Genomic DNA, 43,854 nt, shown 5'->3' on the forward strand with positions numbered 1-43,854 from the left:
GGTACAAGGGTGCGCCGAAGAACAAGCGCGTGATCGTACGCCATGTCGCCGAGCCGGCCTCGCAGCGTTTGCTGCTCGAGAAGGGCGACATCGACATGGCCCGCAACCTCTCCAAGGACCAGCTCGCCGCTGTGAAGGAGAAGTCCGACATCCAGATCGTCCAGGGCGACAAGGGCTATATTCTCTATCTCGGCCTGAACCAGAAGAACGCCAACCTGAACAAGCCTGAGGTCCGCGAAGCGCTGAAGTGGCTGGTCGACTACCAGTCGATCGAGCGCAACATCGTCGAGGGTACCTACAAGCACCACGAATCCTTCCTGCCGAAGGGCTTCCTGGGAGCCATTGACGAGAAGCCTTACAAGTTCGATCCCGCCAAGGCCAAGGAGCTGCTCGCCAAGGCCGGTCTGCCGAATGGCTTCACCGTCACCATGGACGTTCGCTCGGTCGCTCCGATCACCGATATCGCGCAGGCGATCCAGTCGAGCTGGGGCCAGGCCGGCATCAAGCTCGAGCTGATCCCGGGCGACGGCAAGCAGACGCTGACCAAGTATCGCGCCCGCACCCACGACATCTATATCGGCCAGTGGGGTCCGGATTATCTCGATCCGCATACCAATGCCGAGACCTTCGCCATCAACGAGAACAATGGCGAAGATGCGAAGTCGAAGACGCTGGCCTGGCGCAATGCCTGGGATATCCCGGACATGACGAAGGTCGCCCAGGCCGCCGTGCTCGAGACCGATGCGGCCAAGCGCAAGGCGACCTATGAAGTCCTGCAGCGCGAGCACCAGAAGGTTTCGCCCTTCGTGATCATGTACCAGCAGGTCGAGGTCACGGCCGAGCGCAAGAACGTCAAGGGTTGGGTGATCGGACCGAGCTCCGACACCAACTTCTACTGGCCGATCTCCAAGAACTGAGACACGTCTTCTGACGGAACCCGCCGCGGCTAAATGGCTGCGGCGGGCTTATTTCTATTCTTTTCTGTTGAGCGCCACGGGCGAGGGGATTGCATTCCCGCGCGCCGTGGCTTCCGGAAGCGCCCTTCTTCGGGCTTTTGTACAGTGGTTGGTTGCATGGCGTCATCGCGCGAGACATGGGCGGGCAAATCGGGTCGCTGGGGCAAGATTGCCGGGCGAGAGTTCAGCACGGTCGCCATCACGATGTTCGGGCTTCTGCTCGTCACCTTCCTGATCGCGCGCGTGATGCCGATCGACCCGGTGCTCGCCGTGGTCGGTGATCGCGCTCCCGCCGATGTCTACGACAAGGCGCGGCTGGACCTCGGCCTCGACAAGCCGCTCTGGCAGCAATTCGGTATTTATATCGGCAAGGTCTTCACCGGCGATCTCGGGCGCTCCGTACTGACCTCGAACACCGTGGTCGACGACATCAAGACCGTCTTCCCGGCGACGCTCGAGCTGGCGACGCTGGGCACGCTGATCGGCATCATGCTCGGCGTGCCGCTTGGCATCGTCGCTGCCGTCCACCAGGGCCGCTGGCCCGACCAGATCGCCCGCGTCATCGGCTTGATCGGCTATTCGATCCCGGTCTTCTGGCTTGGCCTCATGGGTCTTCTGCTGTTCTACGCCAAGCTCGGATGGGTCAGCGGACCCGGGCGTATTTCGGTGGCGTATCAGGATTTCGTGACGCCGATCACCGGCGTGATCATGCTCGATGCCGCCATGCAAGGTGAGTGGGATGCGTTCTGGGACGCTTTCTCCCATCTGATCCTGCCGGCCTCCGTCCTGGGCCTGCTGAGCGTCGCCTATATCAGCCGCATGACGCGCAGCTTCATGATCAACGAGCTGCAGCAGCAATATGTCATCGCCGCCCGGGTCAAGGGCGTGTCGGAGTGGCAGGTCATCTGGGGCCATGCCCTGCGCAACGCCGTCGTGCCGCTCGTGACGGTGATCGCACTCTCCTACATGCACCTGCTCGAAGGTTCGGTGCTGACCGAGACCATCTTCGCCTGGCCCGGCCTCGGTCGTTACATCACCAATTCCCTTCTCAATGCCGACATGAACGCCGTGCTCGGCGGCACGCTGGTGGTTGGCGCGGTCTTCATCGGTGTCAATCTGTTCTCCGACATCATTGGCCGCCTGGCCGATCCGCGGGCGCGCTGAGGACATGGCCATGACCGAACAGACTTCGTCCGGCTGGGCCGCCTGGCTCATCACCGATTCCCCCGCGTCGCGCCGTCAGGCACGGCTTGGCCAGTATTACCGGCAATGGCTCGCGTTCCGGCGCAACCCCGCAGCCGTCATCGGGCTGACCATCGTCCTGCTGCTGCTACTTGCTGCAGCCTTCGCGCCGCTGCTCGCGCCCTATGATCCGCTGGCGCAGGCCCTCGACAAGCGCCTGCTGCCGCCGTCGGCAACGAACTGGTTCGGCACGGATTCACTCGGCCGGGATATCTTCAGCCGGGTCGTCTACGGCTCGCGCGTCACGCTTGTCATCGTGCTGCTCGTCGTCATCACCGTGGGGCCGATCGGCCTCCTGATCGGCGCTGCTGCAGGTTATCTCGGCGGCTGGGTCGATCGCGTCCTGATGCGCATCACCGACGTCTTCCTGGCTTTCCCGCGCCTGGTGCTCGCGCTCGCTTTCGTTGCGGCACTCGGCCCCGGACTTGAAAATGCGGTCATCGCGATCGCGTTCACGGCCTGGCCGCCTTATGCGCGCGTCGCCCGCGCCGAGACACTGATCATCCGCAACCAGGACTACATCTCCGCGGTCCGGCTGCAGGGGGCGTCGCAATGGCGGATCGTACTCAGGCATGTCGTGCCGATGTGCCTGCCATCCCTGATCGTGCGGTCCACGCTCGACATGGCCGGCATCATCCTGACCGCTGCCGGGCTCGGCTTCCTCGGCCTTGGCGCGCAGCCGCCGATCCCGGAATGGGGCGCGATGATCTCAGCCGGCCGCGAGCAGATCTTCGACCAGTGGTGGGTCGCGACCTTCCCCGGCCTAGCCATCTGCGTTGTCGCGCTCGGCTTCAACCTGCTGGGCGATGGCCTGCGCGACGTCATGGATGCGAGGTGAGATGATGCGCGCACCAGATAGCCCGATCGAACAGCCGCTGCTCGAACTCGACAATCTGCGGGTCAATTTCCACACCGCGACCGGCATTGTCCGCGCCGTGCGCGGGCTTTCCTTCACGCTCGGCCGCGAACGGCTCGGCATTGTCGGCGAGTCCGGCTCCGGCAAGTCGATGACCGGCCGCGCCATTCTCGACCTCATCCCCCATCCCGGCGAGGTTCAGGCCGACAAGCTCGTCTATCGCGGGCAGAACCTGCTGACGATGGACAAGGGCGCGCGCCGCAAGCTGCGCGGCCGCCATATCTCGATGGTGATGCAGGACCCGAAATTCTCGCTCAATCCGGTGAAGACCGTGGGCGAGCAGATCGCCGAAGCCTATCGCGTCCATCACAAGGCGAGTTCGCGTGAGGCCAGGGAACGCAGCCTCACCATGCTGGAAGCGGTCCAGATCCGCGAGCCGGCACGCGTCTACGATCTCTACCCGCACGAAGTCTCGGGCGGCATGGGGCAGCGCGTGATGATCGCGATGATGCTGATCGCCGAACCCGACATCCTGATCGCCGACGAGCCCACGTCGGCCCTCGACGTCACCGTGCAGTTGCAGGTGCTGAAGATCCTCGACGACCTCGTCACCAGCCGCGGCATGGGGCTGATCTTCATCAGCCACGACCTGCATCTCGTGCAGTCCTTCTGCGACCGCGTCATCGTCATGTACGGCGGCAAGGCGATGGAGACGCTGCCGGCCGCCGAACTTGCCGACGAGAGCGCACGCGCCCATCGCCATCCCTATACGCTCGGCCTGCTCGACTGCCTGCCGGATCTCGATCATCGCAAGGACAAGCTCGCCACCCTGAAACGTGACCCGGCATGGCTGGCATGAACATGAACCCCGCCATCATTGTCGAGAAGCTGAACGTCTCCTTCGGCGATTCCCATGTCGTGAAGGACCTCTCCTTCTCGGTTGCATCCGGCGAGAGCTACGGCATCGTCGGTGAATCCGGCTCGGGCAAGTCGACCGTGCTGCGTGTCCTCGCCGGCCTGAACCGCGAATGGAGTGGTGACGTCACGATCCTGGGCAGCAAGCAGCCCAAGGTTCGCGACAAGGCCTTCTATCGCGCCGTGCAGATGGTCTTCCAGGACCCTTATGGCAGCCTCCACCCGAAGAAGACGGTCGACGATACGCTGGCCGAGCCACTGGCCATTCACGGCATCGACGATGCCGAGGCGCGCATCGAACGCGCCATGAAGGATGTCGGGCTGCCGAATTCGTTCCGTTTCCGCTTCCCGCACCAGCTCTCCGGTGGCCAGCGCCAGCGCGTGGCGATTGCGCGCGCACTGGTGCTCGAACCGAAGATCCTGCTGCTCGACGAGCCGACTTCAGCGCTCGACGTCTCGATCCAGGCAGAGGTGCTGAACCTGCTCCAGGCGCTGCGCAAGGAGCGCAATCTGACCTATATCCTGGTCAGCCACGATCTCGCGGTCGTTGCTCATATGTGCGAGCGGCTGCTGGTCATGCAGTTCGGCCGTGGCGTCGAGGAGATGACGGCCGAGACGCTGGCGGCGCGCTCGCCGCAGACGACCTATGCCCAGCAATTGCTGATCGCGAGCGAAGGCTTCCGCCGCCAGACCGCCTGAGCGGCAGGGCGGTTGCGCGTCCTGCCTGCTTGGGTGGAGCGCCAAAACCGTCTAACTCTCGTCGCAGCGATCGGCTAGCTTGGCCCGTATTCGCTGCTGCGGAGTGTGTATGCCCATGGATGCCGTCGCCGATCATGTCGTAAAGCTCGAAGCTGCGCCGGAGCGCACTCCGGTCCCGCCCTTCGATCTCGTGATCTTCGGTGCCAGCGGCGATCTGGCCCTGCGCAAACTCTTTCCGGCGCTGGCCCAGCGCAATCAGGAAGGCGTTCTGCCGGAGGAAAGCCGCATCCTGGCGATGGTGCGCAAGAGCGAGGATGTCGCCGGACTGCCCGGCGAGATCAGCCGGAAGCTCACCGAGGAGGGGCTTTCCGCCGCCAGGATCGAGACATTCCTGCGCAGGCTCTCCGTGGTCCAGGTCGATGCGCTGAAGCCGGAGACCTATGCCGGCCTGCGGCAGGAGCTCGGCGATTCGGAGCGTGTGCGCTCCTTCTATCTCTCGACGCCGCCCGATCTTTTCATCCCGATCTGCGAGAACCTCGCCAGTGCCGGCATCCTGACGCCGACCTCGCGCGTCATTCTCGAAAAGCCCCTGGGGCGGGATCTCGCCTCCGCCCGCGAGATCAACGACGCCGTGGCAAGGATCCTTCCGGAAAGCCGCACCTACCGGATCGATCATTATCTCGGCAAGGAGACGGTCCAGAACCTTCTGGTACTGCGCTTCGCCAACACCCTGTTCGAACGCTCCTGGTCGAGTCGCGACATCGACAATGTCCAGATCACGGTTGCCGAGACGGTCGGCCTCGAGTCGCGCGCCGGCTATTACGACAAGGCCGGACACCTGCGTGACATGGTGCAGAACCACGTGCTGCAGCTGCTCTGCCTGTTTGCGATCGAGCCGCCGAACCTGCTGGAAGCCGATGCCGTCCGCGACGAGAAGGTCAGGGTTCTGAAGGCTCTCAAGCCGATCGTCGGCCCCGATGTGCTGCGGGCGACCGTGCGCGGGCAATATGGCCAGGGCGTCAGCGGTGGCGCTCGCGTCCATGGTTATGCCGAGGAACTCGGCCATGCCAGCAACACCGAAACCTTCGTCGCGATCCGCTGCGAACTCGAAACCTGGCGCTGGGCCGGCGTCCCGATCTATCTGCGCACCGGAAAGCGCATGGCGCAGCGCTATTCCGAGATCGCCGTCACCTTCAAGCCGGTGCCGCACTCGATCTTCGGAAGCGCTGCCGATTGTGGGCGGCTCGATGCCAATCGCCTGATCATCCGCCTGCAGCCCAATGATGGCGTGCAGATGCAGCTGATGATGAAGGTGCCAGGCTCCGGCAAGCTCAAGATCGTCCCGCGCCAGCTCGATCTGCGCTACGACACCGCCTTCGGCGTGCGCTCACCTGACGCCTATGAGCGGCTGCTCACCGATGTGATCCGCGGCGACCAGACCCTGTTCATGCGCCGTGACGAGGTCGAGCAGGCCTGGGCCTGGATCGATCCGATCATTGCCGGCTGGCAGGAGTACTATCCGCAGCCGCATCGCTATGCCGCCGGCTCCTGGGGGCCGTCTCAGGCGATCGGTCTGATCGAGCGCGAAGGGCGATCCTGGGCCGACCCGGAACTGATGGAATGAGCGCGGTGGGGCCGCTCTCCTGGCATCGTTTCGAGACGTTGGCCGGCGCATCGGAAGCGCTGGCCGAAGCTGTCGCAGTGCGCCTGCGTGCCGCCATAGCCGCCCGCGGGGGCGCGTTGCTCGCGGTCCCCGGCGGTACTACGCCGGCACGTTTTCTTGCGGCACTCGGCGCGCACGACCTCGCCTGGGACAGGGTTACCCTGATGCCGACCGACGAGCGCTTCGTCGCGCCGGACGATGCCGCCTCGAACGAGCGCATGATCCGGGACGCCTTCTCCCCTTTGCGTGACGAACGGGCCAGCTTCGTGTCCTTCCACAATGCCGGCGACGATCTCGCCGCGGCAGCGCGTAGCCTCGATGCCGTGCTCTCGCGCCTGCCTGCGATTGACATCCTGGTCAGTGGCATGGGCGCCGATGGGCACATCGCCTCGCTCTTTCCAGGCGACGCTGCAGCTACGCGCAGCGACGACGCAATCCACGCAGTCGCAGCCCGTCCGCCCGGCCTGCCACCTCGCATCTCACTCTCGGCCGCGCGAATCGCGAAGGCAGGTTGGGCAACCCTGCTCATTGCCGGCAAGGAGAAGGAAACGACGCTGGCGACGGCTCAGGCCCTTCCGGCGGCCTATCCGGTCGGCATCCTGCTGCGACGGCCGCAGGGGCTCGACGTTTACTGGGCCAGGGCTTAAGCGAAGGTGCTCAGCGAGGAGATCGAGCCAATGTCAGGCGAACCCGAAATTGCACGCCTCAAGGCCTGTGGCGTTGTCCCGGTCGTCGTGATCGACGAGGCCGAGGTCGCGGTCCCGCTGGCCCGGGCGCTGCTTGCGGGTGGCATCGACGTGATCGAGGTCACGCTGCGCCGCCCTGCTGCACTGGCCGCGCTCGAGAGGATCGCCCACGAGGTGCCGGAAATCCTTTCGGTTGCCGGTACGGTCGTGACGCCCTTGCAGGTCGCAGAGGTCAAGCGGGTGGGCGCGCAGGCTGTGGTCAGCCCAGGCTTCAGCGAGGCGGTGGACGAGGCGATGCGCGCGGCGGGGCTGCCCTGGTTGCCTGGCGTGGCGACGGCGTCCGACTGCATGCGCGCGGTCTCGGCCGGACGGATCACCTGCAAGTTCTTCCCGGCAGAGCAGGCGGGCGGCACGCCGGCGCTGAAGGCGTTGTCCGGACCCTTCCCGCAGCTGAAGTTCTGCCCGACCGGCGGTGTCAGCCTCGCCAATCTCGCCGATTACCTTGCCCTGCCGCAGGTGATCTGCGTCGGAGGATCCTGGCTCGTGCCGGCGGATGCGGTTGCGAAACGCGACTGGGCGCGTGTGACTGAGCTTGCCAGGGAAGCGCGGGAAGCCGTGAAGGCGATCCGCGGCTAAGCGTCATCCCTGATGTTGAAGACGGCTGCCTCCAGCCCGGACTTTCCGGCATGAAGCGCCGCAGAGCAGACCGGGCTGTCGAGGTGGGCGAAGATTGATCCACCCACGACATGCTGGCAGGCGTCCTCGGCCGTCCTTGCGGTGAAGTGCGGATCCACCCTGTCGGCTGCCGCCAGGGGCGATCCATAGGTCGTGATGTAGGTCGCCTGCCCCGGAGCTATATGCACCGGCGTCACAGACAGCGCTTCCGCCGTGATGCTTCCGAGATAAGCCGTGTCATTGGCGAGATCGAGCACCGAACAGATGCGTGGCGTATCATGCGCATCGAACTCCCGGTCGAGGCCGGAAAGCACCCCGATCAGCGCATCTCTTACCGTGTGACCCGCCCGCAACCGCTCGAAAATGGGTCGGGTTTGGGTGCCATTGCTCGCGACGACGTAGCGCTCGGTCCAGAGTAGACTTTCATAGGCGATGTAGGGGCTCTCCGATGCCGCGTCGGCGCTGTTCGCACGCGGCACGATCCGGATCGCGTTGCCAGAGCGCTCTGCATCTCTGTTCGGAAACGATCTGCTCGAAACGCGGTATGCCGAAACCAAGTCTCCGAGAGGCGTTCTGCCGACTGCAATGATGCGGCCGACATAGCGTGAAACGCCCTCCGTCATGCCGGCAGCCTGTCCACCGCCAGCTCTGCGATCGCGAGCGAGGACGTCAGCCCGGGGCTCTCGATCCCGAGCAGGTTGACCAGTCCGGGTACGCCATGGATGGCCGGTCCGTCGATGCGGAAATCAGGCATCGGCTCCGTCGGTCCGTGCAGCTTCGGCCGGATACCGGCATAATCCGCGACCAGCGCCCCGTCCTGCAGACCGGGCCAGTAGGTTCGGATCGCCGCGTAGAATCGCTCGGCCCGGGCCGGGTCGACGACCAGATCCTGGTCGTCATCCACCCATTCGACATCCGGGCCGAACTTGACCCGCCCGGCCATGTCGATCGTGGCATGGATGCCGAGCCCGGCTGCTTCAGGGATCGGGTAGACCAGATGCGAGAAGGGCTGCTTCCCCAGCAGTGCGAAGTAGTTGCCCTTGGCGAAAGACTGCTTTGGCACATAGGCGGCAGGAAAGCCGTCGAGCCTGCCGAGAAGGCGGGGCGCGCCGTGGCCGGCCGAATTGACGATGCTGCGGACCGAATAGGTTGCGGGATCGTCGCCGCCGAAATCGACGCTGAACGCCTCGCCCTCGCGGCGCCAGCCGGTGATGGGCGTATTCAGGGCCAGCGAGCCGCCTGCAGCTTCGCACTCTCCAAGCAGAGAGAGCATGAAGGCGTGGCTGTCGACCACGCCGGTCTCTGGCGAGAACAGCGCGATCTCGCAGGCGACCTCGGGCTCGTGCGCCCGCGCTTCGGCGGTGTCGAGATAGCGCAGCGAGTCCACGCCCGAGGCTTTCGCGCGCGCCGCGATCGTTTCCAGTGCCGGGCGCTGGCCCGAAGCTGTCGCGACGATCAGCTTGCCGCAGGCTTTGTGCGGCAGGCCGCGCTCGCCGAGATAGCGATAAAGCTGCTTACGGCCCTCGACGCAGACCTGCGCCTTGAGCGAGCCGGGCGGGTAGTAGATCCCGGCATGGATGACCTCGCTGTTGCGCGCGGAGGTCTGAGTGCCAATGCCGTCGGCGGCCTCGGCGATCACGACCTCGCGTCCGGCGAGCGCAAGCGCGCGCGCCGTTGCGAGGCCGACGACGCCGGCCCCGATGACGAGGCAATCGATATCGGCCATCGTGATCCTGCGATCAGGCTGCGCGCGGCGGCATGGCGATCTCGACGAGGCTCGCCCAATAGGTCACCCCGACCGGGATCGCCGCATCGTTGAACTCATAGGCCGGGTGGTGCAGGCCAGCCGAGTCACCATTGCCCATGAAGATATAGGCGCCGGGGCGCTCCTCGAGCATGAAGGAGAAATCCTCCGACCCCATGACCGGCGGGATCTCGGTGTCGATCGCGTCCTTGCCGAAAACGTTCCGCGTGGCGCTGGTCACGAAATCCGTCTGCCCGGCGTGATTGAAGGTCACCGGGTAGCCGCGGTCGTAGTCGACGTCGCATTTGAGATCGAACGCCTTCGCCAGCCCGTCGGCGATCTCGAGGATGCGCTTCTGGGCGAGGTCGCGCATGGCAGGCGTTAGCGTCCGGACCGAGCCCTTGATCTCGACGGTCTGCGGAATGACGTTGAACGCTTCGCCGGCATTGATCGCTGTCGCCGAGACCACGACAGAATCGAGCGGGTCGGCATTGCGCGAGGCGACAGTCTGCAGCGCGGTCACGAGCTGGCAGGCGGCAACCACCGGATCCTTGGTGTCGTGCGGCGCGGCGGCATGGCCACCCTTGCCCTCGATCTTGATCAGGAAGCGATCGGCAGCGGCCATCAGCGGGCCCTTGCGGATGCAGAATTGACCGATCGCCATGCCAGGCTTGTTGTGCAGCCCATAGACCTCCTGCACGCCGAAGCGCTCCATCAGGCCCTCATCGCACATCACCTTGGCCCCGCCGCCGCCTTCTTCTGCCGGCTGGAAGATCACGACCGCGGTGCCGTCGAAATCGCGGGTCTCGGCGAGATATTTCGCGGCGCCGAGCAGCATGGTGGTGTGGCCGTCATGACCGCAGGCATGCATCTTGCCGGGCACGGTCGAGCGGTGCTCGAGATTGGTTTCCTCGTGGATCGGCAAAGCATCCATGTCGGCACGCAGGCCGATTACCTTGCCGGAACCCTGGCGCTTGCCCTTGATCACGCCGACGACGCCGGTCTGGCCAATGCCTGTCACCACCTCGTCGACGCCCCAGGCCCTGAGCTTTTCGGCAACGATGCCCGCCGTGCGATGCACGTCGAAGAGCAGTTCGGGATGGCGGTGAAAATCGCGACGGATCGCGGTGAGCTCGGGCGTCAGCGCCGCGATGAGTTCGGACTTCGGCATCATGTCCTCGGGCAGAGAGGGAAGGTTGGCAGAAATCGGGTTGCCAAGTCATGCAAGCTAGCGCGGTCCGACCGGGTCTGTCCAAGCCGATTGCGGCATGAGGGGGCAGAAGCGGAGGAATGGCGTCGCGACCGCGTATGGTTGCAATCCTCGCATCATTCTGGATCGATGGCTGGTGTCGGCGGCAGATCGTTCTCGCGGTCGAGATGACTGCATGTGTCCGTGTCGCGGGCTTCCAGGAGAGCAGGATCTGTCATGGTGGAGTGGCTTTCAGCCTTCACGTTCTGCTCGCTGCTCAGCGCAGCCGCGGTGTTCGGCCTCCTGCTGCGGAGCCGGTTGCCCGAGGAGCACCTGACCGAAAGGAACATGGAAGCGCTGCGGCTGATCACGAGCCTCCTCGTTACCTTTGCGGCGCTTGTCCTCAGCCTGCAGCTGTCGAGCGTGAAGAGCGCGTTCGACATGGCGTACCGGGACAGGAACGCGGATGCCGGGCAACTGGCCCAGCTCGATCAGTGCCTGCGCAATTTCGGCCCGGGGGCTGAGAAGGCCCGCGAGAATCTCCGGAGCTATACCGCCGCGGTGATCGCGAGCACCTGGCCCGACGAGGAAAGGCCGACCGGCATTGCCTATCCTGATCCCAGCACCATGGGACGCCACGGGGAAAGCCCGACGCTCAGCGTGCTGGTCAATCAGATCGGCCTCGAGATCAATGGCCTCGCCCCTGTCGACGGGTTGCATGCGAACCTGGCTACGGAATGCCGTGCGAATTTCATGAGCCTGCAACAACGTCGTTGGGCGGTGATTGAAGATGCGAGGGACCCGGCGTCGCGGCTGTTCACGAACGTCCTGACGTTCTGGCTGATGCTGGTCTTCGTCAGCTTCGGCCTGCAGGTCCCCCGCAAGCTGCTGGCCGCCATCGTCCTGGCGATCGGTGTGGTTTCGATATCGAGCGTGATGTTCGTGATCGTTGACCTGAACTCGCCCTATGGCGGCCTGTTCGGCATCCCAAGCACATCGATGCGCAATGTGTTCGAGGCCATGAGCCGGTAGGCAGCTCACCTTCATTTCGTGCGAGTGTTGTCGTCGATGCCTTCGCTTGGGGGCGAGGCGACGAATGACGTAGGGCCAGATTGCTGTCCTTTTGCCGGGGATGCCGGCGCCTCTTGCTGCCGGCTGCATCAGTGGCCGCGCTGCAAGGAGGTATCTTCGATGACCCATGCTCGCGGCCGATGTTACGGGTTTTACTCATCGTTCCCTGACACTACCCGCGCCGCTCGGCGCCGAAATCGTGACAACCCTCTGATTCTATTGCGGTCATGCGGTGCGGGCACGACTGGCGTGTTTCTTGATCAGCATCGAGCGCTGCGCGGCCTTGCTTCCCGCAGCAGGGAAGAAACGCTTATCGGGAGACAACAAGATGAAAAGACTCGCGGGCCTGACTCTCGGACTTACGCTTCTTGCGATTGGCTATGCCGGCGCGGAGGTCCAGAGCAGCAAATACTATGTGTCGCCGGAGCAACTCGACACGACCCGGTTCATGGCGCCGCCGCCATCAGCGGATACGACCCGGCGGGAGCTCGAGATCATGCTAAGCCTGCAGGAGAAGCGAACAGCCGAACAAGCCGAGCGGTCGGTCGCGGACCTTGAGCAGAGCGTCTTTCGCTTCGCCGACGTGATGGGACCCGAATTCACGGCCGAAAAACTGCCGAAAGCGGCGGCATTCTTCACGAAGGTCTACAAGACGGAGAGCGCCTTCAACAAGCAGGGCAAGGAAAAATGGGATCGCCAGCGGCCACCGGTGGTGGACGCTCGTCTCAAGCCGGTCGCCAAATATGCGAACAGCGGCTCTTATCCGAGCGGTCACGCTGCATTCTCGTACCTCACCGCGATCGTGTTGGCCGATATCGTGCCGGAGAAGGGCGAGGCGATCTTCGGGCGTGCCGTCGAATTCGGCGAGAACCGGGTGATCGGCGGAGTGCACTACCCAAGCGACATCCAGGCGGGCCGGGAGATGGCCGCGATGATCGCGGTTCTCGCCTACCGGAACCCCGATTTCCAAAGGGATCTCGAAGGAGCGAAGTCCGAAATCCGCGGCGCCTTGCGACTGGCGCACTGATCCAGCCGTCATGGCAGGTCGGTCCCGTCTCGGGATCGACGCGGTGACGAATTCCCAAGGGGTGGCCGCCTGGACAGGGGGGCTGCCCCTTGCGTTGCCATCGGCCTTTTGAGGTGCCGCGGTCAGAACGCCTGCCCGTCGATCTCATCCGGCTTGCCTCCCGTTTGCCATTCCGAAACGACCGCCGCTGCACCTTGGTGTAGCGGTCAGCGCTACGGACTTGCTGGAACGGTCCGGCATCGGAATGCACCGGAGATCTCGCGTGGAAACTTCCCTCTATCTGCCGGTCAAACACTTCCTCGAAGGCCTGGGCTATTCCGTGAAGGGTGAGGTCGGGCGCTGCGACCTTGTTGGTCTCAAGGGCGATGATCCGGCTGTCGTCGTGGTGGGAGAATTGAAACTGACCTTCAATCTCGAACTCATCCTGCAGGGCGTGGACCGGATGAAGCTCGGTGACGAGATCTGGCTTGCAGCCCGGTTGTCGGCGCGGGGGAAGGGACGCGAGAGCGATTCCCGCTACCGTAATCTGTGCCGGCATCTCGGTTTCGGCCTTCTCGGGGTCGCTTTGTCCGGTCGCGTCGATATCCTCGTTTCCCCGGCCGCGGCGACGCCGCGCAAGGATGCCAAGCGGCGTTCGAAGCTCGTGGAGGAGCACAAGCGGCGTCGGGGAGACCCTGTCGCAGGCGGCGGTTCGCGCGCACCGATCATGACGGCCTACCGGCAGCAGGCGCTCGCTTGCGCAGCAGCCATGACGGCAGGCCCGCAGCGGCCGCGCGATCTCAAACAGTCATGCCCGGACGCACAGAAGATCCTGCACCGCAACGTCTATGGCTGGTTCGAGCGAGCCGATCGCGGCGTCTACGCCTTGACCGACGCCGGCCGCACGGCTCTGGCGAGATGGGTGGCAGCGCCGGCCCCGGTCCCACCCGCACCTGGGCCGCACGGAGTCGTGCCTCCGGTGGCGGACACCAACGAGAGCCTCTCCGCCGCGGCCTGCTGATTGGCGCATCGCGCTTCCGCCCGCAGCCGGAGGGTGGATCGGTCTAGCGGGCGCTCGCAGCGAGATAGATCCCGGCGATCCGTTCGATTCCGGCTTGGTCGGCGCTGTCGAAGCGGGAGGGGTGGGGGCTGTCGAGATCGATCACGCCGATCACCTCACCGTCGCGGATCAGCGGCACGACCAGCTCCGAGCGCGAGGCTGCATCGCAGGCGATATGGCCAGGAAACGCATGGACGTCTTCCACCAGCATGGATTGCCGGCGGGCGACCGCCGCTCCGCAGACGCCGCGCCCGACGGAAATGCGGACACAGGCCGGCTTGCCCTGAAAGGGCCCGAGCACGAGCTCGCCGTCCCGCATGATGTAGAATCCGGCCCAGTTCAGATCCGGCATCATCTGGAACAGCAGTGCCGAGGTATTGGCCGCGTTGGCGATCGGGTCGCTTTCTCCCGCCAGCAGGCCCTCAAGCTGCGAGGTCAGCTCGCGATAGAAGCCGGCCTTGTCGCTGCTCGCGATTGCTTGTGCCTGAAACATGGCTGCTCACCTCCGGCGCTCGCCCTTCGTCATGGTGCTCCCTAGCATCGCGCAGGGGCGACAGCGAGAGCGCAATGGTGCGTATCGATCCACTTGGCTACAAGGAACGCAGCGCCGGGGTTTCTCTCCCTGCATGATTCCTCGCCTTGATGAAGTGATGTCCACCATGTCCGAGATTCAACCCATTCGCGAAGCGGTCATCCCGGAGCTGCCGAACTACTATCGGGGCAAGGTCCGCGAGAATTACGATCTGCCGGACGGGCGCCGCATTCTGATCGCCACGGACCGCCTCAGCGCCTTCGATCGCGCTATCGCCTGCATTCCGTTCAAGGGGCAGGTGCTGACCCAGACAGCCCGGTTCTGGTTCGAGAAGACCGCGGATATCTGCCCGAACCATGTGCTGGAATATCCGGACCCCAACGTCGTCGTCGGCCAGAAGCTCGATATCCTTCCCGTCGAGATCGTGGTGCGCGGCTATCTCGCCGGCACGACCAGCACGTCGGTGCTGACCATGTACAAGCAGGGCAGGCGGGATCTCTACGGCATCCGTTTCCAGGATGGCCTGCGCGACAACGAGGCGCTTCCTCATGCCGTCATCACGCCGACCAGCAAGGCCTTCGACGGCGGCCATGACGAGCCGCTTTCCCCGGACGAGATCGTCGGCAGCAAGCTCCTGACCCAGGAACAGTGGGATACGGTGTCCGGCTACGCGCTGGCCCTGTTCGCCCGGGGGCAGGACATCGCGCACGGACGCGGGCTGATCCTTGCCGATACCAAATACGAGTTCGGTACCGATCGGCAGGGCCGGATCATGCTGGCCGATGAGATCCATACCCCCGATAGCAGCCGCTACTGGTTCGCCGAGAGCTACCCGGCGCGCTTTGCGGAGGGAGAGCGGCCGGAGAGCTTTGACAAGGATTTCGTGCGCAACTGGGTCGCCGCACGCTGCGATCCCTACAAGGAGCCGATCCCCGAGATCCCGGACGAGCTCGTCGCGCAGACCTCGCAGGTCTATATCCGCGCCTTCGAGACCATTACGGGCCAGGCGTTTGAGGCCCCTGCCGGCCAGGAGCCGCCGGTGGACAGGATCCGCCGGAACCTGGCGCGCTATTTCTGAGGTCAGTTTGGGGCGCGCATGTCTCCAAGCATCGTCGGGATGAGCTCCGATACGGTCGGATGGATCGGAACAGCGCGCAGCAGCCTGTCATAGGGCGCGCCCGCATTCATCATGTCGAGGATCCCATGGATCGCCTCGTCGCCGCTCGTCCCGAGGATCGCAGCGCCGAGGATGCGGCGCGTCTCGGCATCGGCAATGACGCTCATGAAACCAAGCGTCTCGCCCTTCTCGATGGCGCGGCCGACGCGCGTCATCGGCCGGTGGCCAACCAGCAACGGCCGGCCGCTGGCGTGCGCCTGGGCAAGCGTCATGCCGACCCGCCCGAGCGGCGGATCGATGAAGAGCCCATAGGCCGGGATGCGGTCACTGACCTTGCGCGTCTCTCCATCGAGTAGATTGGCGGCGACGATCTCGAAATCATTATAGGCCGTGTGCGTGAAGGCGCCGCGGCCATTGCAGTCGCCGATTGCCCAGATGCCGGGGACATTGGTCGCCAGGCTGTCGTCGACCTCGATATAGCCTCGCGCATCCGTTGCGACCCCGGCCTTGTCGAGACCGAGATCGTCGGTGTTCGGGCGGCGCCCGACGGCAAGCAGGACATGTGACCCGATGATCTCGGGTGCGCCGGAAGTGCAATCCACGCCGACCGCGATGCCCTCCGGGTGGGGAACGAATCGAATGCACTCCGCGCCTGTCCGGATCTCGATCCCTTCGGCGACAAGGATATCGCGGATCGCCTCCGAAACCTCTTCGTCCTCGCGGGACACGAGATGTGGACCCTTCTCGACAACAGTGACGGCTGCACCGAAGCGGCGGTGCATCTGAGCGAATTCGAGGCCGATATAGCTGCCGCCGATGACGACGAGATGCTTCGGCACCGTGTCGAGACCAAGGATCGAGGTGTTGGTCAGGTAGGAGATGTCGCCGATCCCGGGCATGTCCGGCACGACGGCGCGCCCGCCGACATTCAGGAAAATGCGGGGTGCGCTGATTACATCGTCGCCCACCCGCATCCGGTCGGCGCTCTCGAAGCGCGCATGCCCGGTGAGGACGGTGCAGCCCTTCATCCCGCGCAGCCAGGTCTCGATATTGCGGCGCGAATTGGCGGAGACGAGGGCGGCTCGCTCCTTGACCTTCGGCATGTCGATGCGCGGCGGCGTATCCAGGATGACGCCGTACTCGGCGCCACGGCGCGCGAGATGCGCAGCATAGGCACTGGCGACCAGCGTCTTGGTCGGCATGCAGCCGGTGTTGACGCAGGTGCCGCCAAAGAGATGGCGTTCGACGATCGCAACCGACAGGCCGGCACCGGTCATCCGGCCTGCCAGTGAAGGTCCGGCCTGGCCGGCCCCGATGATGATGGCGTCGAAAGTCCGGTTCATCGCGCGGCCACCACGATCAGCCAGGCGGCGAGTAGCGCCACCACGTCCTCGATCAGCGCGGCAGGCCTGTCGCGACCGAAAGCTCCTGCGAGGCCCGCCCGGGCTGCGGCCCCGCCAAGCGTACCGGCGACGGCGCCAACCGCGCCCGCGATCGCGCCAAGCGCGAGCGATCCGGCCGCGGCGCCGATGGCCGCGCCGGACAGGGCGCCTGTCACGATGCGGCCGCCGAACTGCGTCGGGACCTTGCGGCTCGCCGTCGACGGCAACTTGTCGGTGATCAGTTCGCCGATGGCCAGCGCGGTCAGGATCCAGGGCGTCCAGGCATAGCCCAGGAAGGCCAGGGGGCTGGCACCGAGGTTGATCCAGCCGAGATGGGCGGCCCAACTGACGGCGGCCGGTGCCATCATGGTGCGCAGCCCGGCCACGACCCCGATGAGCACTGCGAGCAAGACGGCCATGGTCTTCCCTCGAACGGCAGGGTATCGCCGCCCAAGACAACGCTAGCTCATCGCGCAGGTCAACTCATCGTTAGCCGGTCGGCTCCCTCGTGTAAGGTCAAGCATCAAACCCGGCGGCAACGAGGTTGCCTTACACCCCGTACTCCTTGCGCCATGCCGCGAAATCGTCGAGCGAGACGTTGGAGCCGCAGAGGATCAGGCCGACGCGCTCCCCGGGCTTGAACATCTCCTTGCGCGCCACGGCTGCGGCAACCACGCAGCCTGCCGCCGGCTCGATCAGCACCCTCCCGTTCTGCAGCACCCAGGCCATTTCGCGCACGGCCTCGGCATCGGGCACGGTGACGATCTCCTCCAGATACTGGCGCGCTGCCGCCATGGTGCGTTCGGTCGCGAAGGGGGCGCCGAGCGCGCGGGCGATCGAGGTCGGCCGGATCGGTACCGGCTTGCCGGCCTCCAGCGCCTGGGTCATCGTCGTTGCCCCCTCCGTCTCGACGCCATGAATGCGCACCGCCGGGTCGAGCCCCTTGAGAGCCGTGCCGACTCCGGCCACGAAGCCGCCGCCGCCGATCGAGATGAAGACATGGTCGAGGCGCCCGCTGGCGTCATTTGCCAGTTCGAGGCCGAGCGAGCCATGCCCGGCGATGATCGCCGGATCGTCATAGGAGTGGACATTGGTCATGCCCTTCGCCGCGTACTCGTCGGCCTTGGCAAAGGCCTCAATCGCGTCCTCGCAAAGTTCGACCTCGCCGCCGGCCTGCCGGGTGAGCTCGACATTGAAGGGCGCGACATTCTTCGCCATCAGCACGAGCGCGCGGGCGCCCATCGATTTGGCGACCATCGAAACCGCGATCGCGTGGTTGCCGCCGGAAACGGTGACGATGCCGCGCTTCAGCTCGTCCTCGCTGAGCGCAATCAGCTTGTTGAAGCAGCCGCGCACCTTGAACGAACCGCCGAGCTGCAGGCTCTCCACCTTCACCACGGTCTCGACGCCGAGCCGCGCCGAGAGGCCGGCGCTATGGAAGGTCGGAGTGCGCCGCACCTTGCCGGAGATGCGGGTGGCGGCAGCCTGGATATCGGCGAGCGTGACGTCGAAATTCATGGGACTGGACTTCTCTCATGGCCCGGCGGCGCCGGCGTCTCGGCGCGCACATCAACGCGTCCGGCGCAGGCCGGTCAAGCCACAGCTGACGATTGACCTGGCTGTCAGGCTGCCTAGCGTGTCGGCATGAGACCTGCCTTCCCGTCTGCCTTTGGAGATCCGACCCCGTGAAATACACCCCCAAGGAAATGCTGGCGAAGCTGGTTTCGTTCAATACGGAATCGCAGCGCAGCAATCTCGAGCTCATCCATTTCTGCCGTGATTACCTCGCCAGCCTCGGTGTCGAGAGCACGATCGTTCCGAGCCCCGACGGCCAGAAGGCCAATCTCTATGCGACGGTCGGACCGGCGGTTGCTGGCGGCGTCGTGCTCTCCGGGCACACCGACGTCGTTCCCGTCGCGGGGCAGGACTGGAGCTCCGATCCCTGGACGCTGACCGAGCGCGACGGCAAGCTCTACGGTCGTGGAGCCTGCGATATGAAGGGCTTCGACGCGACCGCGCTGGCGCTGGTGCCGGAGATGATCGAGGCCGGGTTGAAGCGCCCGGTCCATATCGCGCTCTCCTATGACGAGGAGGTCGGCTGTCTCGGCGCGCGGATCATGATTGACGCCATGGTCACTGCTGGCCTCACGCCGTCGGCGGTGATCGTCGGCGAGCCCTCGATGATGCAGGTCGTCACCGGCCACAAGGGCGGTACGCGGATGAAGACGACGGTGCGCGGCCATGCGGTGCATTCGAGCCGCGTCGACATCGGCGTGCCGGCCGTCATGATCGCCGGCAAGCTGATCGCCTGGCACGACGAGGTCATGGCTGAGAACAAGACCCGGACCCCGAATGATAACGGTTTCGAACCGCCCTACACGACGCTGCATGTTGGCGTGGTCCAGGGCGGAACGGCCGTCAACATCACGGCTGAACATTGCAGTTTCACCCATGAGGTGCGCGTCATTCCCGGAGAGCGCGACCAGAATTACGTCGAGCGCTACCGCGCCCGCATCGCCGAACTCGAGGCCGGGATGAAGGCGATCGCGCCCGAGACGGGCATCGAGATGGAAGTCACCTCCTTCACGCCCGCCCTCGGACCGGAGCAGCGTGGCGAGGCGGAGGCCCTGTCACGCCGGCTGACCGGCGACAATGGCAGCCATGTCGTCGCTTATGGCACCGAAGGCGGGCTGTTCCAGGCGGCAGGCTGGTCGACGGTGGTCTGCGGCCCGGGCGATATCGCCCAGGCTCACCAGCCCGACGAGTTCATTACGGTAGCCCAGCTCGATGCCGGGGCGCGGTTCATCCGTGGCGTAATCGCCGAATTGGCACGCTGAGAGATATCCGACGCCATGAACGTCCGTTCCTGGCGTCGGTTTTGCAGGTTACGTGTGAGCCTTGGGTTCGGTGCGCAAGAAAATGCAATCTGGAGCGTTTCTCATCAGCCGTACTGGACGCCGCTCGCGAAGCGTCATTAATCTGCCATCTTCTTTCGCCGGGCGCTTGGGAGGCGCCGGGCGGGAGCCGCTCCCGGGAGGAGTGGGGTAGCAAAAACGATTGGGAGCGATCGAATTATGTCATTCAAGACGAACTGCCTCGCCGCGGTTGCGGCTCTGGCGCTGATGTGCGGCGCCGCGCAGGCACAGACACTGCGCTACGCCAACCAAGGCGAGCTCAAGTCGCTCGATCCCTATACCGTCAACGAGACCACCACCAACGCCCATCTCGGCCACCCCTATGAGGGCCTGACGGCGCGCGGCAAGGACCTCAAGATCGAGCCGGCCCTCGCCGAGAAGTGGGAAGTCTCAGATGATGGCCTGAAATGGCGCTTTTTCCTGCGCAAGGGCGTGAAGTTCCACAATGGCGAGGACTTCACCGCCGATGACGTGATCTTCTCGGCCGAGCGCGTCCGCGCCCCCGGCTCGAACTTCACCACGCGCATTCCGACCGACGCCAAGTTCACCAAGGTCGATGATTACACGATCGACGTGACGCTGAGCTCGCCGAACCCGATCCTGAATGCCCAGTGGGACACCTGGTACATCATGTCGAAGAAGTGGGCGGAGGCGAATAACGCCGTCGCTCCGACACCGGCAGCGGCGACGACGCCGAGTCACGCCTCGCTCAATGCCAATGGCACCGGCCCGTTCAAGATCGAGAGCCATCAGCCCGGCGTGAAGACCGTGTTCAAGGTCAACGAGAACTGGTGGAACAAGAAGGTCGAGCACAATCTCAAGGAGATCGTGTTTACGCCGATCGCTTCTGATGCGACCCGGGTCGCGGCCCTGCTCTCGGGCGAGGTCGACGTGATCGAGCCGGTTCCGATCCAGGACATCCAGCGCGTCAACAGCGCCGGCAATGTCCAGGTCATGACCGGGCCGGAACTGCGCACGATCTTCCTCGGCATGGACCAGACCCGCGACGAACTGCTCGAATCCAACGTCAAGGGCAAGAACCCCTTCAAGGACCCGAAGGTTCGTCAGGCTTTCTACCAGGCGATCGACATCGAGACGATCAAGAGCCGCGTCATGCGCGGCCTGTCGACCCCGTCGCCGCTGATGATCGCGCCGGAACTTTTCCCGCACGCCGGGTTCACGCGGGCCAAGTTCGACACCGAGGCCTCCAAGAAGCTCCTGGCCGAGGCCGGCTATCCCAACGGCTTCGAGGTCGGCATGGATTGCCCGAACGACCGCTATGTCAATGACGGCCAGATCTGCCAGGCGGTGGTCGGCATGCTGGCTCGCGCCGGCATCAAGGTGAACCTGAACGCCCAGCCGAAGGGCCAGTACTTCGCCAAGGTGCTGAAGTCGGGCGGCTACAAGACCTCGTTCTACCTGCTCGGCTGGACCCCCGGGACCTTCGACAGCCACAACGTGCTCAACGACATCCTGGGTTGCCGCGATGTCGCCGGCTCGTCGCGCGGAGAGTCGAATCTCGGCGGCTACTGCAACAAGAAGGTCGACGCGCTGACCGACAAGATCCTGGTCGAGCCCGATACGGCCAAGCGCGACGCCATGATCAAGGAAGCCTTCAAGATTACGGTGGATGAGTTCGCCTATATCCCACTGCACCAGCAGGCTCTCGCCTGGGGTGTCTCGAAGAAGGTCAAGCTGACCCAGCGCGCCGACAACTCGGTGCTGCTCTACTACGCCACCAAGGAGTGACGTGAGGGGCGCGCGGAGCGATCCGCGCGCCTTCTTTCATCCTCATCGTCATCCCGGACAGTTGGTGCAGCCGCGCCGGACCCAGGATCGTTGCAGCGCATGGCGCTCCTGCTGGATTCCGGATCTCCGCGTCCCCCGGCCTGGGATGGCCGCGTGTTTATCCGACCTCGGCAAACCGGGGATTCAAGGCGGCCATGTTAGCTTTCATTCTGCGTCGGCTGTTTCAGTCGCTTCTCGTCATGCTGAGCGTGGCGCTGATCGCCTTCGCGATGTTCCGTTTCGTCGGTGATCCGGTGAACCAACTCGTCAGCCTCGACACGCCACAGGCGCAGGTCGAGCAGATCCGGCGCTCGCTCGGCCTCGACGACCCCGTCATCGTCCAGTTCTTCCGCTATATCTACAACGCCGCCCGGCTCGAATTCGGCGTGTCCTACCAGTTCCGGCTTCCGGTGATTTCGCTGCTGGGTGACCGCGCGCCGGCGACGCTCGAACTCGCCTTCATGTCGGCCCTGTTCTCGCTCCTCGTCGGCATCCCGATGGGTGTCTACACCGCGCTGAAGCGTGACAGCTGGCTCGCCAAGATCTTCCAGGCCGTGTCGCTGATCGGTATCAGTCTGCCGACCTTCCTGATCGGCATCCTCCTGATCTACCTGTTCTCGGTCACGCTCGGCCTGCTGCCATCCTTCGGGCGCGGCGAGGTCGTGAAGATCGGCAGCTGGTGGACGACGGGCCTGCTGACCGTGTCCGGCCTCAAGGCGTTGATCCTGCCCTCGATCACGCTCGGCCTGTTCCAGATGACGCTGATCATGCGCCTCGTCCGCGCCGAGATGCTCGAAGTGCTGCGGGCCGATTACATCAAGTTCGCCCGGGCGCGTGGGTTGCGCACCCGGACGGTCAATTTCGGCCATGCGCTCAAGAACACGCTGGTTCCGGTCATCACCATCGCCGGACTGCAGCTCGGCTCGATCATCGCCTTCGCCATCATCACCGAGACGGTGTTCCAGTGGCCGGGTATGGGCCTGCTCTTCCTGCGGGCCGTCCAGAACGTCGATATCCCGATCATGGCTGCCTATCTGATGCTGATCTCCTTCCTGTTCGTCAGCATCAACCTGGTCGTCGACCTGCTTTATGCCGCCGTCGATCCGCGCCTGCGCGCGACGATCGGTGCGCACTGAGCTGGCGGAGAGTTGAAACCATGAGCATGACCACTCAGCCGCCCGCTTCGCCCGAGAAGATCCCGACCCGCTGGGAACGCTTCCTCGACAGCGACATTCTGGCCAGCTTCCTGCGCTCCAAGGTGACGATGGTCGCTGCCTTCGTCGTGCTGCTGCTGTTCATCGGCGCGGCCTTCTCACCCTGGATCGCACCGACCAATCCCTTCGACCCTGCCTCCGTCTTCCTCGCCGACGCCAACATCCCGCCGGCCTGGCAGCAGGGCGGGGAGGCCCGCTTCATCTTCGGCACCGACGACCAGGGGCGGGATCTCTATTCGGCCATTCTCTACGGCCTGCGCGTCTCGCTGGTGGTGGGCGGCCTCGGAGTGATCCTCGCCGCCTCGATCGGCATCACGCTCGGCCTGCTCGCGGGCTATCTCGGCGGACGTGTCGATTCGCTGATCATGCGCATCGCCGATGTCCAGCTCACCTTCCCGGCGATCCTGATCGCGCTTCTGATCGATGGCGTCGTCCGCGGTATCTTCAAGAGTGCCTCGCGCGAGGACACCGCGATCTATGTTCTGGTCATCTCGATCGGCCTGTCCTTCTGGGTGCAATATGCCCGCACCGTGCGGGGCTCGACGCTGGTCGAGCGCAATAAGGATTATGTTCAGGCGGCACGCCTCGTCGGCCTGCCGGCGCCGCTGATCATGCTGCGCCATGTCCTGCCCAACGTGATCGGCCCGGTTCTCGTCATCCTGACGATCAATCTGGCGCTCGCCGTCATCACCGAGGCGACGCTTTCCTTCCTGGGTGTCGGCCTGCCGCCGACGCAGCCCTCGCTCGGCACTCTGATCAGCATAGGCAACCGCTACCTGTTCTCCGGCGACTGGTGGATCGTCGCCTTTCCCGGCGTGACCCTGGCGATCCTGGTGCTGGCGGTGAACCTGCTCGGCGACTGGCTGCGCGATGCGCTCAATCCGCGGCTGAGGTGACCCGATGACCGTCCCCGTTCTTTCCGTCCGTGACCTGACCGTCGAGTTCGTGACGCGGCGCGGTACCTTGCGCGCGCTCGACAAGATCTCCTTCGATATCGCACGCGGCGAAGTGCTCGGTGTCGTCGGCGAATCCGGCGCGGGCAAGTCCGTCACCGGTTCCGCGATCATCGGCCTGATCGATCCGCCGGGGCGCATCGCCGGCGGGGAGGTCGTGCTGTCGGGCGAGCGCGTCGACAATCTGCCGCCCGAGGCGATGCGCAGGATCCGCGGCAAGCGGATCGGCATGATCTTCCAGGATCCGCTGACCAGCCTGAACCCGCTCTACCGGGTCGGCGAGCAGTTGATCGAGACGATCCGGACTCATACCAGCCTGAGCGCAGCGGATGCCCGCGCGCGCGCCATCGCCCTGCTCGACGAGGTCGGCATCCCGGCGCCGGAGCGGCGGATCGACGGCTATCCGCACGAATTCTCCGGCGGCATGCGCCAGCGTGTCGTGATCGCGCTCGCGCTCTGCGCCGAGCCCGAGTTCATTATCGCCGACGAGCCGACGACTGCGCTTGACGTCTCGGTCCAGGCCCAGATCATCGCGCTGATCAAACGCCTCTGCAGCGAGCGCGGCACTTCGGTGATGCTGGTGACCCATGATATGGGCGTCATCGCCGAAACGGCCGACCGGGTCGCCGTGATGTATGCCGGCCGGATCGCCGAGATCGGCCCGGTCCGCGATGTCGTCAAGGACCCGCTCCACCCCTATGCGAAGGGGCTGATGGGCGCGATCCCGTCGATCGAGGGTGATGCCGACCGCCTCGTGCAGATTCCCGGCGCGATGCCCCGGCTCTCGGCCATTCCGCGGGGCTGTGCCTTCAATCCGCGCTGCGCCCATGCCTTCGCCCGCTGCCATGTCGAGCGGCCCGAGCTGACCAGGGTCGGCGACCGGCAGGTCGCCTGCCATCTCTACGACCAGCCCAATGCGGAGATCGCAGCGTGAGCCAGCTCCCTCCGCCTGACGCCGCCTTCGTCCAGGTCCGCGACCTGAAGCGCGTCTTCGACGTGTCGAAGCCCTGGCTCAACCGCATGCTCGAACGCGCGCCGAAGCAGTATCTGAAGGCCGTCGACGGGGTTTCCTTCGATATCCGCAAGGGCGAGACCTTCGCGCTCGTCGGTGAATCCGGCTCGGGCAAGTCCACCGTCGCGCGCATGGTGGTCGGCCTGCTGCCACCCTCGGGCGGTACTGTCAGCATCGCCGGCATCTCGATGAACGACGTTGCGGTCGCGCAGGAGCGTCAGCGGATGCGTCGGCGCATCCAGATGATCTTCCAGGATCCCTATGCCAGCCTGAATCCGCGCTGGCGTGTCGGCCGGATCATCGCCGAGCCGATCCGCGCCTTCGACATCATCGAGGGCGAAGGCGACATCAATGCCCGCATCGGCGAATTGCTGACGCTCGTCGGCCTGCATCCCGATGACGCCAAGAAGTTCCCGCACGAGTTCTCCGGGGGGCAGCGCCAGCGCATCGCGATCGCACGCGCGCTCGCCTCGAATGCCGAGTTTATCGTCTGCGACGAGCCGACATCGGCGCTTGATGTCTCCGTGCAGGCGCAAATCCTCAACCTGATGCGCGATCTGCAGCAGAAATTCGGGCTGACCTATCTCTTCATCTCGCACAACCTCGCCGTGGTCCGGCATATGGCGACGCGCATCGGCGTGATGTATCTCGGCCGGCTTGTGGAAGTTTCGGAGGGCAAGCAGCTCTTCTCAGCCCCGCGCCATCCCTATACCCGCATGCTGCTCGATGCGGTTCCGGATCTCGCCATGGTCGGCAAGGCGCGCGAGGGCGTGAAGGGGGAAATCCCGAACCCGATCAACCCGCCCTCCGGCTGCACCTTCCATCCGCGCTGTCCGCTGGCGTTCGACCGCTGCAAGATCGAGAATCCGCCGGTGATCGACGGTGTCGCCTGCCATGCCGTGAACGGCGACCGGGCGGCAGCGGCCTGAGCCGCGCCGCTCAGGGGGCGATCAGGAGGAAGTAGGCCCGCCGGCCTTTGGCCTGCTGTTCGCTGCAGGCTGCGGCATCAATGGCGCGAGCGGTCGCTCGGTCCGGTATTGCCCGCGGGCAATCGCCGTGAACATCAGGGCGACGGAGGCGAGCGTCATCAGCCACCAGGTCTGGAAGGTGGCAAAGCCCAGAACGGCAAGCGCGAAGGCCGTGACATAGGCAGCAGTGACGCCGGCGGCGAGCGCTCCCGCCATCTGGCCCGCGGCCTTGATCGCAAAGTACAGGCAGATCGCGGCCGAAGCGGCTCCGACAAGGCCGAGCTCGTACCAGAACTCGAACAGAATGGTCGTCGGCGTGTCTTGAGGCAGGCCACCCGTCAGGCGGCCGCGCAGCACGGTGTCGAGGCCGTGCCCGGTGATCAGCTGAACAGGTTCGCGGCTGACGATGTCGGCCCAGATGCCGAGGGTGAGGGCGAGATCGTCGGGCAAGCGCGAGGCGATCGGCATCAGCAGGAAGGGCAGGAGCGGCGCCAGCAACATCAGCCCGGCAACGATGATGGCGATGGCGCGAGCGGCGACGGCACGATTGGCGCTGATCGCTCCGAAGGCCACCGTGCCGCAGATCATCGCCACCGCCTCGCCATCCTCGAAGCGGGTCATGGCAAGCAGGCCGACGGCGAGAGCGAGGCCCAGCGCGCTCAAGCCGCGCGCACGCGAGAGGAGCCAGGCGAAGGCGGGCCACGACATGATCAGCACGACGCTGACGCCGCGTTCGACGCCCGGAGAGACGCCAGCGGCGCTCATGTTCCCGGCGACCAGCAGCGCGAGAGCAAACAGCGCGGCGATGCCGGTGCCGAGCGGCACGAGATTGAGGTTCGAGGCGCGCATGCGTTCCGGGAGCGCCGCGGCCCCGCAAAAGCCGAGCGCGACGGCAAGAACCAGATTGGTGGCCTTCTCGGTCGCCGAAAGCGTGTAGGGGCTCCAGACCAGCGAGAGCAGGGCCCAGGCCACGAGCCCCATCAGGATCATGCCCGGCCGGCTCAGCAGGGAATCCCTCAGATTCCTGCCGAACTGGCCACGCTCCTCGATCAGCGAGGAAATGATGAGCAACGCAACCCCGATCGGCGCGAGCACGACGGCCGCGCGACGCGACACCAGCGACGCTATCGGTAGCGCCAGCGCAAGCGTGGCGAAGCCGATGCGACGCAGCAGCAAGGCTGCGTCCGCGGCGGGGTCAATCGGGGCATTGGCGTTGTGGCGGATCATGGACGGCAACCGAACAAACGGCTTTGACCGGAGAACACGCCGGACGTCAGCCCCGTAGCACCCTAGCTTGTGGCAGCCCGCGCGACTGTAGGTGCGCTGCAACAGTGAGCCGGCATCTGACGCAGGGCCATGACGCCATCATAGCACCTTGCGGTCACGGTTCTGGCTGCGGATGATGTTTCGTGGGATGGAGGGACGATGAATACGCTTGCCGCAATCGTCTATTCCTCCGGTTTCCAGATCGATGGTTTCATGGCTGGCCTTGCCAGCCAGATGAAGCGGCAGGGGCTGAAGCTCGGCGGTGTCGTCCAGCACAACGGTGACGATTGCGGTGATGGCTGTCACTCCATGGCGTTGGAGGACCTCGCGAATGGCCGGCGCTTTCCGATCAGCGAGGATCGCGGCGCGGGCACGTCGGGTTGCCGGCTCGACGTCGCCGGCCTTGCGGCAGCGGGAGGAGCGGTCGGGGCCGCTCTGACGGGAAACATCGATCTCGTGATCGTCAACAAGTTCGGGCGGCAGGAGCAGCTTGGTCAGGGCCTGCGCCAGGAGATCGCGGCTGCGGTACTGTCTGGCCTGCCAGTGCTGATCGCGGTCCGCGAGGATTTCGTTTCGGCTTGGCGAGAATTTGCCGGCGATGACTGGACCCAATTGCCGCCTGAGGGCCGAGCCGTGGAGACCTGGGCTGCGGATCGGCTCGGTGTGCCGGCGTGAGGCCCGGCGCCGCCGATCGCGAACGCGAGATGCGACGCTTGCAGGCCATGGCATGACCATCCCTCCAACGCTTGGTCTCCTCCTCGCCGGCGGGCTCGCGCGCCGCATGGGCGGTGGCGACAAGCCGCTTCGGCTGATCGCCGGGCGCAGCATTCTCGCCCATGTCGTCGATCGCCTGGGGCCGCAATGCGACGGACTTCTGATCAATGCCAATGGCGACCTGTCGCGCTTCGCTGATTTCGGCCTGCCGGTGGTCGCCGACAGCGTGCCCGGTTTCGCCGGGCCGCTGGCCGGCATCCTGGCCGGGCTCGACTGGATGGCCGCGAACCGCCCCGGACATGCCTGGATGGTCAGCGTTGCGGCGGACACCCCCTTCATCCCGCGTGATCTTGTGCAACGGCTTCATGCGGCGCGCGCAGCGGGCAATGTTCCGCTGGCCTGCGCTGCATCGGGCGGCTGGGACCATCCGGTGATCGGGCTGTGGCCGGTCGCGCTGCGTGACGACTTGCGGCATGCGCTCGCGGTCGAGGATGAGCGAAAGATCGGCCGCTGGACAGCGCGTCATGGTGTTGCGGCGGCGGAGTGGCCGGTCGATCCGGTCGACCCGTTCTTCAATGCCAATCGCCCTGATGACCTGGTCGAGGCCGAGCAGCTTCACGCGCGGCTGAGCGATGCGTGATGGTGGGTTGGGGCGCCCGCTGTACCAGCTTGCCGCAGAGCCCGGCTCTGAAGGCGCGTGCCGGCTTCGCTACGGAAGCGCGAAGGTGCATTGGAAACCATCGAACAGCGTCAAACAGGCGCGCCGAGGCATGGATCTCAGGTTTCTGCGCCCGATGGCGTCAGCACGGGCCAATCGCTCTCGTCAGCCTTCCAGCAGCGCTTTGAGACGCCTCAGATCGCTCGTGACCCAGTCGGCATCGCGGGCGAAATCGTCGTCGCTCATCTCGGCCCGCTTGTAGAGAGTGAAGATCACCTCGCTGCCATCGCCATTGGCGAGGGTGCGCATCGGGTTGTGCATCGGCTCCCCGTGATCGGGGATCACGGCATGGTCGAGCACACCGTAAGGATTGGGTTCGCTGAACAGGATGCGCATCAGGCCCAATGGGGTCTCGGCAGCCCAGGTCATGCCTTCGATATGCCTGAAACTATGGCCCAGCCCTTCGGCCCATTTCGGGAAGTTACGGGGCTCTGCCAGGAAGCCGTAGACCTGCTCGATCGGCCTGCCGATCGAGATGCTGATATGGCGCGCGGGCTGAACGGGCATGGAATGACCTCCTTTTGGTCAATCTAGAACAAAAGAAGAACATTGGCAAATGCCTGGAGCTGCCCCGGTATCCGGCCGGGGCGGTTTGGCGCGGGTGCGGAAGGCCGATTGATTACGCCAGCCGGGGTGGGCATGCGACCCGGGCCCGCACCTGGGGTGAGGCGAGGCAGGTGGCGACGGCCTCGTAGCCGGGAGCGCCGGGATAGGGGGCGACACGGACCGGCGGGCTGTGATTGGCAGGGCAGAGGATGATTGCCTCGTCGGACCCCACGGCTGCCAGATCCAGAATCGCGCAGGAGCGCGTGAGCATGAAGAGCGGCCGTCCATGCGGCCCGCGGCCGCGCAAATGGGCGATCAAGGCTTGCTGGGTGGCCTGATCCAACCCGTCCTCGATCATGTCGACGACCAGGACCGCGGGACCCTCCGCTTCCAGTTCGGCGACCAGGGCGACCAGCGCACCAGACATCCGGGCGCCGTCGTCGACGAGCCGGGCCAGGGTCCTGGCGACCCGAGACTTCAATGCCGGATCGGAATCCATGTCTGCCCGGCCGATTGCGCCGTCAGCCGCGATCCGATCGAGCCCGAGGAAGGCCGCATCGGGCAAGACCTCGGCCAGGCGCCGGGCCAGCCGCGTCTTGCCGCTGCCGAGCTGGCCGACAATGTAGGTCAGCGGCAGGATTTCGCGCAGCTCAAACCGTTCGCCGCCCCAGGGCCAGGGCAGATCGAAGGCGACGCCGCGTTCGATTGCGGGCTCCAGCAGGCGCACCAGTTCTCCGGCCGCGGGTGCCTGACCTCTGGTAAGGTCAGCCCGCAGGCTGCGGACCTTCTCCAGCGTTCCTGCGAGTTGACGGGCACGCTCCTCGAGCGAAGCCTGGTGAGCCGCCAGGGCCGGTTCCAGCTCCTGGGCATCGCCTCCAAGCACGCGCGCCACCTGGACGAGGCTCAGCCCAAGCGCGCGCAATGCGGCAATCTCGGCGGCACGAGCCATCTCGGCGGGGCCATAGGCGCGCCACCCGGCCATGGTGCGGACCGGGGCGACCAGTCCGCGCTGCTCGTAGATGCGCAACGCCTTGGCGGAAACACCAAGCCGCCTGGCCGCCTCGGCCGGGTTCAGGAAAGGAGTGCAAGAGCTCACGAATCACCTCGTTACCGGCTGACCGCTGCCCTTATCGGGGCGGTCCCAGGGGCCGGGTCAACAACGCGCTCGCGATGTCTGGCCGCCTCCACGCTCGCGGCATGAGGCCGGAGGCGAGTGTCCGCTCGCCGCCGAGTTCTGATTTCGGGCCGGGGGGCGGTGCCTCTATTCGATGACGATGCGGGGCGCGGCCCGGGTCTTGCCACTCAGGCCCGCCTGAACCTGCCTCGCAATGGCCAGATAGGCCTTGGCATGGGCGCTTTCTGGGTCGCTTGCCACGATCGGCCGGCCGGCGTCCGAGGTCTCGCGGATCGGCATGGCAAGCGGGATCTCGCCAAGGAAGGGCACGCCCAGCCGCTCTGCCTCGTGCCGCGCCCCGCCATGGGCGAAGATGTCGGAGCGGTGGCCGCATTCCGGGCAGACGAAATAGCTCATGTTCTCAACGATACCGAGGATCGGCACCTCGACGCGCTTGAACATGGCGACGCCGCGACGGGCATCGAGCAGAGCCAGATCCTGAGGCGTCGAGACGATCACTGCGCCCGCGAGCGGTGTCTGCTGCGCCATGGTGAGCTGCGCGTCACCCGTGCCGGGCGGCATGTCGACGACCAGCACGTCGAGTTCGCCCCAGGCGACCTCGCGCAACATCTGGGTGATGGCCGAGATCACCATCGGCCCACGCCAGATCATCGGCGTCTCCTCGTCGATCAGGAAGCCGATCGACATGATCTTCAGCCCATAGGCCTCCATCGGTGCCAGCGTCCGGCCGGAGACCAGGCGCGGCTTACCGGTGATGCCGAAGATCTTGGGCACGGAGGGACCGTAGATATCGGCGTCGAGTACGCCGACCTTGAGGCCGAGCATCGCGAGCGCGACCGCGAGATTGGCCGTGGTCGTCGACTTGCCGACGCCGCCCTTGCCGCTGGCCACCGCGATGATCTGCTTCACGCCGGGCACGCCGGCGGCCTTTGGCATCGGCCCGCCGGGACCTGGCTGGCCGTGCGCCTGCTGGCGTGCCTGCGCGGCGGCAGAGGGCGCCGGTCGCGACGGCGCCTTGTCTGCCGTGAGCCCGACCAGAACCTGGGTGACGCCCGGAATACCGCCGACCGCGCTTTCCGCGGCCCTTCGCACGGGTTCCATCGCTTCAGCCTCGGTCGGATCGATGCCGATCGCAAAGATCACCTTGCCGCCGTCGATCAGGATTTCCGCGATACGGCCGGAAGCGCGCAGCGATTGGCCGCTCGCGGGCAGTTTCACCAGCTCGAGCGCGCGCAGAATGTCGGATTCGGTCAGGGCCACGAAGGCGTACTCCGGCTGGCGCGGCGTCAGGCCGCAGCTTTGCGAATGTGGAAGACGAGAAGTTCGCCCTCGGAACGGCTGAGCTCGATTGCGTCGCCCGTCTCGCGCATCAGGTTGGGAATGTCGATCGCCGCCATGGGATCGGTGCACTCGACGACGAACAAGGCTCCGGCGTCGGCGCTCCTCAGCGCCTTGCGCACGCGCAGTGTCGGCAAGGGGCATTTCAAGCCGCGCAGATTGAGGGGGATCGAGATCATGGGCCGAGCCTGTCGAATACGCAGTGCTTCATATGATGGCTTCTTGCGCGGGAGCAACCACCGGCCCTTCGCCGCAGCGGAGCGCGAGAGGCCTTGCTGCCCTGTCGGCATCGCACGGGGCGCGATGATCGCGGGCATGAGCCGTGGCGGTCCCATCCACTTGGCTTGACCGGGGAGGGGGCGTGCCAGATGACAACAGGGTGCCTTTGTGCCCGATCGTGTTTTGGGGGATTCAGCTTTGATGCGTGTGATCGGCCTGGCAGGGTGGAGCGGTGCCGGCAAGACGACCTTGCTGACGCGCCTGATCCAGGAACTTGCACGCCGCGGTGTCTCGGTCTCCACGGTCAAGCACGCGCACCATGGCTTTGACCTCGATAAGCCCGGCAAGGATTCCTACGAACACCGTCAGGCGGGCGCGCATGAGGTGCTGATCTCGTCCGAGCGCCGCTGGGCGCTGATGCATGAACTGCGCGGCGAGCCGGAAGCGCATCTGCCGGATCTGCTCCGGCGACTATCCCCGGTCGATCTGGTGATCATCGAGGGGTTCAAGCGCGAGCCGCATCTCAAGATCGAGGTGCATCGCGCAGCCAACGGCAAGCCGCCGCTGCACCCGGGCGACCCCATGATCGTCGCGATCGCCTGCGACAGCGCATTTCCCGAGGCGGGCTGCCCTGTCGTGGATCTCGACGACATCGGCGCAATCGCAGAGATTGTGCTTTCTTGCGCCGAGCCGCTCACCGCCATTCTGGCTCGCGTGCAGCAACAGGGTTGAGGGCAGAATGGCGCAACTCAGCGAGGATACTTTCGCCTTCGGTGGCCCCTTGATGAGCATCGAGCAAGCGGCTGACCTTGCGGGCCAGCGGATTCGGCCGGTGGAGGGCACGGAGCAGGTCGCCTTGGCCGACGCCGATGGTCGGGTTCTCGCCAGCGATGTCGTGGCCGGCCTCGATCTCCCGCCCTTCGCCAATTCTGCCGTGGATGGCTATGCGGTCCGCTTCGTCGATCTGGCGTCGGCAGGAGAGACCCGCCTCGCGCTCTCAGGCCGGCTTGCCGCCGGCACTGACGCGGCGGGCATTGCAACTGCAGGCGTGGCCGTCCGGGTCTTTACGGGCGCGCCGATACCGGAAGGAGCCGATACCGTCTTCATGCAGGAGGATGTGACAGCGGAAGAAGGCTTCGTCCGTCTGCCCGGAGGCCTCAAACGCGGTGCCAATGCCCGACCGGCCGGCGAGGATATCGCGCGTGGAGAGACCGCCCTGTCGGCAGGCCGGCGCCTGCGGCCGCAGGATCTCGCGCTGCTGGCTGCGCTCGGTCATGCCTCTGTCGACGTTCGCCGCCGGCCGCGTGTCGCGATCTTTTCGACGGGCGATGAGCTGGCGGAGCCGGGCCTGCCCCTGCCCCTGCCGCCGGCCGCGATCTACGACGCCAACCGCGCTGCGCTGCGTGCCATGGTGGCGCGGGCGGGGGCGGATGTGGTCGATCTCGGCATCCTGCGTGACGAGCCGGGCAGCCTGGCTGCGCGCCTGAGCGGCGCGGCCCGGAGTTGCGACCTGATCCTGACTTCCGGCGGCGTCTCGATCGGAGAGGAGGATCACGTCAAGGCGGCGGTCGAACAGGTCGGCGCGCTGGTCTTCTGGCGTATCGGCATCAAGCCGGGCCGGCCGGTGGCCATGGGCGTCATCGAAGGCGTGCCGTTTATTGGCCTGCCGGGAAATCCGGTTGCCGTGTTCGTCACCTTCGCCTTTGTCGCACGCCCGGTCCTGGCACGGCTTGCCGGCTCGGCCCATGTTGCCCCGGTGCCGCTGCCTGTAAGGCTCGGCTTCCCCTATCGGAAGAAGCCCGGGCGGCGTGAGTATGTCGGTGTTTCGCTCGCTCCTGGAGCGGACGGTGTCATGATCGCGTCCAAGCATCCTCTGGACGGGGCCGGGGTCATGACCTCGCTGACGCGCACGCACGGGCTGGTAGAGCTCGCGGAGGACCTGACATACCTCGAGTCCGGAACCCTCGTGCCGTTCCTCGCCTATGATCTCCTGGTCGCGTAGCGCCGGGTTTAGATCATCGGACCGGAAATCGTATCCGGTCCGATGGCCTAGCTTTTCGGGCCAATGCTCAGTCGCGCCGGAAAATGACGCTGGAGAGCCAGCCCAGAAGCAGCGCCATGGCCGCCGTGGCCAGTCCGTAGAGGAGCGGATGGTCATGTGCGCCGGTCGCCAGCCGCTGCTCGATGCCGGTCTTGATCACCTCGAAATTGGTGGTCTGGCGCGCCAGCATGGCGCCGCCTGAATAGAGCGCGATCTCGATCTCGTAGGAGCCGGTCGGTGCGGTGGCGGGCACATCGATCGGCGCGCTGAACAATGTTTCCGACAGGAAGGTGACGCCGCGCTCGTCCTGCGCATAGAGACCCTTGTCTTCGAGGATTCGGATCAGCGCCTGGCGAAAGCGCACAGTGCTCTCCACATAATAGAGCTCCGGCGGCAAGTTGCGCTGGGTGTTGGCCAGCCCGCTCCTGTCGCGCCGCGCCGCATCCTCGTTGACGATCTCGTTCAGGGGCCGGTTGCTCGACACCATCAGGAATATCGGGCGATCGACGAAGCGCCGCTGCGTCCGGTTGATCCAGATCGGCCCGAGCCGTTCCTTCTCGCGGACGATCAGCATGCGCTGTGGCCCACGCACCGTCACCACGATGTCGTAAGGGTCGCCGCGCGCCACCGTCCGCCCGCCGCGTTCGACCAGGCCGAAGACCGTCAGTTGATCGCCGGTATAGTTCGAGGAGATCTGGATCTGATGGCTAGACACGGATGCGATCAGCGTTTCGGCACGCGGGGCAGTGGCCGCGATGGAGGTCAGCAGCAACGCAGCGGCCAGGGACCTGAAGCCCTTCATCGCGCGCTCTCCGGCAGGACTACCGAGAAGGGGTCGCTGGGCGGGATGAACAGCTCGATCGCGAAGCGCAGGCCCACCGACAGGATCAGCAGCGCAAGCAGCAGACGGAAGGAGTCGACATTCAGGTTGCGCGCCGCGCGGCCGCCGAACTGGGCCCCGATCACGCCGCCGACCAGGAGCAGTGCCGCCAGGATCAGGTCGACCGACTGGTTTGTGAGGGCGTGCAGCATGGTTGCGCCCGTCATCGTCACCAGGATCTGGAACAAGGAGGTGCCGACGACGACCGCCGGCGGGATGCGGAAGAAGTAAATCAGCGCCGGCACCAGGATGAAACCACCGCCCACGCCGAGCACGGCGCCGATGAAGCCGATGACGATGGCGAGCGCGGCGATCGGGATGACGCTGGCGTAGAGCTGCGAACTGTGAAAACGCATGCGCCAGGGCAGCTTCATCCATTGCGGATGTGTGCCGGCCTGACGGCGCCGGCGTGCCGGCTTGCCCGCCTTGGCGCGCAGCGCCGAGCGCAGCGCGTCATAGAGCATCAATCCGCCAATGATGGTGAACAGCGTCACATAGGACAGGGTGATGACCAGATCGAGCTGACCGAGCCGGCGCATCGAGTTGAAGAACAGAACGCCGAAAATGGTGCCGATGATGCCCCCGCCGACCAGGACGCTGCCGAGCTTGAGGTCGAGCGCCTTGCGGCGCCAGTAGGTCAGGACGCCGGTCATCGACGAGCCGGCGACCTGGGCGGCCACGGTCGCCACGGCAACTGCCGGAGGGATATCGAGGAAGATCAGAAGAGGGGTCAGCAGGAAGCCGCCGCCGACCCCGAACAGGCCGGAGATGAAGCCGACGGCACCGCTCAGACCCAGCACCATCAGGATGCTGATCGGCAGTTCCGCGATCGGGAGATAAATCTGCACCTTTGCCCTCGTGTGCCGGCGCGGCATGAGATTCGGCGCCGGCTCGTCCCAGATTGCACCAATCCGGTTAGGCAAATCCTTATCGTGGACGAAGAAGGTGTTGCGGCCGGATCGGCTGAAGTCGCGATCAACCTCTGATGGCTGCGTAACGCGTCGAAACCATGACAGGCAGGCCAGGGGCCTGCCTGTCATGCATTAGCTGCGAGCTGGCTTTGCGGGCTTCCTGACGGCCGCGCTTGTATTGTCTTCCCAACCCTGTGCCGGTGCCGCAACCTCGTTGGCGCCAGGCTCGAGCACCTTTGCCTTCCAGGAATCGACAGCGAGCTTCGCCGCTGCCAGGTCGTTGGGGTTGAGGCGTCCGGCGACTTCGTCACGCTTGCGGGCCGCATCGTCGTCGCCCTGCTTGGCGGCGATGGCGAACCAGAGATAGGACTGGCTGAGATCGGCTGGCACGCCGAGGCCGCGGCCCAGCAGAACGGCGAGATTGTATTGGCTGTCGCGCACGCCTGCGTCCGCGGCGCGGCGGAACCATTCCGTCGCCGTCGCATAGTCCGCCTTGCCGTCGACGCCCTCGGCATAAAGCACGGCGAGATTGTGCATGGCCTTGGCATTCCCGCGCTCTGCGGCACGGGAGTACCAGACCCGCGCCAGTGCGATGTCGCGCTGGGTGCCCACGCCCTTCTCGAACATGTTGGCCAGTCGGAACTGCGCTGGCGCCAGCCCGGCGACCGCGGCGCGTTCGAACAGGCGCAAGGCCAGTTTCGGATCGCGTGTCGCGTTGCTGCCATCGGCCGCGCGGCTGGCGAGCTCGTAGACGGCACGGGCATCACCTGCCTGGGCGGCCTTGCGCAGGCCTGGCGTTCCAAATCCGGCAGGCAGGTCGCCGAGCCCGGTGACGGCCTGAACCGGGTCGGGCGCGGTCGCTGGCGGCAGCGCGGCGGTTGCCGTCGGTTGGGTGGTCGAGCTGGTGGTTTCGGGAGAGCCGAGAATCGGGGCTGCCGGTCCCGCGAAGGCGGCGGCCGGGCCGAGTTCGACCGGCGAAAGCACCGAGCTCTGATCCTTCGTGGGCTTGGCTGGAGCTTCCGGGGCGGCGGGTTCCGGGGCAGCGACGGCGGGAGCGGAGGCAGGAGTCTGAACGGTTTCGTTGCCGGCGGCCTTCGTCTTCGGGCTTTGCAGTGCGCCGGTGACGACATGGGCGGTGCCCATGGCAAGAACGACAGCGGCCAGCCCGAGCAGGAGCGGGCGGCGACGCTTCTCCATGATCTCCTTGAGCTTGCCGCCCTTGGAGGTGCTGGTGCCGCTGCGCTCGGCTTCCGCCGCGGGCACAGAGGCTGCGGCTTCGGAGGCCGCCTTTGCCGAACGCCGTGCCGCAGCGATCAGGTTCTGGCGGACCGATTGAGGATCCTGGGCTGCCGCGGCCGGAGCGGCCGGTGTGTCCTGGCGCGGCCGGCCCGAGCCCGGTTCGAGCGGCAGGTCATGGGACCTGGCGGCAGGCGCTTCTGCTGCGCGTTCCGCCGGCCGGGTCGTCTCCAGCCGGGCGCCAAAGCGATCCTCGATCGCGGCGCTCATGCTGGCAGGAAGTGCAAGGCCACGCGTCGACGGCATGGTGGAGGGGCGCGCCGCGGCCGCCGGGGCCGGTGCGAGCGCGACCTCCTTCCGCTCGAGGCCGAGCTCGGCTTCGAGGCTGGCGAGGCGCGAGATGATCGTCTCGAGGGTCTGATGGACGGCGCCGATGGCGTCCTGCGTCTCCCGGCCGGAGGCGGCGTTGCTCTCGCGCAGTCCGGAAACCAGGGTGCTCAGCTCAGCAAAGCCTCCCGCCTGAGCGGGGGTCTTGCTCGCCATATCGGCCATGGCGGTGCGTGCGGCACGTTCGGCCGCGGCTGCGGTGTCCTCGCGCACGGTCTGGAGGTGTCGCACGAGGTCCTGCAGCGTGCGCTCGATCCCGGTCTCGGCCGAACGCGTCGCGACGGCCTCGTCGAGCCGGCTGGCGAGGCCGGCGATCTGCTGTTCGAGTGCATCGAAGGAATCGGATTCGGCGCCAGGGCGTCCCGCCTCGTCGATCTTCTCGGCGAGGCTGCGCAACATGTCCTCAACCGGGCGCATGTCGACGCGCGCGACCTGTACGTTGCCGCCGTCATGGACCATCTGGGTCAGGTTGCTGGAGGCTGCGAGACTCTCGATCCGGGCAGCCAACCCTTCGATCTGCTTCGTGACTGCTGCCGGGCCGTGATCCGCCAGCGTCTCGATCTGGTGCTGCAGGCTGTCGATCCGGTCCGCGAGCTGGTTCGGCTGCCGATCGGAGACATCCTCGAGCTTGATGATGAGGGCCTCAATCCGGCGCGACAGCTCGTTCGATGCCGGAGAGCCGGAGGCGCCGATCTCGCTGAGCCGCGCGAAGAGTTGCTCGGTCTGAGACGTGATCACCTCGGGGCGCATCACGGGCAGCGAATCAACCTTGTCAGCCAGCGCCTCGACCTGCCGCGACAGCGAAAGCAGCGGGGCGGGATCGCCGAAACGGTCGGTGAGCAGGGCGTCGCGCACGTCCTCGATCGCCTGGGACAGGCCACGCATCGAGAGTGCATCAGGCTGCCCGTCGCGCAGCCGGGCGACTTCGCCCGCCAGAGCCGAAACCTGATGCGAAAGATCGCCGAGGCGGTTATCGCCGGTGCTCGTGGCGAGCAGTTCGCGCAATTCTGCGATGTCGCGAAGCACCGGGGTCAGTGCAGCGCGGTCGCTGCCGCGCGCCGCGAGTGCGTCGACCTTGGCGGCGAGATGCGCGATCTCCAGCTCGAAACGGGCATAGCTCTCGCCGGAATTCTCGCGGGCGAGGCGGGCGACTTCGGTTTCGATCCGCGCCAGAGGCTTCAGGATCGGCTCGATACGGTCGTTCCGGTCCAGCCGCTCCAGCTTCGAACCGAGATCGGCAATCAGCCTTTCCAGTGCGGGAGTTTCGACCTGGCGTGACGCCGCAGCCGGGGAGAGGCGCTCGGACATGAGAGAGGGATGGTCGCCCCTGGCGCCGACCCTCTCGCCCAACGATCGGAGATCCTGCCGCAAGGCCGCGACCCGGCTCTCGCTCAGGCCTGTCCGGCCCGAGGCGGCGGCTTCGGGATCGGTATCCAGCATGCGCTGGCGCGTGCGGATATCCGTCACCGCTGCGGCCAGGCCATCGCGATTCAGGGCCGGGCGGGCGGCGGCAGCCTTGCTCTGGGCATCAACCGCCTTGCGCTCGATCTCGGCAATGCGCTCGCCCATGGTCTTGATCGCGTCGGCGATGACGTTGGTGGCGCGTTCCTGACGCTCGGCGTTACTGCGCTCGCCGCTGACGAGACGGTTCTCGGTCTTCTCGATCCAGCGCGCGATCGAATCCAGGGCGCCGGCCGTCTTGGCGCTCGATTCCCGGGTCATGCGCTCGGCGAGGGCGGCCTGCGACAGCGCGGCCTCGATCTGGCCCCGCGACATCTCGGGAGCAAACTGCGGCGCCGCAGCGCTTGCTGCGGCCTGCGAGGAGGTTTCCATCTGCCCTTGGGAGAGCTTGGCGAGGCGCTCGGACAGCGCTGCGATGTCGAGCTGCTCCAGAGGCGCGGCTGTCGGCTCGCTCTCTTCCGCCTCGACGCGAATCTTGTGGTCCAGCCATTCACCCAGGGTCATTCCGGCGCGCCGCGCCGCGGCCTTTGCGGCATCGCGGGTGCGCGGATCAACGCCCTTGACGCTCCAGGGCAAGCTATTGGCCATGATCTCGCTCGCCTAAGGGGACCGGTCTTCAGTCGGGATGCGCAGCCCCCTGGCGCCGCAGCTTCCCCGCGCGAAACAGGCGATCGTGAAGATTCAGTTGCCGCTGACGACGGCCTGGCTCGCAGACTCGACTTTTGGCCGTCACGGTAAACGGACGGTTAATATCCGGGGGGCGGCCGTTAATTTTTTGCAAACGCCCGGACAGGGGCCGCACGAATGCCGGGCTCGTAACCGTAATTTACCCCCAATTGGCCGATATTACCTGACGCTAGGAGATGGGGCGAGCTATTCCCCCTACCCAACGGAACTTCGTCGCCACCGATGCCGGCGGTTCCCTGCGTCCAAACTTTTTAAGGAACTCCATGTCGCGCCACAGCAATGCTATGGCGGCCGGCTCTTCAGATACCGGCCGCACATCGTCGACGCCTACTTCCAGTGAAGCCGACTCGGCTGGTGGTTTCACCATCAGCGACCTTGCCCGCGATTTCGCGGTGACCCTGCGCACGCTTCGCTTCTATGAATCGCGCGGTCTCCTTGCTCCGGCCCGCTCGGGCATGACGCGCATCTATTCCGGCCGCGATCGCTCGCGGCTTGCGCTGATCCTCAAGGGCAAGCAGCTCGGTTTCACGCTGGTTGAAATCCGCGCCATGCTCGCCAATGAGGAAAAGAAGGGCGAGGCCGGCGCAGAGAAGTCGGCTTCGGTCGGCGGGCTGCAGCTCACCCGCGGGCAGATTGCCGAGCAGCTCGAATTGCTGCGCTCGCAGCAGGTCGAGATCGAAGGCGCGATCGCCGAGCTCGAAGCGACGCTGGCGGGCCTCGACAAGGCCTGAGCGCCTCACGGCACGGATTATCGATCATTTGATCGGGATTGACGGCTCCGGACTTGTGTCCGGGGCCGTTTTGTCATGCGGTGCGGGTGGAAAACGCGACAGGGTGCGGCAACAAAATGGCCCCGCCCTCTTCACAAGCCGCCCATGGATTGTTTATATATAAACTATCTGATGAGTGGCTGCCCCGGATCGCATTCGGCAGGCGGCCGCGCTGCGCGAGAGGGAGGACACCATGCCGGTCTACAAGGCGCCCGTCGAAGACACCCTGTTCCTGCTCAACGACGTCTTCAACATCGAACGCTACAACAACCTGCCGGGTTTCGCGGATGCGACGCCCGATGTGGTCGCGGCGGTGCTGGGCGAGGGTGCCAAGCTCTGCGAGGAAGTGCTCCAGCCGTTGAACCATTCCGGCGACCAGGAGGGCTGCAAGCGCGACCCTGACGGATCCGTGACGACGCCAAAGGGCTTCAAGGAGGCGCACAAGGCCTATGCCGAGGGCGGCTGGATCGGACTTGCCATGGATCCCGAATATGGCGGCCAGGGCCTGCCCTATACGCTCGGCGCCGTGATGAACGAATATGCCTCGGCGGCGAACATGGCGTTCTCGATGTATCCCGGCCTGACCATGGGCGCGATCGCCGCACTTTATGTGCACGGCACTGAGGAGCAGAAGCGCACCTTTATCCCGAAGATGGTCGAGGGTGTCTGGTCGGGCACGATGAACCTGACGGAGCCGCATTGCGGCACCGATCTCGGCCTGATCAAGACAAAGGCCGTGCCGAATGGCGATGGTTCCTATGCGATCTCCGGCACCAAGATCTTCATCTCGGCCGGCGAGCAGGACATCACCGAGAACATCATCCATCTCGTGCTCGCCCGCATCGAGGGGGCTCCCGCCGGCGTCAAGGGCATCTCGCTCTTCGTGGTGCCGCGCAACGTGGTCGGCGCCGACGGCGCGGTCGGCGAGCGCAACGGGGTCTCCTGCGGCTCGATCGAGCACAAGATGGGCATCCACGGCAATTCGACCTGCGTCATGAACTATGACGGCGCCAGGGGCTGGCTCATCGGCACCGAGAACAAGGGCCTCAACGCCATGTTCGTGATGATGAACGAGGCCCGCCTCGGCGTCGCGATCCAGGGGCTCGCCCAGTCCGAGGTCGCCTATCAGAACGCTGTTGCCTATGCCAAGGACCGCCTCCAGGGACGGGCGCTGACCGGCGCCAAGGAGCCGGACAAGGCTGCCGATCCGATCATCGTCCATCCCGATGTCCGTCGCACGCTGATGTCGATCAAGGCCTTCAACGAGGCTGCGCGCGCCTTCGTGCTGTGGAACGCGCTGAAATCCGATGTCGCCCACCGTTCTGCCGATGCCGCCGAACGCCAGGCCGCCGACGATCAGCTTGGACTGATGACCCCCGTGCTCAAGGGTGTCCTGACCGATGTCGGTTTCGACAACGCGGTGAAGGCCCAGCAGATGTATGGCGGCCATGGCTACATCGCCGAATGGGGCATGGAGCAGTTCGTGCGCGACGCGCGCATCGCCATGATCTACGAGGGCGCCAATGGCGTGCAGGCCATGGACCTGATCGGCCGCAAGCTCGGCCGAGACGGCGGCCGCGCCATCATGGCCTTCTTCAACGAGGTCGGCGGCTTCATCAAGGAACATGGCGAGGACGAGGGGCTGAAGCCGCTGCTCGCTCCCCTGCTGGCCTCGCTCGGTCATCTCCAGCAGGCGACGATGTGGTTCATGAACAACGCCCTCGCCAAGCCTGACAATGCCGGTGCCGGCGCAACCGACTACATGCACCTGCTCGGCCTCGTCTCGCTCGGCTATATGTGGGTGAAGATCGCCAAGGCTGCGCAGGACAAGCTCAAAGCCGGTGCCAATGGCGCGACCGAGCGGATGAACACCAAGCTCGTCACCGCGCGCTTCTTCATGGAGCGCACCCTGCCGGAGACGGCCGCGCATCTGGCACGGATCACGGCCGGCGCCGATTCCACCATGGCGCTGTCGGCAGAGCAGTTCTGAGCCGACCAAAGGTCATGCCCGGGCTTGACCCGGGCATCGCTTGCAGATTGCCTTCGCTTCCAGACGGCCGGGACATGCCCGGCCATGTTGGCGAAGTCCCAACAACGAGCCGCCATTGCGGCGAGCCCCGGGAGGCCTTGATGGCTGACGCATTCATTTACGATCACGTTCGGACGCCGCGCGGCAAGGGTAAGGCCGACGGCTCCCTGCACGAGGTCACGGCGATCGAACTCGGCACGCAGGTGCTGCGTGCGATCAAGGACCGCAACAAGCTCGAGCCCAAGCTGGTCGAGGATGTCGTCTTTGGCTGCGTCGATCCGGTCGGCGAGGCTGGCGCCGATATCGCGCGGACCGTCGCGCTCAAGGCGGGGTACGGCAAGGAAGTGCCGGGCGTGCAGATCAACCGCTTCTGCGCCTCGGGCCTCGACGCGGTGAACCTTGCCGCGGCGCAGGTCATGGCCGGTCAGAAGGAGATGGCGATCGGTGGCGGCGTCGAGAGCATGAGCCGCGTCGGCATGGGCGCCTCGGGCTTCGGCATTGCGGTCGATCCGTCCGTCGCGATCGACACCTATTTCATGCCGCAAGGCGTCTCGGCCGATCTGATCGCCACGAAATACGGCTTCTCGCGTGACGATGTCGACGCCTTTGCCGTGCGCTCGCACAAGAAGGCCGCCGCCGCCTGGGCCGAAGGCCGCTTCAGGAATTCGGTCATCCCGGTCACCGACGTCAACGGCCTGATCCTCCTCGACCGCGACGAGACCATTCGTCCGAATACGGACATGCAGGCCCTGGCAGCGCTCAAGGCCTCCTTCGTCCAGATGGGCGAGATGGGTGGTTTCGATGCCGTCGCGACGGCGGCTCACCCCGATGTGGAGTTCGTCAATCACGTGCATCACGCCGGCAATTCCTCCGGCATCGTCGATGGTGCGGCTGCCGTGCTCGTCGGCTCGAAGAAGGGCGGCAAGGCGGCTGGCCTGAAGCCGCGCGCCCGCATCCGGGCCTTCGCCACTGTCGGTTCCGATCTGGCGCTGATGCTGACCGGGCCGGTCGACGTCACGGAGCTGGTTCTGAAAAAGGCCGGCATGACCACAGGGGATATCGACCTGTTCGAGCTGAACGAGGCCTTCTCCTCGGTGGTGCTGCGCTATCAGCAGGCCTTCGACATCGACGACGCCATCCTCAACGTCAATGGCGGCGCCATTGCGATGGGCCATCCGCTCGGCGCCACGGGCGCGATGATCCTCGGCACGGTGCTCGACGAACTCGAGCGCACGAACAAGCAGACCGCACTCGTCACGCTTTGCGTCGCCGCCGGCATGGGCGTCGCGACCATCATCGAACGCGTCTGATCGGCACGAAGGGGAGAGAACCTATGAACCTCACCAATTTCCGCTTCGAGACCGACGCCGACGGCATTGCGACCCTGATCTGGGACATGCCCGGCCGTTCGATGAACGTCATCACCCCCGAGGTCATGGCCGAGTTGAACCAGGTCATCGACCATGTCGTCTCGAGCGAGGCGATCAAGGGCTGCGTCATTACCTCCGGCAAGGAAGCCTTCTCGGGCGGTGCGGACCTGACCATGCTCCAGGGGCTGCGCGACCTCTATGTCGGGCTTGCCAGGGAGAAGGGCGAAGCGGCTGCGATGCAGACCTTCTTCGACGAAAGCCGCAAGCTCTCGCTGCTCTATCGCAAGCTCGAAACCTGCGGGAAGCCGTTCGCAGCCGCCATCCATGGCGTCTGCCTCGGTGGTGCCTTCGAACTTGCGCTCGCCTGCCAGTATCGTGTCGCCTCGGACGATGCCTCAACCCGCGTCGGCCTGCCCGAGATCAAGGTCGGGCTCTTCCCCGGCGCCGGCGGTACGCAGCGTGTCTCGCGCCTGATGCAGACCGGCGACGCGCTGCAGATGATG

Annotated in this window: 41 protein-coding genes; 26 read left to right on the forward strand and 15 right to left on the reverse strand. The window is 65.7% G+C overall.

Going from position 1 to position 43,854, the window contains the following annotated elements:
• From AC1D34_RS04110 to eda, 8 genes are all read left to right on the forward strand, one after another.
• On the forward strand, nucleotides 1-917 hold a 917-nt coding region (locus AC1D34_RS04110), incomplete at its 5' end, for an ABC transporter substrate-binding protein (RefSeq protein WP_476823550.1).
• Between the two features lie 156 nt (nucleotides 918-1,073).
• Nucleotides 1,074-2,120: an ABC transporter permease gene (locus tag AC1D34_RS04115; protein ID WP_441493524.1), complete on the forward strand. Its 1,047-nt coding sequence runs from the start codon at nucleotides 1,074-1,076 to the stop codon at nucleotides 2,118-2,120.
• A gap of 10 nt (nucleotides 2,121-2,130) precedes the next feature.
• Nucleotides 2,131-3,036 (forward strand): nickel transporter permease, encoded by a 906-nt coding sequence (gene nikC / locus AC1D34_RS04120; RefSeq protein WP_441493525.1) that lies wholly within the window; start codon nucleotides 2,131-2,133, stop codon nucleotides 3,034-3,036.
• 1 nt (nucleotide 3,037) lies between these two features.
• On the forward strand, nucleotides 3,038-3,913 hold the full coding sequence (locus tag AC1D34_RS04125) for an ABC transporter ATP-binding protein (protein ID WP_441493526.1): 876 nt from the start codon (nucleotides 3,038-3,040) through the stop codon (nucleotides 3,911-3,913).
• A 2-nt stretch (nucleotides 3,914-3,915) separates the two neighbouring features.
• On the forward strand, nucleotides 3,916-4,668 hold the full coding sequence (locus AC1D34_RS04130; RefSeq protein WP_441493555.1) for an ABC transporter ATP-binding protein: 753 nt from the start codon (nucleotides 3,916-3,918) through the stop codon (nucleotides 4,666-4,668).
• Nucleotides 4,669-4,777: 109 nt separating this feature from the next.
• On the forward strand, nucleotides 4,778-6,292 hold the full coding sequence (gene zwf / locus AC1D34_RS04135; RefSeq protein ID WP_476770164.1) for a glucose-6-phosphate dehydrogenase: 1,515 nt from the start codon (nucleotides 4,778-4,780) through the stop codon (nucleotides 6,290-6,292).
• Complete coding sequence (gene pgl / locus AC1D34_RS04140; RefSeq protein WP_441493528.1) at nucleotides 6,289-6,978, forward strand: 6-phosphogluconolactonase; 690 nt, start codon at nucleotides 6,289-6,291, stop codon at nucleotides 6,976-6,978. The genes zwf and pgl overlap by 4 nt, the downstream gene beginning before the upstream one ends.
• 30 nt (nucleotides 6,979-7,008) lie before the next feature.
• Complete coding sequence (gene eda, locus AC1D34_RS04145) at nucleotides 7,009-7,653, forward strand: bifunctional 4-hydroxy-2-oxoglutarate aldolase/2-dehydro-3-deoxy-phosphogluconate aldolase (RefSeq protein ID WP_441493529.1); 645 nt, start codon at nucleotides 7,009-7,011, stop codon at nucleotides 7,651-7,653.
• Here the strand turns inward: eda and AC1D34_RS04150 are convergent.
• The 3 genes from AC1D34_RS04150 to AC1D34_RS04160 are packed head-to-tail and all read right to left on the reverse strand — an operon-like array spanning nucleotide 7,650 to nucleotide 10,607.
• The gene (locus tag AC1D34_RS04150) at nucleotides 7,650-8,315 is read right to left on the reverse strand and encodes an IMP cyclohydrolase (RefSeq protein WP_441493530.1); all 666 of its coding nucleotides are present in this window, start codon (nucleotides 8,313-8,315) and stop codon (nucleotides 7,650-7,652) included. The genes eda and AC1D34_RS04150 overlap by 4 nt on opposite strands.
• Nucleotides 8,312-9,418, reverse strand: coding sequence for an NAD(P)/FAD-dependent oxidoreductase (locus tag AC1D34_RS04155; protein WP_476823551.1), 1,107 nt, complete (start codon nucleotides 9,416-9,418; stop codon nucleotides 8,312-8,314). Before AC1D34_RS04155 ends, AC1D34_RS04150 begins: the two co-directional genes overlap by 4 nt.
• Before the next feature lie 13 nt (nucleotides 9,419-9,431).
• Nucleotides 9,432-10,607 carry a M20 aminoacylase family protein gene (locus AC1D34_RS04160; RefSeq protein ID WP_441493532.1) on the reverse strand — a complete coding sequence of 392 codons (1,176 nt, stop codon included), beginning with the start codon at nucleotides 10,605-10,607 and terminating at the stop codon, nucleotides 9,432-9,434.
• A gap of 255 nt (nucleotides 10,608-10,862) precedes the next feature.
• Between AC1D34_RS04160 and AC1D34_RS04165 the strand changes: the two genes are divergently transcribed.
• From AC1D34_RS04165 to AC1D34_RS04175, 3 genes are all read left to right on the forward strand, one after another.
• Entirely contained in the window at nucleotides 10,863-11,657 is a 795-nt protein-coding gene (locus AC1D34_RS04165; RefSeq protein ID WP_441493533.1) for a bestrophin-like domain, read from the forward strand.
• Nucleotides 11,658-11,952: 295 nt separating this feature from the next.
• Nucleotides 11,953-12,723, forward strand: coding sequence for an acid phosphatase (locus AC1D34_RS04170; protein ID WP_476823552.1), 771 nt, complete (start codon nucleotides 11,953-11,955; stop codon nucleotides 12,721-12,723).
• A gap of 262 nt (nucleotides 12,724-12,985) precedes the next feature.
• Nucleotides 12,986-13,723, forward strand: a complete 738-nt coding sequence (locus AC1D34_RS04175; RefSeq protein ID WP_476823553.1) for a DUF2161 domain-containing phosphodiesterase — start codon at nucleotides 12,986-12,988, stop codon at nucleotides 13,721-13,723.
• Nucleotides 13,724-13,766: 43 nt separating this feature from the next.
• Here AC1D34_RS04175 and AC1D34_RS04180 read toward each other — a convergent pair whose 3' ends face one another.
• A complete protein-coding gene (locus AC1D34_RS04180) occupies nucleotides 13,767-14,255 on the reverse strand; it encodes a GAF domain-containing protein (RefSeq protein ID WP_476823554.1) in 489 nt (162 codons plus the stop codon).
• Between the two features lie 166 nt (nucleotides 14,256-14,421).
• Here AC1D34_RS04180 and AC1D34_RS04185 point away from each other — a divergent pair, with 166 nt between their 5' ends.
• A complete protein-coding gene (locus AC1D34_RS04185) occupies nucleotides 14,422-15,372 on the forward strand; it encodes a phosphoribosylaminoimidazolesuccinocarboxamide synthase (RefSeq protein ID WP_476823555.1) in 951 nt (316 codons plus the stop codon).
• A 2-nt stretch (nucleotides 15,373-15,374) separates the two neighbouring features.
• Here AC1D34_RS04185 and AC1D34_RS04190 read toward each other — a convergent pair whose 3' ends face one another.
• From AC1D34_RS04190 to AC1D34_RS04200, 3 genes are all read right to left on the reverse strand, one after another.
• A complete protein-coding gene (locus AC1D34_RS04190) occupies nucleotides 15,375-16,754 on the reverse strand; it encodes an FAD-containing oxidoreductase (RefSeq protein ID WP_476823556.1) in 1,380 nt (459 codons plus the stop codon).
• Nucleotides 16,751-17,212: a DUF4126 domain-containing protein gene (locus AC1D34_RS04195; protein WP_441506102.1), complete on the reverse strand. Its 462-nt coding sequence runs from the start codon at nucleotides 17,210-17,212 to the stop codon at nucleotides 16,751-16,753. Before AC1D34_RS04195 ends, AC1D34_RS04190 begins: the two co-directional genes overlap by 4 nt.
• Before the next feature lie 130 nt (nucleotides 17,213-17,342).
• Nucleotides 17,343-18,311: a threonine ammonia-lyase gene (locus AC1D34_RS04200; protein WP_476823557.1), complete on the reverse strand. Its 969-nt coding sequence runs from the start codon at nucleotides 18,309-18,311 to the stop codon at nucleotides 17,343-17,345.
• A gap of 167 nt (nucleotides 18,312-18,478) precedes the next feature.
• Between AC1D34_RS04200 and argE the strand changes: the two genes are divergently transcribed.
• The 6 genes from argE to AC1D34_RS04230 all read left to right on the forward strand — a co-directional run bounded on the left by argE (nucleotide 18,479) and on the right by AC1D34_RS04230 (nucleotide 25,604).
• The gene (argE, locus tag AC1D34_RS04205) at nucleotides 18,479-19,630 is read left to right on the forward strand and encodes an acetylornithine deacetylase (RefSeq protein WP_441493541.1); all 1,152 of its coding nucleotides are present in this window, start codon (nucleotides 18,479-18,481) and stop codon (nucleotides 19,628-19,630) included.
• Nucleotides 19,631-19,867: 237 nt separating this feature from the next.
• Nucleotides 19,868-21,457: an ABC transporter substrate-binding protein gene (locus AC1D34_RS04210; RefSeq protein ID WP_441506105.1), complete on the forward strand. Its 1,590-nt coding sequence runs from the start codon at nucleotides 19,868-19,870 to the stop codon at nucleotides 21,455-21,457.
• A 194-nt stretch (nucleotides 21,458-21,651) separates the two neighbouring features.
• Nucleotides 21,652-22,632 carry an ABC transporter permease gene (locus AC1D34_RS04215; protein ID WP_069882170.1) on the forward strand — a complete coding sequence of 327 codons (981 nt, stop codon included), beginning with the start codon at nucleotides 21,652-21,654 and terminating at the stop codon, nucleotides 22,630-22,632.
• A gap of 20 nt (nucleotides 22,633-22,652) precedes the next feature.
• On the forward strand, nucleotides 22,653-23,606 hold the full coding sequence (locus AC1D34_RS04220; RefSeq protein WP_069877557.1) for an ABC transporter permease: 954 nt from the start codon (nucleotides 22,653-22,655) through the stop codon (nucleotides 23,604-23,606).
• 4 nt (nucleotides 23,607-23,610) lie between these two features.
• Complete coding sequence (locus AC1D34_RS04225; protein WP_441493544.1) at nucleotides 23,611-24,597, forward strand: ABC transporter ATP-binding protein; 987 nt, start codon at nucleotides 23,611-23,613, stop codon at nucleotides 24,595-24,597.
• Between the two features lie 86 nt (nucleotides 24,598-24,683).
• Nucleotides 24,684-25,604 carry an ABC transporter ATP-binding protein gene (locus AC1D34_RS04230; protein ID WP_441506139.1) on the forward strand — a complete coding sequence of 307 codons (921 nt, stop codon included), beginning with the start codon at nucleotides 24,684-24,686 and terminating at the stop codon, nucleotides 25,602-25,604.
• 21 nt (nucleotides 25,605-25,625) lie between these two features.
• On the opposite strand, the gene AC1D34_RS04235 is transcribed toward AC1D34_RS04230, so the two are convergent.
• On the reverse strand, nucleotides 25,626-26,870 hold the full coding sequence (locus AC1D34_RS04235; RefSeq protein WP_441493545.1) for a peptide ABC transporter permease: 1,245 nt from the start codon (nucleotides 26,868-26,870) through the stop codon (nucleotides 25,626-25,628).
• Between the two features lie 198 nt (nucleotides 26,871-27,068).
• Between AC1D34_RS04235 and AC1D34_RS04240 the strand changes: the two genes are divergently transcribed.
• Nucleotides 27,069-27,584, forward strand: a complete 516-nt coding sequence (locus AC1D34_RS04240) for a DUF2478 domain-containing protein (RefSeq protein WP_476823558.1) — start codon at nucleotides 27,069-27,071, stop codon at nucleotides 27,582-27,584.
• A gap of 52 nt (nucleotides 27,585-27,636) precedes the next feature.
• A complete protein-coding gene (gene mobA / locus AC1D34_RS04245) occupies nucleotides 27,637-28,263 on the forward strand; it encodes a molybdenum cofactor guanylyltransferase MobA (RefSeq protein WP_476823559.1) in 627 nt (208 codons plus the stop codon).
• Nucleotides 28,264-28,446: 183 nt separating this feature from the next.
• Here mobA and AC1D34_RS04250 read toward each other — a convergent pair whose 3' ends face one another.
• The 4 genes from AC1D34_RS04250 to AC1D34_RS04265 form a co-directional block, all read right to left on the reverse strand.
• Nucleotides 28,447-28,848 carry an SRPBCC family protein gene (locus AC1D34_RS04250; RefSeq protein WP_476823560.1) on the reverse strand — a complete coding sequence of 134 codons (402 nt, stop codon included), beginning with the start codon at nucleotides 28,846-28,848 and terminating at the stop codon, nucleotides 28,447-28,449.
• Nucleotides 28,849-28,960: 112 nt separating this feature from the next.
• Nucleotides 28,961-29,983, reverse strand: coding sequence for a MerR family transcriptional regulator (locus AC1D34_RS04255; RefSeq protein WP_476823561.1), 1,023 nt, complete (start codon nucleotides 29,981-29,983; stop codon nucleotides 28,961-28,963).
• 165 nt (nucleotides 29,984-30,148) lie between these two features.
• On the reverse strand, nucleotides 30,149-31,282 hold the full coding sequence (locus AC1D34_RS04260; protein ID WP_441493550.1) for an Mrp/NBP35 family ATP-binding protein: 1,134 nt from the start codon (nucleotides 31,280-31,282) through the stop codon (nucleotides 30,149-30,151).
• 26 nt (nucleotides 31,283-31,308) lie between these two features.
• Nucleotides 31,309-31,539 (reverse strand): sulfurtransferase TusA family protein, encoded by a 231-nt coding sequence (locus AC1D34_RS04265; protein WP_441493551.1) that lies wholly within the window; start codon nucleotides 31,537-31,539, stop codon nucleotides 31,309-31,311.
• 241 nt (nucleotides 31,540-31,780) lie between these two features.
• Between AC1D34_RS04265 and mobB the strand changes: the two genes are divergently transcribed.
• Both mobB and AC1D34_RS04275 read left to right on the forward strand, forming a co-directional pair.
• The gene (mobB, locus tag AC1D34_RS04270; protein ID WP_476823562.1) at nucleotides 31,781-32,311 is read left to right on the forward strand and encodes a molybdopterin-guanine dinucleotide biosynthesis protein B; all 531 of its coding nucleotides are present in this window, start codon (nucleotides 31,781-31,783) and stop codon (nucleotides 32,309-32,311) included.
• A gap of 7 nt (nucleotides 32,312-32,318) precedes the next feature.
• A complete protein-coding gene (locus AC1D34_RS04275; RefSeq protein ID WP_476823563.1) occupies nucleotides 32,319-33,581 on the forward strand; it encodes a molybdopterin molybdotransferase MoeA in 1,263 nt (420 codons plus the stop codon).
• Between the two features lie 67 nt (nucleotides 33,582-33,648).
• On the opposite strand, the gene AC1D34_RS04280 is transcribed toward AC1D34_RS04275, so the two are convergent.
• The 3 genes from AC1D34_RS04280 to AC1D34_RS04290 all read right to left on the reverse strand — a co-directional run bounded on the left by AC1D34_RS04280 (nucleotide 33,649) and on the right by AC1D34_RS04290 (nucleotide 39,083).
• Nucleotides 33,649-34,422 carry a TIGR02186 family protein gene (locus AC1D34_RS04280; protein WP_476823564.1) on the reverse strand — a complete coding sequence of 258 codons (774 nt, stop codon included), beginning with the start codon at nucleotides 34,420-34,422 and terminating at the stop codon, nucleotides 33,649-33,651.
• Nucleotides 34,419-35,348 (reverse strand): sulfite exporter TauE/SafE family protein, encoded by a 930-nt coding sequence (locus tag AC1D34_RS04285; protein ID WP_441506112.1) that lies wholly within the window; start codon nucleotides 35,346-35,348, stop codon nucleotides 34,419-34,421. The genes AC1D34_RS04280 and AC1D34_RS04285 overlap by 4 nt, the downstream gene beginning before the upstream one ends.
• Before the next feature lie 195 nt (nucleotides 35,349-35,543).
• Nucleotides 35,544-39,083: a hypothetical protein gene (locus AC1D34_RS04290; RefSeq protein WP_476823565.1), complete on the reverse strand. Its 3,540-nt coding sequence runs from the start codon at nucleotides 39,081-39,083 to the stop codon at nucleotides 35,544-35,546.
• A 362-nt stretch (nucleotides 39,084-39,445) separates the two neighbouring features.
• Here AC1D34_RS04290 and AC1D34_RS04295 point away from each other — a divergent pair, with 362 nt between their 5' ends.
• The 4 genes from AC1D34_RS04295 to AC1D34_RS04310 all read left to right on the forward strand — a co-directional run.
• The gene (locus AC1D34_RS04295) at nucleotides 39,446-39,913 is read left to right on the forward strand and encodes a MerR family transcriptional regulator (protein WP_441488853.1); all 468 of its coding nucleotides are present in this window, start codon (nucleotides 39,446-39,448) and stop codon (nucleotides 39,911-39,913) included.
• A 232-nt stretch (nucleotides 39,914-40,145) separates the two neighbouring features.
• Nucleotides 40,146-41,942 (forward strand): acyl-CoA dehydrogenase C-terminal domain-containing protein, encoded by a 1,797-nt coding sequence (locus tag AC1D34_RS04300; protein WP_476823566.1) that lies wholly within the window; start codon nucleotides 40,146-40,148, stop codon nucleotides 41,940-41,942.
• 140 nt (nucleotides 41,943-42,082) lie between these two features.
• Nucleotides 42,083-43,291, forward strand: a complete 1,209-nt coding sequence (locus AC1D34_RS04305; RefSeq protein ID WP_441506114.1) for an acetyl-CoA C-acetyltransferase — start codon at nucleotides 42,083-42,085, stop codon at nucleotides 43,289-43,291.
• Nucleotides 43,292-43,314: 23 nt separating this feature from the next.
• Nucleotides 43,315-43,854: enoyl-CoA hydratase-related protein (locus tag AC1D34_RS04310; protein ID WP_476823567.1), on the forward strand; the 540-nt coding region annotated here is incomplete at its 3' end.

This window comes from Allobosea sp. P1_A7, from assembly GCF_056406775.1.

Coding starts and splice junctions, on each gene's coding strand:
- AC1D34_RS04115 (WP_441493524.1), top strand. CDS start 1,074: ATGGCGTCATCGCGCGAGACATGGGCGGGCAAATCGGGTCGCTGGGGC.
- nikC (WP_441493525.1), top strand. CDS start 2,131: ATGACCGAACAGACTTCGTCCGGCTGGGCCGCCTGGCTCATCACCGAT.
- AC1D34_RS04125 (WP_441493526.1), top strand. CDS start 3,038: ATGATGCGCGCACCAGATAGCCCGATCGAACAGCCGCTGCTCGAACTC.
- AC1D34_RS04130 (WP_441493555.1), top strand. CDS start 3,916: ATGAACCCCGCCATCATTGTCGAGAAGCTGAACGTCTCCTTCGGCGAT.
- zwf (WP_476770164.1), top strand. CDS start 4,778: ATGCCCATGGATGCCGTCGCCGATCATGTCGTAAAGCTCGAAGCTGCG.
- pgl (WP_441493528.1), top strand. CDS start 6,289: ATGAGCGCGGTGGGGCCGCTCTCCTGGCATCGTTTCGAGACGTTGGCC.
- eda (WP_441493529.1), top strand. CDS start 7,009: ATGTCAGGCGAACCCGAAATTGCACGCCTCAAGGCCTGTGGCGTTGTC.
- AC1D34_RS04150 (WP_441493530.1), bottom strand. CDS start 8,315: ATGACGGAGGGCGTTTCACGCTATGTCGGCCGCATCATTGCAGTCGGC.
- AC1D34_RS04155 (WP_476823551.1), bottom strand. CDS start 9,418: ATGGCCGATATCGATTGCCTCGTCATCGGGGCCGGCGTCGTCGGCCTC.
- AC1D34_RS04160 (WP_441493532.1), bottom strand. CDS start 10,607: ATGCCGAAGTCCGAACTCATCGCGGCGCTGACGCCCGAGCTCACCGCG.
- AC1D34_RS04165 (WP_441493533.1), top strand. CDS start 10,863: ATGGTGGAGTGGCTTTCAGCCTTCACGTTCTGCTCGCTGCTCAGCGCA.
- AC1D34_RS04180 (WP_476823554.1), bottom strand. CDS start 14,255: ATGTTTCAGGCACAAGCAATCGCGAGCAGCGACAAGGCCGGCTTCTAT.
- AC1D34_RS04185 (WP_476823555.1), top strand. CDS start 14,422: ATGTCCGAGATTCAACCCATTCGCGAAGCGGTCATCCCGGAGCTGCCG.
- AC1D34_RS04190 (WP_476823556.1), bottom strand. CDS start 16,754: ATGAACCGGACTTTCGACGCCATCATCATCGGGGCCGGCCAGGCCGGA.
- AC1D34_RS04195 (WP_441506102.1), bottom strand. CDS start 17,212: ATGGCCGTCTTGCTCGCAGTGCTCATCGGGGTCGTGGCCGGGCTGCGC.
- AC1D34_RS04200 (WP_476823557.1), bottom strand. CDS start 18,311: ATGAATTTCGACGTCACGCTCGCCGATATCCAGGCTGCCGCCACCCGC.
- AC1D34_RS04210 (WP_441506105.1), top strand. CDS start 19,868: ATGTCATTCAAGACGAACTGCCTCGCCGCGGTTGCGGCTCTGGCGCTG.
- AC1D34_RS04215 (WP_069882170.1), top strand. CDS start 21,652: ATGTTAGCTTTCATTCTGCGTCGGCTGTTTCAGTCGCTTCTCGTCATG.
- AC1D34_RS04220 (WP_069877557.1), top strand. CDS start 22,653: ATGAGCATGACCACTCAGCCGCCCGCTTCGCCCGAGAAGATCCCGACC.
- AC1D34_RS04225 (WP_441493544.1), top strand. CDS start 23,611: ATGACCGTCCCCGTTCTTTCCGTCCGTGACCTGACCGTCGAGTTCGTG.
- AC1D34_RS04230 (WP_441506139.1), top strand. CDS start 24,684: ATGCTCGAACGCGCGCCGAAGCAGTATCTGAAGGCCGTCGACGGGGTT.
- AC1D34_RS04235 (WP_441493545.1), bottom strand. CDS start 26,870: ATGATCCGCCACAACGCCAATGCCCCGATTGACCCCGCCGCGGACGCA.
- AC1D34_RS04240 (WP_476823558.1), top strand. CDS start 27,069: ATGAATACGCTTGCCGCAATCGTCTATTCCTCCGGTTTCCAGATCGAT.
- mobA (WP_476823559.1), top strand. CDS start 27,637: ATGACCATCCCTCCAACGCTTGGTCTCCTCCTCGCCGGCGGGCTCGCG.
- AC1D34_RS04250 (WP_476823560.1), bottom strand. CDS start 28,848: ATGCCCGTTCAGCCCGCGCGCCATATCAGCATCTCGATCGGCAGGCCG.
- AC1D34_RS04265 (WP_441493551.1), bottom strand. CDS start 31,539: ATGATCTCGATCCCCCTCAATCTGCGCGGCTTGAAATGCCCCTTGCCG.
- mobB (WP_476823562.1), top strand. CDS start 31,781: ATGCGTGTGATCGGCCTGGCAGGGTGGAGCGGTGCCGGCAAGACGACC.
- AC1D34_RS04275 (WP_476823563.1), top strand. CDS start 32,319: ATGGCGCAACTCAGCGAGGATACTTTCGCCTTCGGTGGCCCCTTGATG.
- AC1D34_RS04280 (WP_476823564.1), bottom strand. CDS start 34,422: ATGAAGGGCTTCAGGTCCCTGGCCGCTGCGTTGCTGCTGACCTCCATC.
- AC1D34_RS04290 (WP_476823565.1), bottom strand. CDS start 39,083: ATGGCCAATAGCTTGCCCTGGAGCGTCAAGGGCGTTGATCCGCGCACC.
- AC1D34_RS04295 (WP_441488853.1), top strand. CDS start 39,446: ATGTCGCGCCACAGCAATGCTATGGCGGCCGGCTCTTCAGATACCGGC.
- AC1D34_RS04300 (WP_476823566.1), top strand. CDS start 40,146: ATGCCGGTCTACAAGGCGCCCGTCGAAGACACCCTGTTCCTGCTCAAC.
- AC1D34_RS04305 (WP_441506114.1), top strand. CDS start 42,083: ATGGCTGACGCATTCATTTACGATCACGTTCGGACGCCGCGCGGCAAG.